This is a genomic window from Pseudomonas sp. AP19, from assembly GCF_001728855.1.
Lineage (GTDB): Bacteria > Pseudomonadota > Gammaproteobacteria > Pseudomonadales > Pseudomonadaceae > Aquipseudomonas > Aquipseudomonas fluorescens.
Genome location: NZ_LXJP01000032.1, coordinates 1 through 54557 on the forward strand (window position 1 = coordinate 1; position 54557 = coordinate 54557).

Annotated in this window: 60 protein-coding genes, 1 tRNA gene and 1 pseudogene (1 of these 62 running past the window's edge); 32 read left to right on the plus strand and 30 right to left on the minus strand. The window is 59.5% G+C overall.

What is annotated here, in order from left to right; genetic code table 11:
- The 9 genes and pseudogenes from A7D21_RS35855 to A7D21_RS20885 form a co-directional block, all read left to right on the plus strand.
- Window positions 1-982 (plus strand): annotated as a pseudogene (locus tag A7D21_RS35855) (phage tail protein); the annotation flags it as partial.
- Window positions 983-991: 9 nt separating this feature from the next.
- Complete coding sequence (locus A7D21_RS20855; protein ID WP_069552583.1) at window positions 992-1420, plus strand: tail fiber assembly protein; 429 nt, start codon at window positions 992-994, stop codon at window positions 1418-1420.
- A 124-nt stretch (window positions 1421-1544) separates the two neighbouring features.
- On the plus strand, window positions 1545-2714 hold the full coding sequence (locus tag A7D21_RS20860) for a phage tail sheath protein (protein WP_069552584.1): 1170 nt from the start codon (window positions 1545-1547) through the stop codon (window positions 2712-2714).
- Window positions 2715-2771: 57 nt separating this feature from the next.
- Window positions 2772-3287, plus strand: a complete 516-nt coding sequence (locus A7D21_RS20865) for a phage major tail tube protein (RefSeq protein ID WP_069552585.1) — start codon at window positions 2772-2774, stop codon at window positions 3285-3287.
- Window positions 3288-3331: 44 nt separating this feature from the next.
- A complete protein-coding gene (locus A7D21_RS20870) occupies window positions 3332-3670 on the plus strand; it encodes a phage tail assembly protein (protein ID WP_069552586.1) in 339 nt (112 codons plus the stop codon).
- Between the two features lie 8 nt (window positions 3671-3678).
- Entirely contained in the window at window positions 3679-3798 is a 120-nt protein-coding gene (locus tag A7D21_RS34570) for a GpE family phage tail protein (protein WP_073843658.1), read from the plus strand.
- Window positions 3788-6526: a phage tail tape measure protein gene (locus A7D21_RS20875; RefSeq protein WP_069552587.1), complete on the plus strand. Its 2739-nt coding sequence runs from the start codon at window positions 3788-3790 to the stop codon at window positions 6524-6526. The genes A7D21_RS34570 and A7D21_RS20875 overlap by 11 nt, the downstream gene beginning before the upstream one ends.
- Before the next feature lie 6 nt (window positions 6527-6532).
- Complete coding sequence (locus A7D21_RS20880) at window positions 6533-6973, plus strand: phage tail protein (RefSeq protein ID WP_069552588.1); 441 nt, start codon at window positions 6533-6535, stop codon at window positions 6971-6973.
- Complete coding sequence (locus tag A7D21_RS20885) at window positions 6970-8274, plus strand: phage late control D family protein (RefSeq protein WP_069552589.1); 1305 nt, start codon at window positions 6970-6972, stop codon at window positions 8272-8274. The genes A7D21_RS20880 and A7D21_RS20885 overlap by 4 nt, the downstream gene beginning before the upstream one ends.
- A gap of 5 nt (window positions 8275-8279) precedes the next feature.
- Here the strand turns inward: A7D21_RS20885 and A7D21_RS20890 are convergent, their stop codons facing one another.
- The 3 genes from A7D21_RS20890 to A7D21_RS20895 all read right to left on the minus strand — a co-directional run bounded on the left by A7D21_RS20890 (window position 8280) and on the right by A7D21_RS20895 (window position 9712).
- The gene (locus A7D21_RS20890; protein WP_069552590.1) at window positions 8280-8738 is read right to left on the minus strand and encodes a hypothetical protein; all 459 of its coding nucleotides are present in this window, start codon (window positions 8736-8738) and stop codon (window positions 8280-8282) included.
- Between the two features lie 101 nt (window positions 8739-8839).
- Complete coding sequence (locus A7D21_RS35860; protein ID WP_171902626.1) at window positions 8840-9004, minus strand: hypothetical protein; 165 nt, start codon at window positions 9002-9004, stop codon at window positions 8840-8842.
- A 378-nt stretch (window positions 9005-9382) separates the two neighbouring features.
- Window positions 9383-9712, minus strand: a complete 330-nt coding sequence (locus tag A7D21_RS20895) for a helix-turn-helix domain-containing protein (RefSeq protein ID WP_069552591.1) — start codon at window positions 9710-9712, stop codon at window positions 9383-9385.
- A gap of 84 nt (window positions 9713-9796) precedes the next feature.
- On the opposite strand from A7D21_RS20895, the gene A7D21_RS34575 reads away from it, so the two are divergent.
- Together A7D21_RS34575 and A7D21_RS20900 are read left to right on the plus strand one after the other, a co-directional pair.
- Complete coding sequence (locus tag A7D21_RS34575) at window positions 9797-10009, plus strand: DNA-binding protein (protein WP_083272223.1); 213 nt, start codon at window positions 9797-9799, stop codon at window positions 10007-10009.
- 29 nt (window positions 10010-10038) lie between these two features.
- Window positions 10039-10512, plus strand: a complete 474-nt coding sequence (locus tag A7D21_RS20900) for a YmfL family putative regulatory protein (protein WP_069552592.1) — start codon at window positions 10039-10041, stop codon at window positions 10510-10512.
- Between the two features lie 10 nt (window positions 10513-10522).
- On the opposite strand, the gene A7D21_RS20905 is transcribed toward A7D21_RS20900, so the two are convergent.
- A complete protein-coding gene (locus A7D21_RS20905; RefSeq protein WP_069552593.1) occupies window positions 10523-10741 on the minus strand; it encodes a hypothetical protein in 219 nt (72 codons plus the stop codon).
- On the opposite strand from A7D21_RS20905, the gene A7D21_RS20910 reads away from it, so the two are divergent.
- From A7D21_RS20910 to A7D21_RS20970, 12 genes are all read left to right on the plus strand, one after another.
- A complete protein-coding gene (locus tag A7D21_RS20910; RefSeq protein ID WP_069552594.1) occupies window positions 10740-10931 on the plus strand; it encodes a hypothetical protein in 192 nt (63 codons plus the stop codon). The two genes, A7D21_RS20905 and A7D21_RS20910, sit on opposite strands and share 2 nt — an antisense overlap.
- Window positions 10932-10943: 12 nt before the next feature.
- On the plus strand, window positions 10944-11231 hold the full coding sequence (locus A7D21_RS20915) for an ogr/Delta-like zinc finger family protein (protein ID WP_069552595.1): 288 nt from the start codon (window positions 10944-10946) through the stop codon (window positions 11229-11231).
- Window positions 11231-11602 (plus strand): hypothetical protein, encoded by a 372-nt coding sequence (locus A7D21_RS20920; RefSeq protein ID WP_069552596.1) that lies wholly within the window; start codon window positions 11231-11233, stop codon window positions 11600-11602. The genes A7D21_RS20915 and A7D21_RS20920 overlap by 1 nt, the downstream gene beginning before the upstream one ends.
- Window positions 11603-11678: 76 nt before the next feature.
- Window positions 11679-11912, plus strand: coding sequence for a hypothetical protein (locus A7D21_RS20925; protein WP_069552597.1), 234 nt, complete (start codon window positions 11679-11681; stop codon window positions 11910-11912).
- 12 nt (window positions 11913-11924) lie between these two features.
- On the plus strand, window positions 11925-14642 hold the full coding sequence (locus A7D21_RS20930; protein WP_069552598.1) for a toprim domain-containing protein: 2718 nt from the start codon (window positions 11925-11927) through the stop codon (window positions 14640-14642).
- Between the two features lie 43 nt (window positions 14643-14685).
- A complete protein-coding gene (locus tag A7D21_RS20935) occupies window positions 14686-14997 on the plus strand; it encodes a hypothetical protein (RefSeq protein ID WP_069552599.1) in 312 nt (103 codons plus the stop codon).
- Window positions 14998-15055: 58 nt separating this feature from the next.
- On the plus strand, window positions 15056-15322 hold the full coding sequence (locus A7D21_RS20940; protein WP_069552600.1) for a hypothetical protein: 267 nt from the start codon (window positions 15056-15058) through the stop codon (window positions 15320-15322).
- Window positions 15319-17307 carry a DNA cytosine methyltransferase gene (locus tag A7D21_RS20945; RefSeq protein WP_069552601.1) on the plus strand — a complete coding sequence of 663 codons (1989 nt, stop codon included), beginning with the start codon at window positions 15319-15321 and terminating at the stop codon, window positions 17305-17307. The genes A7D21_RS20940 and A7D21_RS20945 overlap by 4 nt, the downstream gene beginning before the upstream one ends.
- Window positions 17300-17926 (plus strand): hypothetical protein, encoded by a 627-nt coding sequence (locus A7D21_RS20950; protein WP_069552602.1) that lies wholly within the window; start codon window positions 17300-17302, stop codon window positions 17924-17926. The genes A7D21_RS20945 and A7D21_RS20950 overlap by 8 nt, the downstream gene beginning before the upstream one ends.
- 261 nt (window positions 17927-18187) lie before the next feature.
- A complete protein-coding gene (locus tag A7D21_RS20960; protein ID WP_069552604.1) occupies window positions 18188-19039 on the plus strand; it encodes a DNA adenine methylase in 852 nt (283 codons plus the stop codon).
- Between the two features lie 13 nt (window positions 19040-19052).
- Window positions 19053-19262, plus strand: coding sequence for a hypothetical protein (locus A7D21_RS20965; RefSeq protein ID WP_069552605.1), 210 nt, complete (start codon window positions 19053-19055; stop codon window positions 19260-19262).
- Window positions 19263-19356: 94 nt separating this feature from the next.
- A complete protein-coding gene (locus A7D21_RS20970) occupies window positions 19357-20550 on the plus strand; it encodes an Arm DNA-binding domain-containing protein (RefSeq protein ID WP_069552606.1) in 1194 nt (397 codons plus the stop codon).
- Between the two features lie 133 nt (window positions 20551-20683).
- Here A7D21_RS20970 and A7D21_RS20975 read toward each other — a convergent pair.
- A tRNA-Ser gene (locus A7D21_RS20975) sits at window positions 20684-20773 on the minus strand.
- Window positions 20774-21108: 335 nt separating this feature from the next.
- On the opposite strand from A7D21_RS20975, the gene A7D21_RS20980 reads away from it, so the two are divergent.
- The 3 genes from A7D21_RS20980 (at window position 21109) to A7D21_RS20990 (ending at window position 23775) form a co-directional block, all read left to right on the plus strand.
- Window positions 21109-21801: a crotonase/enoyl-CoA hydratase family protein gene (locus tag A7D21_RS20980; protein WP_069552607.1), complete on the plus strand. Its 693-nt coding sequence runs from the start codon at window positions 21109-21111 to the stop codon at window positions 21799-21801.
- A 213-nt stretch (window positions 21802-22014) separates the two neighbouring features.
- Complete coding sequence (locus A7D21_RS20985) at window positions 22015-22761, plus strand: 1-acyl-sn-glycerol-3-phosphate acyltransferase (protein ID WP_069552608.1); 747 nt, start codon at window positions 22015-22017, stop codon at window positions 22759-22761.
- A 42-nt stretch (window positions 22762-22803) separates the two neighbouring features.
- Complete coding sequence (locus A7D21_RS20990; RefSeq protein WP_069552609.1) at window positions 22804-23775, plus strand: magnesium and cobalt transport protein CorA; 972 nt, start codon at window positions 22804-22806, stop codon at window positions 23773-23775.
- Here A7D21_RS20990 and A7D21_RS20995 read toward each other — a convergent pair.
- The 3 genes from A7D21_RS20995 to A7D21_RS21005 all read right to left on the minus strand — a co-directional run bounded on the left by A7D21_RS20995 (window position 23772) and on the right by A7D21_RS21005 (window position 28095).
- Window positions 23772-24497, minus strand: coding sequence for an amidotransferase (locus tag A7D21_RS20995; protein WP_069552610.1), 726 nt, complete (start codon window positions 24495-24497; stop codon window positions 23772-23774). The two genes, A7D21_RS20990 and A7D21_RS20995, sit on opposite strands and share 4 nt — an antisense overlap.
- A gap of 228 nt (window positions 24498-24725) precedes the next feature.
- Window positions 24726-26873: a 3-hydroxyacyl-CoA dehydrogenase NAD-binding domain-containing protein gene (locus A7D21_RS21000; protein WP_069552611.1), complete on the minus strand. Its 2148-nt coding sequence runs from the start codon at window positions 26871-26873 to the stop codon at window positions 24726-24728.
- Between the two features lie 16 nt (window positions 26874-26889).
- Window positions 26890-28095, minus strand: coding sequence for an acetyl-CoA C-acetyltransferase (locus A7D21_RS21005; protein ID WP_069552612.1), 1206 nt, complete (start codon window positions 28093-28095; stop codon window positions 26890-26892).
- A 649-nt stretch (window positions 28096-28744) separates the two neighbouring features.
- Between A7D21_RS21005 and A7D21_RS21010 the strand changes: the two genes are divergently transcribed.
- Complete coding sequence (locus A7D21_RS21010; RefSeq protein WP_069552632.1) at window positions 28745-29551, plus strand: cytochrome c; 807 nt, start codon at window positions 28745-28747, stop codon at window positions 29549-29551.
- A gap of 68 nt (window positions 29552-29619) precedes the next feature.
- Here A7D21_RS21010 and A7D21_RS21015 read toward each other — a convergent pair whose 3' ends face one another.
- The 14 genes from A7D21_RS21015 to A7D21_RS21080 all read right to left on the minus strand — a co-directional run bounded on the left by A7D21_RS21015 (window position 29620) and on the right by A7D21_RS21080 (window position 41182).
- Window positions 29620-30423 (minus strand): transglutaminase family protein, encoded by an 804-nt coding sequence (locus tag A7D21_RS21015; protein WP_053257524.1) that lies wholly within the window; start codon window positions 30421-30423, stop codon window positions 29620-29622.
- Window positions 30420-31370: an alpha-E domain-containing protein gene (locus A7D21_RS21020; RefSeq protein ID WP_053257525.1), complete on the minus strand. Its 951-nt coding sequence runs from the start codon at window positions 31368-31370 to the stop codon at window positions 30420-30422. The genes A7D21_RS21015 and A7D21_RS21020 overlap by 4 nt, the downstream gene beginning before the upstream one ends.
- A gap of 4 nt (window positions 31371-31374) precedes the next feature.
- A complete protein-coding gene (locus A7D21_RS21025) occupies window positions 31375-32784 on the minus strand; it encodes a circularly permuted type 2 ATP-grasp protein (RefSeq protein ID WP_069552613.1) in 1410 nt (469 codons plus the stop codon).
- A 413-nt stretch (window positions 32785-33197) separates the two neighbouring features.
- On the minus strand, window positions 33198-33539 hold the full coding sequence (locus tag A7D21_RS21030; RefSeq protein WP_003193463.1) for a ribonuclease E inhibitor RraB: 342 nt from the start codon (window positions 33537-33539) through the stop codon (window positions 33198-33200).
- 212 nt (window positions 33540-33751) lie between these two features.
- Entirely contained in the window at window positions 33752-33988 is a 237-nt protein-coding gene (locus A7D21_RS21035) for a hypothetical protein (protein WP_053257527.1), read from the minus strand.
- Between the two features lie 103 nt (window positions 33989-34091).
- A complete protein-coding gene (locus A7D21_RS21040; RefSeq protein ID WP_069552614.1) occupies window positions 34092-34697 on the minus strand; it encodes an START domain-containing protein in 606 nt (201 codons plus the stop codon).
- 41 nt (window positions 34698-34738) lie between these two features.
- The gene (locus tag A7D21_RS21045; protein WP_069552615.1) at window positions 34739-34993 is read right to left on the minus strand and encodes a YkgJ family cysteine cluster protein; all 255 of its coding nucleotides are present in this window, start codon (window positions 34991-34993) and stop codon (window positions 34739-34741) included.
- A 160-nt stretch (window positions 34994-35153) separates the two neighbouring features.
- The gene (locus A7D21_RS21050; RefSeq protein ID WP_053257530.1) at window positions 35154-35639 is read right to left on the minus strand and encodes a hypothetical protein; all 486 of its coding nucleotides are present in this window, start codon (window positions 35637-35639) and stop codon (window positions 35154-35156) included.
- Between the two features lie 94 nt (window positions 35640-35733).
- Entirely contained in the window at window positions 35734-37173 is a 1440-nt protein-coding gene (locus tag A7D21_RS21055) for a PLP-dependent aminotransferase family protein (RefSeq protein ID WP_053257531.1), read from the minus strand.
- A gap of 251 nt (window positions 37174-37424) precedes the next feature.
- Window positions 37425-38240 carry an OmpA family protein gene (locus A7D21_RS21060; RefSeq protein ID WP_053257532.1) on the minus strand — a complete coding sequence of 272 codons (816 nt, stop codon included), beginning with the start codon at window positions 38238-38240 and terminating at the stop codon, window positions 37425-37427.
- Window positions 38237-38599 (minus strand): DUF4398 domain-containing protein, encoded by a 363-nt coding sequence (locus A7D21_RS21065; protein ID WP_053257533.1) that lies wholly within the window; start codon window positions 38597-38599, stop codon window positions 38237-38239. The genes A7D21_RS21060 and A7D21_RS21065 overlap by 4 nt, the downstream gene beginning before the upstream one ends.
- A 9-nt stretch (window positions 38600-38608) precedes the next feature.
- The gene (locus tag A7D21_RS21070; protein ID WP_053257534.1) at window positions 38609-39418 is read right to left on the minus strand and encodes an ABC transporter substrate-binding protein; all 810 of its coding nucleotides are present in this window, start codon (window positions 39416-39418) and stop codon (window positions 38609-38611) included.
- 82 nt (window positions 39419-39500) lie between these two features.
- Entirely contained in the window at window positions 39501-40430 is a 930-nt protein-coding gene (locus A7D21_RS21075; RefSeq protein ID WP_053257535.1) for an electron transfer flavoprotein subunit alpha/FixB family protein, read from the minus strand.
- Window positions 40431-40432: 2 nt separating this feature from the next.
- Window positions 40433-41182, minus strand: a complete 750-nt coding sequence (locus tag A7D21_RS21080; protein ID WP_017138339.1) for an electron transfer flavoprotein subunit beta/FixA family protein — start codon at window positions 41180-41182, stop codon at window positions 40433-40435.
- A 518-nt stretch (window positions 41183-41700) separates the two neighbouring features.
- On the opposite strand from A7D21_RS21080, the gene A7D21_RS21085 reads away from it, so the two are divergent.
- Window positions 41701-43365 (plus strand): electron transfer flavoprotein-ubiquinone oxidoreductase, encoded by a 1665-nt coding sequence (locus A7D21_RS21085; protein WP_069552616.1) that lies wholly within the window; start codon window positions 41701-41703, stop codon window positions 43363-43365.
- 191 nt (window positions 43366-43556) lie between these two features.
- Here A7D21_RS21085 and A7D21_RS21090 read toward each other — a convergent pair whose 3' ends face one another.
- Complete coding sequence (locus A7D21_RS21090; RefSeq protein WP_069552617.1) at window positions 43557-44447, minus strand: AraC family transcriptional regulator; 891 nt, start codon at window positions 44445-44447, stop codon at window positions 43557-43559.
- 181 nt (window positions 44448-44628) lie between these two features.
- Between A7D21_RS21090 and A7D21_RS21095 the strand changes: the two genes are divergently transcribed.
- On the plus strand, window positions 44629-45681 hold the full coding sequence (locus tag A7D21_RS21095) for an NAD(P)-dependent alcohol dehydrogenase (RefSeq protein ID WP_053257538.1): 1053 nt from the start codon (window positions 44629-44631) through the stop codon (window positions 45679-45681).
- On the opposite strand, the gene A7D21_RS21100 is transcribed toward A7D21_RS21095, so the two are convergent.
- The 6 genes from A7D21_RS21100 to A7D21_RS21125 all read right to left on the minus strand — a co-directional run bounded on the left by A7D21_RS21100 (window position 45682) and on the right by A7D21_RS21125 (window position 51697).
- A complete protein-coding gene (locus tag A7D21_RS21100; RefSeq protein WP_053257539.1) occupies window positions 45682-46485 on the minus strand; it encodes an IclR family transcriptional regulator in 804 nt (267 codons plus the stop codon). It lies immediately after the preceding gene.
- A 194-nt stretch (window positions 46486-46679) separates the two neighbouring features.
- Window positions 46680-47645, minus strand: coding sequence for an L-arabinose ABC transporter permease AraH (araH, locus tag A7D21_RS21105; RefSeq protein WP_017138344.1), 966 nt, complete (start codon window positions 47643-47645; stop codon window positions 46680-46682).
- A gap of 17 nt (window positions 47646-47662) precedes the next feature.
- Window positions 47663-49162, minus strand: a complete 1500-nt coding sequence (araG, locus tag A7D21_RS21110) for an L-arabinose ABC transporter ATP-binding protein AraG (protein ID WP_069552618.1) — start codon at window positions 49160-49162, stop codon at window positions 47663-47665.
- Window positions 49159-50139, minus strand: coding sequence for a substrate-binding domain-containing protein (locus A7D21_RS21115; RefSeq protein ID WP_069552619.1), 981 nt, complete (start codon window positions 50137-50139; stop codon window positions 49159-49161). The genes araG and A7D21_RS21115 overlap by 4 nt, the downstream gene beginning before the upstream one ends.
- A gap of 19 nt (window positions 50140-50158) precedes the next feature.
- Window positions 50159-50980, minus strand: a complete 822-nt coding sequence (locus A7D21_RS21120; RefSeq protein WP_069552620.1) for an SDR family oxidoreductase — start codon at window positions 50978-50980, stop codon at window positions 50159-50161.
- Window positions 50981-51217: 237 nt separating this feature from the next.
- Window positions 51218-51697, minus strand: a complete 480-nt coding sequence (locus tag A7D21_RS21125; protein WP_069552621.1) for a GNAT family N-acetyltransferase — start codon at window positions 51695-51697, stop codon at window positions 51218-51220.
- Between the two features lie 189 nt (window positions 51698-51886).
- Here A7D21_RS21125 and A7D21_RS21130 point away from each other — a divergent pair, with 189 nt between their 5' ends.
- From A7D21_RS21130 to A7D21_RS21140, 3 genes are all read left to right on the plus strand, one after another.
- Window positions 51887-53083: an MFS transporter gene (locus A7D21_RS21130; RefSeq protein WP_069552622.1), complete on the plus strand. Its 1197-nt coding sequence runs from the start codon at window positions 51887-51889 to the stop codon at window positions 53081-53083.
- 84 nt (window positions 53084-53167) lie between these two features.
- On the plus strand, window positions 53168-53515 hold the full coding sequence (locus tag A7D21_RS21135; RefSeq protein WP_053257545.1) for a hypothetical protein: 348 nt from the start codon (window positions 53168-53170) through the stop codon (window positions 53513-53515).
- Between the two features lie 51 nt (window positions 53516-53566).
- Complete coding sequence (locus A7D21_RS21140; RefSeq protein ID WP_053257546.1) at window positions 53567-53833, plus strand: hypothetical protein; 267 nt, start codon at window positions 53567-53569, stop codon at window positions 53831-53833.
- Window positions 53834-54090: 257 nt separating this feature from the next.
- Here the strand turns inward: A7D21_RS21140 and A7D21_RS21145 are convergent, their stop codons facing one another.
- Window positions 54091-54557, minus strand: partial view of a class I SAM-dependent methyltransferase gene (locus A7D21_RS21145; RefSeq protein WP_069552623.1) — the 3' portion only. 262 nt of this gene lie beyond the right edge of the window; 467 of the gene's 729 nt are visible here — the last part of the coding sequence; its start codon lies off the right edge, out of view; it ends in the stop codon at window positions 54091-54093.

Genomic DNA, 54557 nt, shown 5'->3' on the forward strand with positions numbered 1-54557 from the left:
AGTGTTGGTTGCCGGTGATCGAGTGCTGGTGAAGAACCAGAATGTCGCTAAGGACAACGGGCTGTACGTTGCGGCGGTGGGCGCATGGAAGCGCACGGAAGATGCCGATACCAATGCCGAAGTAACGTCGGCGCTGCTGGTGTCGGTCGAGCAGGGCACCACTCTGGCCGACACCCGCTGGCAGTTAGTCACTGATGGGGGGATTGTCCTCGGCACCACCGCGCTGACGTTTCAGAACGTCACGCAAGGTTTTGCACCGCTCAACTCGCCGGCATTGATCAGCCCCACTGCGACGAGCACCCCGGCGCAGTTCGATGCCGGCAAGTTGCTGGCCACGACCGAGTTTGTGCAGCGGGAAAAGGGCGGTTTTTCTGGGGGGCGGGATGAAAACGGAACCGGCTTTACGCTACCGATTAGCGATGTTGGCCAGTTCGTGGCGCTGGCTTCAAGCGCAATTCAAACAGTCGCTTTGCCGTTGCTGTCCGCTGTTCCAGTGGGGGCAACGATCACTCTGCATAACCCGAGCACTATCGATAAAGTCATTACCATCAACGGCGGCGACAGGATTAGCCCGGATGGAACGATGTATACCGTAATCGTCCTAAAGCAGGGCGATACAGTCAGCGTTACCAAAGAGTCTGGCGTATGGCGACTGCATGGGGTTGGTGCTCTGAAATATTCAGCGCAGTTCGCTGCCTCATTGGGCTCTCCTGGTCATCAAAAGCTACCAAGCGGCGACATCGAAATGTGGGGTTTGACTGGCTCCACGGCGGCAGGGGTCGTCACACCGATTACATTCCCCCAGGCCTTCCCGAACGCATGCACGAATATCCAACTGACCTACGTTGATGCGGGGACGCAATCGCCTGCCTCGCGCGGCAGTCCTCATCAGGTCGGCGCTTTTTCGAAGACAGGGTTTAACTACTCCCACTCGGGAAGTGGTGCGGCTGCCCAATTCTTTTGGCGTGCTAAGGGTAACTAAGAGGGATTTATGAATCATTACTGTGCAGCGGATGGTGGCTTTTACAGTTTGGCGTTTCACGGCTTCATTCCGGATGGCTGTGTTGAGGTCTCTGATGAGGACTATGAAGCGCTTAAGGCGGGCCAAGAGCAGGGCAAGTGGTTGGTGGCAAATGATCAAGGCTATCCGGTGCTGATTGATCCGCCGCCGCCATCGCCTGAGGTGTTGGCCGCCATTGAGCGACAGTGGCGTGACGAACGATTATTGGCGACTGATGGTGTCGTTTCACGGCATCGCGACGAGCTGGAGGAAGGCATTGCGACCACGCTCACGATGGAGCAATACGCTGAGTTGCAGGCGTATCGCCGCTTACTGCGTAACTGGCCAGAAGCTGGCGAGTACCCCTTGAGCGAGCACCGGCCCCCAGCGCCGGCTTGGATAGCCGGGGAGTTTCAGTGAATTCAGCCAGGTGGAACTCACCACTTGGCCATGTAAACACCTCTCCTACAAGTCCCGCCGCTCGCCCATTAGGCGCGCGCGCGGCAGCCTGTGTACTGTCATTCCATCACAGCGCAGGCAAAACATGGCCGATTATCTCCACGGCGTGCGGGTCATCGAACTCAACGATGGCACCCGCCCCATACGCACTATTCCCACCGCAGTTATCGGCATGGTTTGCACAGCTGAAGATGCGGACCCACTCGTTTTCCCCCTGGACACTCCCGTCCTGATCACCAACGTGCAAACTGCCGTCGGCAAGGCTGGCGTCAAGGGCACGCTGGCTGCAAGCCTGCAAGGCATCGCCGACCAGACCAAGCCCTACGTCATCGTGGTGCGGGTCAAGGAAGGCGTTGATGAAGCCGCCACCACCACCGCACTGATCGGCACCACAACGGCCGGTGGCAAGTACACCGGCATGAAAGCCCTGCTCGCTGCCAAGGCACGTATCGGCATGACACCGCGCATCCTCGGCGTGCCAGGCCTGGACAGTTTGCCGGTGGCCACCGCCTTGGGCGCCATCGCCAAAGACCTGCGCGCCTTCGCCTACGTCAGTGCATGGGACTGCAAAACTAAGGAAGAGGTGGTCGCGTACCGCGAGAACTTCGGCTCCCGCGAAATGATGGTGATCTGGCCGGACTTCCTCAACTGGGACATCGCCACCAACAAGACCGCTACCGCCTCGGCGGTGGCTCGCGCTCTGGGCTTGCGAGCGAAGATCGACCAGGAGACCGGTTGGCACAAAACCCTCTCCAACGTCGCTGTAAGTGGTGTGACCGGCATCAGCGCCGACGTGTTCTGGGATCTGCAAAACCCGGCCACCGATGCTAACTACCTCAACAGCAACGAAGTGACCACCCTAATCAACGCCAACGGCTTTCGCTTCTGGGGTAGCCGCACCTGTAGTGACGATCCCCAGTTCGCTTTCGAGAACTACACCCGAACCGCACAAATCCTCGCCGACACCATGGCCGAGGCGCATATGTGGGCAGTTGACCGCCCCATGCATGCCTCGCTCGTTCGCGACCTGGTCGAAGGCGTGAACGCCAAGATGCGCGAGCTGAAATCTCAGGGCTACCTGATCGGCGGCAGCTGCTGGTACCCGGAAGACATCAACGACAAGGACACCCTCAAGGCCGGCAAGCTCTGGGTGGATTACGACTACACGCCCGTGCCGCCCCTGGAAGACCTCACCTTCCGCCAGCGAATCACCGACCGCTACCTGATCGACTTCGCCAAAGGCGTCAACAGCTAAACCGGGCCTCCCCGTAAGGGGAGTTCACCCTGAACCCGAATCCCGGAGAACACTGCCATGGCCCTGCCTCGCAAACTCAAAAACCTCAACCTGTTCAACGACGGTAATAATTACCTGGGTGTGGTGAAGTCCGTCACCCTGCCCCCGCTCGGCCGCAAGATGGAAGCCTATCGCGGTGGTGGCATGAACGGCCCGGTCAAAGTAGACCTGGGCATGTCCGACGACGGTATCCAGTTCGAATGGAAGACCGGTGGCCTCGATCTTATCTCCCTCAAACAGTTCGGCGCAGTGAATGCCTCGGCGGTTGCCCTGCGCTTTTCTGGTCCTTTCCAGCAGGACGACACCGACGAGGTCAGCACCGTTGAAGTCGTCGTGCGTGGACGCCATGAAACCATCGAAATGGGTGAAGCCAAGGCTGGCGAAGACACAGAACACACCATCAAAACCACCTGCAGCTATTACAAGCTGACGGTCGACGGTACCGAAATCATCGAAATCGACCTGCTCAACTTCATCGAGAAGGTCAATGGCGTTGACATGCTGGCCAAACAGCGCAGCGCGCTGGGCATCTAACCCAACCGCTCAATCACCCGCAACCTTCACCAGGAGCTTTTTCAATGACCATCAAAGCAACCACCGAACAACCTGACGTTCAACCGCTGGCCGACGACAATACGGTGCAACTCGACACACCGATCCGCCGTGGCACCACCACCATCGACAGCATCACCCTGCGCAAACCCAACTCGGGCGAGCTGCGGGGGGTCAGCTTGGCTGAACTGTTGAACATGGACGTCGCTAGCCTACTCAAGGTTCTGCCGCGAATCACCACACCGACCCTCACCACCGTCGAGCTTGCCAACATGGACCCTGCCGACCTGTTCATCCTAGGCAACAAGGTGTCAGGTTTTTTGTTGCAGAAGCAGCTGAAGACGGATGCGTCCCTCGTTGCGTAGAGGACGCCATGGCCGATCTGGCCGTAGTTTTTCACTGGGCCCCGGCTGACATGGATCAGCTAGGCCTGCAGGAACTGATGGACTGGCGCGAACGGGCGCGTATTCGGAGCAGCGTCGATGGCAAATGATTTAAGACTGAGAGTGTTGCTTGACGCCATCGACAAAGCCACCGGCCCACTGAAGAAAATCACCGGGGGCAGTACTGAAGCTGCCCGTGCCCTTAAGGCTGCCCGTGACCGTCTGAAGGAACTCAACACCCAGCAGAAAGACGTAAGCGCCTGGCGTTCCCAAAAAACCGCTGCTGACGAAACCAGGCAGTCTCTAGACACCGCCCGCGAACGTGTCAAAGCCCTCAGTCAGCAATTCGCCGCGACCGGTGCGCCGACAAAGGCCATGACCAAGGACTTTCGTGCGGCGGTACACGAAGCACAGCGCCTGAAACAAGAACACCAGCAACAGAGCGTGCAGCTCCAGGGCCTGCGCTCCAGACTTTCCGACGCTGGTATCAGCACAAAGAACCTCAGCACCCACGAGCGTCAGTTGCGCGAGCAGATCAGTGCAACTAACAGCAGCATAAACGAGCAAGGCCGGCGTCTACGCGCCCTGAACGCCACCCAAGAGCGAATAACAAAAGCACGCACGCGCCTCGACAGCACGTACAGCGGTCGCAGGCAGTTCGCGGGAAATGCTGCCATGGCGGGTGCCGCCGGCATGGGCACCGGTTACGCAATCGGCCGTGGCCTGTACGCCCCGTTGCAGGAAGGCAAACAGTTCGCGCTCGAGGAGAACCGCGTAGCCGCCTTGGGCCTGGGGCAGGAAGACACCGGCAAAGCGATCGAGTTTGCCAAGCGCATGAAGACCTATGGCACCAGCGTTACGGAAAATCTGACGCTGGTCCGTGACGCCATGACTGTGTTCGCCGACGAACACGAAGCGGAAATGGTCGCCCCAACCTTGGCAAAAATGAAGTTTGCCAACCACGCCATGTACGGCGAAGAAGAAGGCTCTGAGAACGAACGCAAGTTCATGGACATGCTCAAGGTGATTGAGCTGCGCGGGGGCCTGGCCAGCAAAGAGGCGTTCATCAATCAAGCCGATATCGTGCAGCGCATCCTCACCGCCACGGGTGGCCGTGTGGGGCCGAATGAATGGCTGAACGTGATTAAGACCGGCGGTGTTGCGGCCAAAGGCATCAAGGACGAGGCGTTCTACTACCAGATGGAACCACTGGTGCAGGAAATGGGCGGCCACCGCGTCGGTACGGCGATGATGAGTGCCTATTCCAACATCTACCAGGGCAAAACCACCAAGCGCGCTGCCAATAACATGGAGCAATTGGGGTTAGTCGATCCGACCAAGGTTAAGCACGACAAGGCCGGGCAAATTGCCTTTCTCGACGTCGGCGCGATCAAGGGCAGCGAGTTGTTCCGGGAAAACCAGTTTGAATGGATGGAAAAAATCCTGCTGCCGCAGCTCGCCGCCAAAGGCATTACAGACAAAAAGCAGGTGCTGGATAGCATCGGCAGCATCTTCTCCAACCGTACGGCCTCCAACCTGTTCGCGCAGATGTACCTGCAGCGCGAGCAGATCCACAAAAACGCCAAGCTGAATGCCGGCGCCGACGGCATCGACCAGCTCTATGACAAAGGCATGAACACCGCCCAAGGCGCCGAACTTGAGCTGCTTGCCCAGAAAGCCAATGCTTACCGGGAAATGAGCCAGGCGATTCTGCCCACCTATGTCGAAGCGCTCAAAAGCATCACCGAAACGATAAAAGGCGTAACCGCCTGGATGAAGGAGAACCCAGCCGCTGCCGCTGCCATGATGAAAACCCTGATGGTGGTAGGCGTGCTGGCAGGAGTCTTTGGCGCGCTGGCCTTGACCCTGGCCAGCTTGATCGGCCCCTTCGCAGTTGTCAGTTACGGCATGGGCCTGTTCGGTCTCAAAAGCGCCGGCACTGTCGCAGTGGCTCAACGGCTCTTCCCCACATTGGTCGGCCTCGCCAAAAACGCGATTCCAATGCTGATGCAGGGCATTCGCTTGCTGGCTGTAACCATGGGTGGGGCGTTGCTGACCGCTATTCGAACGGTTGGTATCGCCCTGTGGGGCCTGGCGGCTAACCCGATTGTTTTGATCATCGCCGCAGTTGTCGCCGCGATTGCCGGCGGCGCTTATCTTATCTATCGAAACTGGGACGCGGTGAAGCTGTATTTCACCAACGCCTGGACGGAAATCAAAGCCGGATTCGACGGCGGCATCGGCGGCATCATCGCCACACTCGTGAACTTCAGCCCGCTCGGGCTGGTTTACCAGGCGTTCGCCGGGGTGCTGAGTTACCTGGGCATTGAGCTGCCGTCACGCTTCACCGAGTTCGGCAGTATGATCGTCAACGGGCTAGTGAACGGACTAATGTCCGGTATGGGGCTAGTGAAAGACACCATCGTGTCGATCGGCGATTCCACCATAGGTTGGTTCAAGGAAAAACTCGGTATCCACAGCCCGTCGCGGGTGTTTGCGGAGCTGGGTGGATTCACAATGGCTGGGCTGACGCAGGGGCTAGAAAACGGTGAAGGGGGACCACTGACAGCACTGAGCAAGTTCAGCAAACAGCTCACTGCCGCCGGGGCAATGAGCCTCGGCACGATGAGCGGAACAGCGCTGGCGATTGATGATCGTCCGCCCATCAGCGCTATGGGTAGCCCGACCTACGACAGCCACGACCAATACGAAATCAACATCCACCCCACACAGGGTATGGATGCTATGGCGATTGCGCGGGCTGTGCGCGCCGAGCTGGCACGTATCGAAAGCGAGAAAGGCGCACGCACGCGCAGCAAGCTGTCTGACCTGGAGTAACCCCGCATGATGCTCGCCCTCGGCATGTTCGTATTCAGCCTCTCAACCGCCGCGTACCAGGAGCTGCAGCGCCAAACCGAATGGCGCCATGCAAGCAACAGTCGAATCGGCACCGTGCCCGCCCGGCAGTTTCTCGGGCGTGGCGACGACACCATCACGCTGCCCGGCATCATCCTGCCGGAACTGGCAGGTAGTACCCTCAGCCTGGACGCTATACGGTTGATGGCTAATACCGGCAAAGCCTGGCCCATGGTCGAAGGCAGTGGCCGCATCTACGGGCTTTGGATAATCGACAGCCTCAGCGAGACCAAGACCCTTTTCTTTCGCGACGGAACACCTCGTCGAATCGAATTCAGTATTTCCCTCAAACGTATCGACGATGACCGGATCGACTTACTCGGCGCCGGTACAGCCGTGGGCATGAGCATCCTGCGCAGGTTGCTATGATCGAAGCCGCCCTCTCCCGTGTAACCGGGTTTCTGAAAGACACTGTCGATCGCTACAAGCGCGATGCAGCCTATCCAGTGCCCGCCTTTAGATTGACGGTCGACGGCAACGACATCGCGCAGCTGGTCAGCCCGCGGTTGATGAGCCTGGAGCTGACCGATAATCGCGGTATCGAAGCCGACCAGCTCAGCATTACCCTAAGCGATCACGACGGGTTGTTGTCGATTCCTCCCAAAGGCGCAGTGTTGCGACTGTGGTTGGGCTGGAGCGACAGCGGTCTGGTGGACAAAGGCACGTACACTGTCGACGAGACCGAACACAGCGGCGCCCCTGACGTGTTGAGCATCCGTGCCCGTTCAGCTGACCTGCGCAAGGGTCTCAAAACCAAACGCGAACGCAGCTGGAGCAACACCACTCTCGGTGACGTCCTGGGCGATATCGCCATCGGTAACGGCCTCACCGCCACTATCGCTGGAGCCCTGGACGGCTTGGAGATCCTACAGCTCGATCAGGCCAACGAGTCGGACGCCAATTTGATCAGCCGCCTGGGGCAAGAATTCGATGCAGTAGCCAGCGTGAAGGCCGGTTGCCTGTTGTGCATGCCGGCTGGTGGTGGCAAGACTGCCAGCGGCCTGGAGCTGCCCCACATCACCCTCGTACGCGCCGACGGCGACCAGCATCGCTACCTGCAGGCCGACCGCGATAGCTATGACGGTGTGCGCGCTTACTTCTACGACGTGAACAGCGCTAAGAAACAGGAGGCCATCGCCGGCGGTGGCGAGAACCTAAAAGACCTGCGCCACACCTACAGCGACAAACAGTCGGCGCTTCGCGCCGCACGGGCAGAATTCAACCGCCTGCGCCGTGGCAGCGCCACCCTCAGCTACACGTTGGCGCTGGGTCGGCCCGACCTGATCCCGGAGCTGACCTACACGCTGCAGGGCGTTAAAGACGAAATTGACGAAATCATCTGGTACGGCGGTAATGTGCAGCACAACCTCAGCCCGGACAACGGCTACACAATGAGCCTGGAGCTGGAAAGCAAGCTGCCGGAAGACACCGTCGATGACCTGGCAGAAGAGAACAAGTTGAATTACACCGGGATCATCGCTTACTACCGCGATGACGGTACCGGGAAAGAGAAAAACATGACCGCCGGTGACCAGGCGAAGCCTCGGCGCCTGCTTTGGCTGTACGCCAACAAGAACACGGCAAAGCGCGCAGTTGATCGAGAGTGGAAGCGGTTACAGGCGGCGAAAGCCGAAGCGGGAGGCCCTGCCGGCGGCGGGGCCCAGGTGTAGGAAGGTTACTCAGCAAATACCGTAATGGTCGTGCCACCACCGTCGCGGGCAAAGGCTTGGCATTCAATGGCCAGGCCTTTTTGTTCGACCGTGGCAATCTCGCCGTTGTCTTTCAATGCCTGTTGACGGCATTGCTTGGAGGCCTTCACGACGTCGGCGGCAGAACGGCTTGAAACCAGAGTACCTGCCCGACCGACCAAGTCATAAAACGCCTGATCTGGAATTGGCCCCGCCCAATAAACACCTATGTTGGGCTTGCCCAACCCACACTTGACATCAAGATCGATGTTCTCGCTTGCTTTGTAATGGGTGACTTGCATAGCCCCAGCTCTCTGGACCAAAGCCAAGTCTTTTTCACGCTCGAGGGCGTTCAAAATGTTGTCGCAGGGCTGCGCACAAGCAGCGGCAGATAACGCGGCTAACAGCCCGCCACTAAGAATTTGCATAAGGAAAAGAGTCTTCATTACTGGTCCATTTACCTTCGCCCGTTGGAAGCTGAATGGTGGTAGAAGTTGAGTAGCAAATCAACTAAAACGCCCCGGCTCTGAGCCGGGGCGTAGACTGCTTACTCCGATAGCTGCGTAAATGCCTCCAGTACTCGCAGAATATCGTCTTGCTGCTGATGACTGATGTCCCTGAACATCGCCAGCAATTTCAGTTCACGATCACTCAACTTTCCTGACGGACATATCAAGTTTTGAGGGGCCGGTACGCTGTAGTTCTCCATCATGCGATTACTCCATTCACAGGTACGGGCAACCGGTGCCACCATGGCACCGTCATTTGCCCGGAGAACAGCCGGCTTTGTACACCTTAAGACGTGAGTTTCCTTCTGAATCACTTGAATTTGAGGCAGTACATTTCATGACGGAGTAAGAAGGCGCCAGACCCCGTAGAACGCTGCAGCTAAAAGCCCAAGACAAAACAGACCGGAAACTCTCTTTCCTGAGTTCCCATTGAATGTCTGAGACCCACAACTCGGGCATTCCTTGGCGATGGTGGAAACTTGGTGCTTGCATTCCTTGCAGGTGGTCAGTGCCATCATCACTACTCCATGTACTTTCAAACCGAGCAACTTTACAGCTGCTATTTGGGGGTATAGCAACCGCTACGTGGAACGTACGACCTTCGCCAGTGCGAAAGCCATCCGCAACAATGATTGTTTATCGGCTCCATCCATCAAGCGATAGGACTCAAGCAACTGAGCCTCATCGACAGTAATGCTTTCGGCCTTGGTTGGCTTCCGCTCTCCAGTAACTACGTAAAGAAGGTCAACGCCCTCATTCGTCACTGAAGCGAGGTACGTTGCATCTGGGCTTCGCTCGCCCTTTTCGTAGTTGTACTGGCTGTTTTTCGAGGCGCCACCGATAGCCGCAAGCTCAGTCTGATTGAACCCTAGGCGTTCACGTTCTTCTTTTAGGCGATCACCAATTCCCACATTTGTCTCCATATAGGCTTGACGATCCCAAATTATTGGGAAATACTTCGCCTGTCATCACACGAAATCACACGAAACGAGACTATGCCGAACGCATCCCCCATCGAGCAAGCCTGCCAGGAAGCCCGCGATCGTCTCGCACGTCTCGGGATCTCGTCGAAGGACTGGGCCAAAAAAAATGGATTCAACCCATCAACGGTCTATGCAGTGTTGAACGGACAAAAGAAGTGCTTACGCGGAGAAGCACACCGGGCAGCTGTTTTGCTCGGGATCAAAGACGGCGTGATTACAAACTAGGGCCTCTGGCTCCAAGGGGAAACCAGAAGATGAAACGCCCAGTTCTAGACAGCAGAAAAAGCGTAGTCATGGCCGTCATCGGCGCCTATCCAGGCGGTCGAGAGTACGCCTCGGCAGACCTAGGGATGCCAATCAAGAAGTTCGACAACCAGGCCTACGAGAACGCCGGCAGCCGCCCGCTGACCGACGAACACATCCGCCGCCTGGAGCAAGTCGCCGGCACCACGTACCTGGCTGATTACATCGCCTCAATGTACGGCGGCATGTTCGTACCCCTTAGCCTGCCTGAAACTCTCGACAACGTTGAGTTGTACAGCCGCTCGCTGAAGGCCTCGGCCAAGCGGGGCAAGGTCGACCAGATCATGTCTGCGGCCCTGGATGACGGTGTTATCGAAAAGCGCGAAGCCGACGCAATCATCGCGGCACTGATCACATACATGTCGGCCCGATATGCCGAGGTCTTCGCGACCATCCAGCTGTATAGCCAGGGAGCAGTTCAGTGATCTGCTGCCCTCAGCCCTTGCCTAGCCTTGCCTTGATTTCTTTCAACGCGGTGGCCACGTCGTCGACGGCGAAGCGGATGTCTTCTGCGCTGACAATTAGGCCAGGCACTTCCCCTGTAACGGTCAGCTTTGTTGCTTCACGGCCACGCATGACTTTCTCCAGTGCTTCATGCCGCTCCTGCAAACGTTGCAGCAAGCGCTCGACTTCTCTTTTTGAGTGATTACCCATGACCCACATCCTTGAAGAAGAAAGAAAACATTTGTTGGATCTGCTGGTGATCGCTCAACAGCGACTGAACACATTAAAAGAAATCGTCGCCACCACCAATCACGACTGCTCTGGCAGTGATATCCGCATGGCAATCGGTGACGCAATCACACCGTTGAACATTGCCCTCGAAGATGCAGAAGCGCTGTAAAGGACGCCGGTTATGAGTACTTACAAGCTGGTTTGCCCTCACTGCCGTGGCCGTATGCGTATCCGGACAAGCGAAGGCCAACACATTTTCCTGCGCATCGCTTACTTGCAATGCACCAACGAAGCCTGCGGATTTGGAGTGCGTGCTGAATTTCAAATGACCCACGAACTGAGCCCCAGCGGCATGCCCAACCCAGCTGTAAAGCTGCCAGCTGCAGACGTGGTCATTCGTCGCCAGGCAATGAAAACCGCCAACGATCAACCCGATCTGCTGGATGAACTGGAAATGGAGCGCGTGTGATGAACCTCGATCAACAGACTCATGACTACCGCAGCAGCATGCAACACGCTGCTTTCACCTACTTGCAACGCCACGAGGCTGAATACCTCGTGGACTCCGATCTGTTGTTTGAACGGTGCATTCGGCACCTAACCCTCGCGTTGGAAGTGCCCGTGTTCATGGCGCCGAAGCTGGTCCACAACGCCTGGACAGAACTGCAGGTGATCAAAAAGCGGCGCTGGATTGGCATTGACTGGGCCAGTGGGTCAGACAGCACCCGTGTCCTCTTGGTGGACGTTCTCGCCGGCAAAGCCTTCCCGATGTCGGCTAGGTTTCTGCCGCAGAAACTGCTCGACCAGCGCAACGCCTTACACAAGCCACACCCTCAGTAACGCTCCCTTTTAACCCCCCGCTCTGCCCCATCCCCAATGGGTTTGGGTGAGCTTTGCCCGCGATCCGAGGTGGACCATGGAAATCGACATCGCCATCACCGCAAAACTGCCCCGCGACCAGGCCGAGGCACTACTCGTTGAGCTCCGTGCGCAGTACGCGTTGCTGTTCAACGAGCATTGGTATGACGACCGCTTTCGCTTGATCCCCGAGGGTTTGCGGCACGGCTCGTTGCTGCTGGCTTTCCCTGGGCTGGCTGCACGAAAAAGCCTGATTGGCGCCCTTAAACACAGTCTCGACGAAGCGAAGTAAGCCACGATGGAAATGGAACAAAGGCTGCGAGCCGACGTCATTCAACGCATTGAGCGGGACTACCAGCTCAAGCACATGGCCAACACCAATTACATGCGTAAGGGTGTTTGCCCTGCCTGCGGCCAGAAGACCCTATACACCTTCTACGATTCGCCCTGGACACTGATCTGCGGACGACCGGAAAAGTGCGACCACCGTGTTCACGTGAAGGACGTCTACGACGACTTGTTCAACGACTGGAGCAAGACTGCCCCGTCGACGCCGGATAACCCGCTTGCGACGGCACGCGCCTACCTTGAGTTTGCGCGGGGCTTCAAGTTTGAGCTGATCGCCGGTTGGTTCACCCAGGACAACTACTGGGATGGCCGGCTAAACATCGGCAGCGCCACGGTGCGTTTCGCCTTGGAGAAAGGTGGCTACTGGGAGCGCTTGATAGATCGGCCAGACCGATTCGGCAAGATGAAAGCGCGCTTCCGCCCAACCGGTGAAGGCTTGACTGGATACAAAGGCGTCTGGTGGTGTCCGCCGAGCGTCGACCTGCTGGAAGTCGACGAGCTGTTCATCGTAGAGGGGATTTTCGACTCCATCGCACTGGTGCACAACGAAGTGCCAGCCGTGTCGATGATGTCCAGCGCCCCCTGCCCTATCGACTCACTCAAGGCCCTGGCCAAGCTGCGCCACGACGCCGACAGGCGCCTACCGGTACTTGTGTGGGCATTGGATAACGAGCCTGTCGCTAAGGCCAACATGCGCCGCTGGGCGAAGGAAGCACGCGACCTGGGCTTCACCTGCAAGGCGGCGGTGATCCCGCAACCCAATGGCAAAAAGGTTGACTGGAACGACCTGCACCTGCGGTGGAAGTCGATCGAGGGTGACGACAAACGCGCCGAGCGGATCGAGCAAGACTTTGACGAAGCCCGCCACCAAGGCGATTTGCTGCTGGCTGACTCGGCTGAAGAAAAAGGCTTCCTCATCTATCTGCGCGACGAGCGCAAGGAATTCAACTTCACATTCCGCAAGCGCCTTTACTGGTTTCGGCTGGACCTAGATAAATACGACCGGGCGATGACCGACCTGGAAGGCTCTGAGCGACATGAAGACCAGTTGCTCACAGAGGAACAGAGGCGCTACAAGGCACTGCGCCAATCCGGCTCAGTGACCAGCATCGCCAACTGTAATTTCCAGGCGCTGTATTACATGCGCAACGACCTGACCGATGAGGCCTGGTATTACTTCCGTATCGAGCGCCCGCAGGGGCCGGCCATCAAGAGCACGTTCACGGCTAAGCAGCTCACGTCGGCGCCTGAGTTCGCGAATCGCCTGCTCAACGTCTCCAACGGCGCGATGTTCGAGGGCAGTGCCCAGCAACTGAAACGTATCTTGGCACCCCAGCTCGATTGCCTGAAAACCGTCAACACCATCGAATGGATCGGCTACAGCCGCGACCATGGCGCCTATGTTTTTAATGACCTGGCCTTTCACGGCGGCAAGGTGCAGGTGCGCAACAAGGAAGACTTTTTTGACCTCGGCAAGCTGAGCATCAAGTCGCAGAGCCAGTCGCCAGTGCTGCACATCAACACCGACCTCAACGCCTACAACGAAGGTTGGTTCGACATCTACTGGCGCTGCTTTGGCGTACAGGGCCTGGTGGTGCTGGCCTGGTGGCTGGGCGCGTTGCATGCCGAGCAGATCCGACAGATCCACAAATCGCTGATGTTCCTGGAACTGGTGGGCGAAGCCGGATCGGGCAAAACCACGCTGGTGGAGCTGTTGTGGAAGTCGGTCGGGCGTACCGATTACGAAGGCTTTGACCCATCCAAAGCCACCGCCGCCAGCCGCGCGCGCAACTTCTCGCAGGTCAGCAACTTGCCGGTGGTGCTGATCGAATCTGAGCGTGAACAGAAGGAAGGCCAGCCGGTTAAACACTTCGACTGGGACGAACTGAAAACCGCCTACAACGGCCGCAGCGTTCGCTCCACCGGCGTGAAGAACAACGGAAACGACACCCACGAACCGCCGTTCCGCGCCGCCTTGCTGATTGCGCAAAACAACCCGGTGAACGCATCAGAGCCAATCCTGCAGCGTATCTGCCACGTCCACCTGACACGTGAGCACCACACGCCGGAGACCAAGCAGTACGCCGAGCAGCTGGAGCGCATGCCGATGGACAGCATCAGCGGCTTCCTGGTCAAGGCGCTGCAGCGCGAAGCCGAAACCATGCGGCTGTTGGAGGAAAACACCTCCGGCTACGAACAGGAACTGCTGGCCCTGCCTGGTGTGCGCACCGTGCGTATCGCCAAGAACCACGCCCAACTGCGCAGCCTGGTGGACGCATTGGCCGGCGTCGTACCGCTCGGCGATCGCCGCAAGGCCCTCGCCCACGCCGAAATCAACCGCATGGCCCTGGAGCGGCAGCAGGCAATCAACGCCGACCACCCGACCGTGCGCGAGTTTTGGAACCTGTACGAATTCCTCAATGGCATGGACGAGAAAGCCGCGCTGAACCATGCGCGCCGCGATGGGCTGATCGCCGTGAACCTCAACGAGTTTGTGGAAATGGCCGCCAATAAACGCCAGCAAGTGCCGCCGCTAAGCGACCTGAAACGACTGCTCAAGACCAGCAAGTCACCCAAATTTCTGGAATCGAACAAGCCCGTCAACTCGGCGCGCCAGGTCGACGCATTCGACAAACCGAAAACCATTCGCTGCTGGGTATTCCAGGGCGCGTAGGGGCTGCACCCCCTCGACACCAATCACCCAAAGGAGAAGCACCATGCATGTACAAGTCATCACCGGCGACGGCCAACAGGGGGAAACAAACCGTCTTCGGCACCTGAAAGAGCTGAAAGACTGGTTTAACGAGACCGGGAAAATCGTTCACGCCGAGGCTTACGACCCGGCGGGTCTGGTCGCGATTCTTGAAGTTCGTGCGGTAGGCGACAAAGAAATTCTGGTGCTGGAGTGCAGCCGGGATCAGATCCAGGCAGTCCTTGAATGGCAATCAGCAGCGGATGAAGTTGTTGAGTTTGAAAACCTGCTGCTGCACCTGGTGCGGAAGCAAAACCCAAACGGCGAAAGCCAGTAAGAAGGTGGTGCCGAGGGGCTGCAACCCCTCGACACCTACCACCCAAAGGAGAAGCACCATGCAAGTGAATCAACCCAAAGGCGGTATCGCAGAGGCTACCACAACCCCGCTGGCAGTCGGTGATACGGTCAGCTATGTCGAAATGAGCGGCGGAGGCCGGGAATACCGTCTCAGCGCTCGTAAAGGCGTGCTGGTAGGGATCGATGGAAACGTCGCCACTTTGCGCGCCGCAAACGGTCGCAGCATCACTCAGCCACTCGACAAACTGACGCCGGAAGGCCAACCCAATGCTTTGACACGCATGCTCATGGAAGGACGCTCATGATCAAGCGCACCCTCACCCACTTCCACCTCTGCTGCGGCCTCGGCAGCGGCGCCGCTGGTTTCAGCGACTCCAAACCAATCCTCGGCCCTGTGCAAGCTGAATGGCGCTGCCTGGGCGGCGTCGATGTAGACCCAGCCGGCTTGCGCGACTTCCAAATGATGACCGGTGTGCCTGGCACGCTTATGGATTTGTTTACCCGCGAGCAGTTCACCGCGTTCCATGGCAAGCAGCCACCCTCCGGCTGGAAGGAAGCCACGGCTGAGGACCTGCGCCGCGCCGCCGGCAACGAAGACCCTGACGCGGTATTCATCAGCAGCCCCTGCAAGGGCGCTTCAGGCTTGCTGTCCGAGACAATGAGCCAGACACCCAAATACCGGGCACTCAACGAGCTGACGTTGCGCTGCGTGTGGCTGATGTGTGAAGCCTGGAAGCACAACCCTGTGAAGTTGATTGTGTTCGAAAACGTGCCGCGCCTGGCAACCCGTGGCCGCTACTTGCTGGACCAGATCACCAAGCTGCTCCGCCACTACGGCTACGCGGTGGCGGAAACTACTCACGACTGTGGCGAAATTGGCGGGCTGGCACAGAGTCGCAAGCGTTTCTTGCTGGTGGCCAGGCACGTCGAGCAGGTTCCAGCATTCTTGTACGAACCGGAAAAACGCAGCCTGCGCGCCGTCGGTGACGTGCTGAGCCGCATGCCGCTGGCCGGCGACATCGACCAGGCTGGGCCTATGCACCGGGTGCCAGCGTTGCAGTGGAAAACGTGGGTGCGCTTGGCCCTGGTTGAGGCAGGGAAGGATTGGCGCAGCCTGAGCCGTTTTGCGATCGAGGACGGTCACCTACGTGACTTTGTGATCGTGCCGGAATATCACAACGGCGTGCTCGGAGTTGTCGATTGGGACGATACAGCCGGCGTGGTCGCAGGTGCGAGCCGCCCCATGAACGGCAAGTTTTCCGTGGCAGATCCGCGTCCGACCAGCAAATTCGAATACACCCAGTACGGCGTGCTGCCCTTCGACCGGCACTGCGGCGTTGTCACCGGGCAGCGCAGCCCAGGACAGGGAACCTTCAGTGTTGCCGACCCCCGGCATGCCGGCCCCGCCAAGCACAGCAACGAATTTCGCGTTATACCGTGGGACCGTTCAGCGCAATCAGTTACCAGCGCCCACGGCTCAGGGCATTGTGTTCAAGACCCTCGGCGGGAAGGAAAAGGCTTCGGCAAGTACCTAGTCACCGACTACAACAAGCCGGCCGGCACCGTCATCGCCGGCAGCACCACCGGGCAAGGCGCTTTCGCTGTGGCGGATCCTGCCTACAAGAACTGGCACCCAGGGGCCAGCACGCAAAAGCTGCGCATCACGCCCTGGTGCGATAACGCCAAGACAGTGACCGGCTCGCAACAGGTTGCCAGCGGCGCATTGTCGATCGCAGATCCGCGCCCAGGCATGTCACGCACCAAGGGTGACGCGTACCTGACTGGCGGGCATTACGGTGTCGTCGATTACAACACTCCGGCCGGCGCCGTTTCTGCCAGTGCCTGCCACGACAACGGCCGGTGGTCGGTTGCGGACCAGCGCATGCCGGCACCCAACGATCGGCTGACCTGCATGATCACCAGCCTCGACGGTACCTGGCACCGCCCCTTCACCACCCTGGAGCTGGCCGCGCTGCAATCGCTGTTTGATCCAGAGGACCACTGGTCCACGGATCCACAGACCGCTCACGAAATTCAGGTGATGCAGCGGGTGCGCAAAATCGAGCAGGCACGGTTCTTCCTGCTGGATGGGGTCAACGACGGCAACCACCGGGAGCGGATCGGCAACGCTGTACCGCGCGCAGCGGCAAAGGCGATGGCGGATGTGTTCGGCATGACGCTGCTGCTTTCCGAGGCGGGAGAGACGTTCATGCTCAGCAACGTGTCGATTTGGGTGCAGCCGGTAGCGATTGCGCTGAGCGTAGCGCAGCAGGAGGTTGATCATGTCTGACCTCTTCTTCTTGCAGGACAGCCGCAGCAACGTCGGCAGCCGGGCCATGTTCTGGCGTGAGGGGGGCGGCTACACCTCGAACCTGAACGAGGCTGAGCAGTTCAAACGCGAGTCCGCGGTCAAGCAGTACGAATGCCGCGAAACCGACCTGCCCTGGCCAGTGGAGTACGTCCGCACGCGGGCAGAGGTCGGCGTTGACTGCCAGTACCTCACCAAGTCAGAGGCCGAGGCCTACCGCAACGAAGACGGCCACGTATATGTGGCCTACGCACGCGAGTGGGACGGCAATGATCTGGTGTGGCGCGGCGGCAAAGGCCCAACCGGCAACCTGGATGACGCCATCCACCCGGCGGCGGCAGATGCCGCTGGGTACCTGGACCAAGGCTTCGAGCTTTGGCCATGCGGATACATCGTCGAGCGTTCACGGCCGGTAGTCCGGACCGCGCTGCTCGACCACAAGCAGGCACTGCGCTCAGTCGCCCTCAAGCTGCCCAAGCTCAAGCGCACGCGCAACAGCATCTACAGCGACCGGCTCAACTGCGAAGGTTGCGGGCGCTTCCTCAGCGAGCGTCAACGCTTCGACGACTGCCCGAACTGCGGCGCGAGGAATGCACCATGACCGTATTTCTTTTGCTTTACCTATGCGCGGATGCGACCCGTACAGATTGCCAGGTGGTGAGGGCTGATAGCTGGAGCGGTCCCCACGCCTACGAGCAGTGCTCCGACGTCGTGCCTGGTCTGACCCAGGCGCTAACTGCGCCCAATCGGAAGCGGCATCGGTTCGTTTGCGAGGTTCAGGGCGATATGGCGAAACCAGCAGAGCATAAGGCTCAGCCGGCGTTCATTCATCAATCGTTTCGGATGTGATGGGGAGCTGACAATGGCAATTACATCACCTGTCATCCGCTACCACGGCGCCAAGTTCCGGCTCGCACCCTGGGTGCTGCAACACTTTCCACAGCACACTTGCTACGTCGAGTCATTCGGTGGCGCCGCCGGAGTGCTGATGCAGAAGGCTCGATCATATGCCGAGGTCTACAACGACCTGGACGGCGACATCGTCAACCTTTTCCGAGTACTGCAGGATCAAGACTCCCGATCAGGACTTGTTGAACGCCTGGTATTCACACCCTACTCAAGGGAGGAGTTTGAATTGTCGTGGGAGTCTTGCTCCGACCCGATAGAACGAGCCCGCCGGACAATCATCAGGGCTCAAATGGGATTCGGCTCCGCCGGTGCGACCAAGGGTGTCACGGGCTTTCGCATTGATACCAAACGCCAATACGGTACCGCCCAGTCCCTCTGGGCGGTCTATCCCGATCAACTTGCAGAAGTAGGTCAGCGGCTGAGTGGAGTGTTGATTGAGAACCGGCCGGCGATCGAGGTGATTAAGGCGCATGACGGGCCAAACACCCTGCATTACGTTGACCCACCCTACGTGCACGACACCAGGTACAAGGGCGCGTCCAGCGGCCGGTACTACAAGCACGAGATGAATGACGCGGCGCACCGGGAATTGCTTGCCGTTTTGCTCGAGCTGGAAGGGATGGTGGTTCTGTCTGGTTATCCAAGCGATCTGTATGCCGAGCTGCTCCCTGGCTGGGCCACTTATGGCACCTCCGCCCGCATCAGTGCTGGGCGCGGCTCCGCGACCCGTACTGAATGCATATGGGTCAACCCACACTGCCACAGTCAGTTGAATCGCCTGTCCCTGTTTGGAGAAAACCGATGATTAAGGACAAACCATGAACAACGGCAAATCCTTCCCTTGGAACCTCGACCTAACCGGCGTCTGCGACCAGTGCGGCAAATCCCGTGCCCACGGCAACCACCAAAAGTGCAGCAAAGCGCGCCAGGCCCTCAACGCCAGGCGCCGCGCAAAGGAAGCCCAAGCCGGGGTAACACCGGCACCTAGAAAAAGCGCCAGCCTGTTCTGGTTACTTCGCCAGCAGTAATCGGCAACACTAAACCCGCAATACATCAGGCCCGGCGACGGGCCTTTTTTCTTTCGCCTGGAAGAATCTTTCGATACAACGCGTGGGGACGCATATGGCAGATGGCGTAGAGGCCCGTGGCAATTCGGTACGGGTCTATTTTCGTTTCAATGGCGAGCTGTGCCGGGAACTGGTGCCCGGCGGCAACACACCAGAAAACCGGGAGCATGCCAAGCGCCTGGTCACAGTGATCGAGTATGAAATACAGGCCGGTACCTTTGATTACCGCCGGCATTTTCCCGAATCGACCAAGCTGGCCGAGAACACGTTCGGGCATTACCTCGACCTTTGGCTCACGATCAAGAGCAACAGCGTGGCCGCTACCTCTTTCCGTGGATATAAGAACAAGGCCGAGGTTCATGTGCGGCCGCGCTGGGGTGACGTTCAGATCGATCAGATTGACCACCTGGACCTGCAGGAGTGGATCCAGGGGCCGCTGTCGAAGCGACTGAAGAACAAGACCATCCGCGACATCATCAGCAACGTGCGCCAGGTGTTCCGGTTGTACCGCACCCGGAAGAAGGTCGCGCACGACCCAACCGAGGGGTTATTCGTGCGCCTACCCGATCCTGAGGCGCCCGACCCATTCACCAGGGCGGAAATCAAGCAGATCCTCGGAACACACACCAGCCGCACGCAGGAGCTGCTGATGGTGCAGTTCATGATCTGGGCTGGCCCACGGGTATCGGAGACCATCGCGCTGGCTTGGGAGGACGTCGATCTGAAACAGGGGACGGTGACTTTCCGCAGGTCCAAGGTGCGCGGGGCCTATCGAGTGACGAAAACCCGGCGCTCTACGCGCAAAGTGCGGCTGCTGGAGCCGGCATGGGATGCCCTGCGCAAACTGGACGCCATCAACCAGCTCAAGACTGTGGACACGGTCGACGTCGTCGAGCGGGACAACAAGACCGTCCGCAAGCACAAACTGCACTTTGTGTTCCTGAACACCAAGAGCGGCCTGCCGCACGTCAGCGACTTTGTCGTGAGGGACAGGTTCTTCAAAGCGCACTTGAAAGCGGCCGGCGTTCGTTATCGCGGGCCTGGCCAGTGTCGGCACACCTACGCCAGCCAGCTGCTTACCACCGGCGTGGCTTCGGTTGACTGGATCGCCGAACAGATGGGCCACACCAGCGCGAACATGATCCGGCAGCACTACGGCACGTGGATCAACGAGGACGGCCCGGACGTCATCGGCATGCTGCAACACGCCCTGGGCATTCAGCCACCAGGTGGAGACGAAGCCCCATAAACAGGGGTTCGAGCGCGGGCACTCCAGCAGCCCGTGTTCCCATGGATGTTCCCATATGGGCCTTTTTTGACCCTCTAAAAACACAAAACCCCTGAAAACTTTAACGTTTTCAGGGGTTTAGTCGTTTCAAATTTGGCGGTGAAGGAGAGATTCGAACTCTCGATACAATTTCTTGTATACACACTTTCCAGGCGTGCTCCTTAAGCCACTCGGACACTTCACCGTATCTCGTCAAACCAGTTCAGTCTGTCGAGGCGCGCTAATGTAGTCGAAAGCCTTTCTGATGGCAAAGGTTTTTTTCAGAATTTTCATGCGGTTAGGCGGTTATGCCGTTACCTGCCCGGCGAGGGCGGTGATTCTGCCATTCTCGGGCACCGCCGGCATGCGCTTGGGACGGCTGCTGCGCCCTGCCCTAGGCCGTCTAACCTAGGGGATGCGGGAAAAGTCTGACTGAGTAGTCAGTCATGGCGCTTTACCGGGGCGGGTGTGGTGGGTAACGTCTGCGCATGCTCTTCTATAAACAGCCTATCTATAACAAGTCCTACAAGGAACCGCATCATGAGTGATCTGATTGCCTACCACCTCGAAGACGGTATCGCGACCCTGACCTTGAGCAACGGCAAGGTGAATGCCATTTCTCCGGCGGTGGTCAGTGAGTTTAATGCGGCACTGGATCAGGCCGAGAAAGATCGGGCGGTGGTGATCATCACCGGGACGCCGGGGATTCTGTCGGGCGGTTATGATTTGAAGGTGATGACGGCCGGGCCGAAAGAGGCTATTGGCCTGGTGACATCGGGCTCGACGTTGGCGCGTCGCCTGTTGTCGCACCCGTTCCCCGTCATCGTCGCCTGCCCAGGGCATGCGGTGGCCAAAGGTGCGTTCCTGCTGTTGTCGGCAGATTATCGGATTGGTGTGGACGGCCCGTTCAGCATTGGCCTGAACGAAGTGGCGATCGGCATGACCATGCACCATGCCGGTATCGAGCTGGCGCGGGACCGGCTGCGCAAGTCGGCGTTTCATCGTTCGGTGATCAATGCCGAGATGTTTGACCCGCAGGGCGCACTGCAAGCGGGCTTCCTGGATAAGGTGGTCGCACCGGAAGAATTGCACGCGGCGGCCCTGGAAGCGGCCCGCCAATTGAAGAAGATCAATATGAACGCCCACAAGCACACCAAGCTGAAGGTGCGTAAAGCACTGCTGGAAGCATTGGATGATGCAATCATCCAGGATCAGGGCCATATCCTGAGCTAACACCCCGCAGCGGCAACGCCTGAGCCCGACCTTGAGTCGGGCTTTTTCTTACCGATAAATCCGAAACCTCGTTAGCCGCTCTAGTCAGGCCTTGTCGGCTTACGTTGAAACATGTGCTTAAACATCGCCTAACTCCTACGTCTGTAGGGGCAATTGCCGAATACAGTGCACATCCGTACACTGCGCCACCTTTTGTCCCGATGGGCCGTGTCGATGCTCTTTCTGTTACGTATGTTGTTGATGGGCCTGCACTTTATGGTTGCCGGAGTGCTGGGCGTGCTGCTGGGCATTTGTCGGCCGTTCAATCCCGACAACAGTCGCTTGTGCGCGCGCCTCTATGCGCTGCCCGCCATGTGGATATTGCGTTTAAACGTGAAGACGGATGTCGACTCTCTGCGCAACAAGCCCGGTACGTGCGTGATCATCGCCAACCACCAGTCCAACTATGACCTGTTTGTGTTGGGTAATGTGGTGCCTTACCGCACGGTGTGCATCGCCAAGAAAAGCCTGAAATGGGTGCCGCTGTTCGGCCAGTTGTTCTGGCTGGCAGGCAATGTGCTGATCGACCGTGGCAACGCGCACAAGGCGCGCCGCGCGATGCTCACGACCACGCACACCTTGCAGCATCAGGACACGTCGATCTGGGTGTTCCCGGAAGGCACGCGCAACCTGGGCAAAGGCCTGTTGCCGTTCAAGAAGGGCGCGTTCCATATGGCAATCGCGGCAGGTGTGCCGATCGTCCAGGTGTGTGTCAGCAATTACGTCACCCATATGCAGCTTAATCAGTGGAACAGCGGTGATGTGCTCATACGCTCGTTGCCACCGATTCCTACCGCAGGCCTGACTTCGGATGACATCCCTCAATTGATGCAGGCCTGTCAGACGCAGATGGATGAATGCATTGCCGCGATGGACCGTGAGCTGCAAAGTGCCGCAACAATCGAACTCGCTTCCAGCTAAGCTGCCCAACACCTGTCCTCCTAACAAGAAGCGATCTGCACCATGGGTAGAGTTGTTGCGGCCGCCGTTTACAGCGGCGGAAAGAAAGTCACCGATATTACCCTCGATGAGGGCGCGGCCTGGGCCGCCAAACCCGACCATTTTGTCTGGATCGGCCTGGAAGAGCCCAACGCCCATGAACTGGCCAACCTGCAACGCCAGTTCAACCTGCATGAACTGGCCATTGAAGACGCCCTGGAAAAACACAGCCGACCGAAGCTGGAAACCTTCGGCGATGCGCTGTTTATCGTGACCTACTCACCGGTGCGCGAGAACGGCAAGCTGGTGTTTATCGAAACTCATATTTTCGCCGGTAACGGCTACATCATTACCGCACGCAACGGCCACTCAGCGTCGTACGGCTATGTGCGCCAGCGCTGTGAGGCGCGGCCGCTGTTACTGGAGCATGGGGAAGATTTCGTACTCTATGCGCTGCTGGACTTCGTCACCGAAAACTACCAGCCGGTGAGCGAGGCGATCCATGCCGAGATCGATGAGCTGGAACGCAACGTGTTGTGCAATTCCCTGAATGAAACCGATATCCACAACCTCCACGGCCTGCGTCGTGACGTGCTGCGGCTCAAGCGTTATGTGGCGCCGATGGTCGAAATCAGCCAGGAATTGCAAAAACTGAGCTTCCCGTTTATCGACAAAAACATGCGCCCCTACTTCCGTGACGTGCAGATCCACGTGACGCGGCAGATGGAAGACCTGACCACCCTTCGCGATATCGCCAGCCAGACCATTGAGATCGGTGTGTTGCTGGAGGCCTCACGTCAAAGCGTGGTGCAACGCAAATTCGCCGCGTGGGCGGCGATTCTGGCATTCCCCACCGCAGTGGCGGGGATTTATGGGATGAACTTCCAGAACATGCCCGAGCTGCAATGGCACTACGGCTATTTTGCGGTGCTCGGGTTTATTGCGGCAGGCTGCACCGGTTTGTGGGCGAGCTTCAAACGTTCGGGCTGGCTTTAAACGGCCGCCTCTGGCTTGTGCGCGACAAAGCGCATCATCCATTCCGCCACGGTGGCACCGTGGTGGTCGCGCTCCAGGCTTGCCACGCCGTGGGTATAGACCTTTTCCCCCAGAGTTGTCTGAAGAATCTCCAGCAACTCGCGGGAATAATCGTGGATGAATTCCGGGTGGCCCTGGAAGCACAGCACCTGGTCTTCGATGTGATACGCCGCATACGGGCAAAAATCGCTGGACGCTATCACCGTGGCGTTTTCCGGCAGGCGGGTCACTTGATCCTGATGACTGATCAGCAAGGTCAGTTCTTCCACCACCGGGCTCATCCATGGCGCCTTGGCATTCAGCGTGTAGTCGTGGATGCCCATGCCCCAGCCTTTGCTGGCGCGTTCAGTCTTGCCGCCCAACAGCAGCGCCAATAACTGGTGACCGAAACACACGCCCAGCAACTTGTCGCCGCGCGCATAGCGGTCGAGCAAGTAGGTTTTAAGGGTCTGGATCCATGGGTCGGTGCCGAAGGAATCGGCCTTGCTGCCGGTGATCAGGTAGGCGTCGAACACCTCATCATCTGACGGGTATTCGCCCTGGACGACGTTGTAGATGACAAATTCGGCGGCTATCGGTTGCTTGGAGAACAGGCGTTTGAACATCTGCCCGTACCCTTGGTACTGATCGATCAAGCCTGGACGCAGGATATCGGTTTCCAGGATACAGACGCGTAGCGACATAAAAAATACCTGACACGGTGATGGGAATAATGCACACCCCAGCCTGCCCTGAAATACCCCTGCAAAGCAAGTCCCACCATGGGCCTACCCGCAGGAGCGACGGTGCGCCGATTCAACGTGCCCGCGATGGCGTCATATCAGCCAACATTTGCAGTGGCAGACATACCGCTATCGCGGGCAAGCCCGCTCCCATGAGGGTTCTCTATTGCCCAACATATTGCGTTTCGATCAGGCGAATATTGCGCCCTGGGCAGCTTTATCCAGTAGCAGAGCCGGCGGCGAGAACCGCTCGCCATACTGCTCAGCCAGGTAGCGCGCGCGGGCGATAAAGTCGTTGAGCCCGTACTGGTTGATAAACTGCAGCGCGCCGCCACTCCACGCGGCAAAGCCAATGCCGAAGATCGAGCCCACGTTGGCGTCAGCCGTCGACATCAACACGCCCTCCTCCACACACCGCACGGTTTCAATCGCCTGGATAAACAGCAAACGGTCGCGCACATCCTGTGGCGAAATCTGTTTGCCGGGCTGTTCGAACCGCGCTTTCAACTCGGGCCACAGGTGTTTCTGCCCGCCTGCGGGGTAATCGTAGAAACCGCCCCCGGCCGTCTTGCCCGCACGCTTGTATTCATTCACCAACAGATCGATCACCCGCGTCGCCGGATGCGTCGGCACCTCCCGACCTTCCGCCAGCAGATCCTTCGCAGTCTGCTGTCGGATATGACTCATCAGGCTAAGCGACACTTCATCCGACACCGCCAACGGCCCCACCGGCATCCCGGCCTTGCGCGCTTCGGTCTCGATCATCGGCGCGGCCACGCCTTCGCCTAACATCGCAATGCCTTCGTTGGTAAAGGTGCCGAACACCCGTGAGGTGAAGAAGCCACGACTGTCGTTGACCACAATCGGGGTTTTCTTGATTTGCAGTACGAAGTCGAAACCTCGTGCCAGGGTTTCGTCGCTGGTCAGGGCGCCCTTGATGATTTCCACCAGCGGCATCTTGTCGACAGGGCTGAAGAAATGCAGGCCGATAAACTTGCCTTGATCGGGCACCGCGTTGGCCAGGCCGCTGATGGGCAGCGTCGAGGTGTTGGAGGCAATCACCGCGTCGGCACCGACCACGTTTTGCGCAGCCGCCGACACCTTGGCTTTGAGTTCACGGTCTTCGAAGACCGCTTCGATGATCAGGTCGCAGCCAGCCAGGTCGGCGTCATCCTGCGTAGGATGAATCCGTGCCAGGGTGCTTTCGCGCTGTTCGGCCGTCAGTTGCCCACGGCTGACCTTCTTGTCCAGCAGCGCGGCCGAATGGGCCTTGCCCTTCTCGGCGGCTGCCAGGTTGACGTCCTTGAGCACCACCTCGATGCCCGCACAGGCACTGACATACGCGATGCCCGCCCCCATCATCCCCGCGCCAAGCACGCCGACTTTACGTGTGAGGTAAGGCGCGAAGCCGTGTGGGCGTGAGCTGCCGGCGTTGATTTCATTGAGCTGGAACCAGAAGGTGCCGATCATGTTTTTCGCCACCTGCCCGGTGACCAGCTCGGTGAAGTAGCGCGTTTCAATCAGGTGCGCCGTGTCGAAATCCACCTGGGCGCCTTCCACGGCGGCACACAGGATCTTCTCCGGCGCCGGGAAGCAGCCCTGGGTTTTACTGCGCAAAATCGACGGCGCAATCGCCAGCATCTGCGCCACTTTGGGGTTCGACGGCGTGCCGCCGGGGAGCTGATAGCCTTGGGTGTCCCACGGCTGCCTGGCCTCAGGGTGGGCGAGAATCCAGGCGCGGGACTTGGCCAGCAGTTCGTCGCGGTCCACCGCCAGCTCATTGATCAAGCCCGCTTGCAACGCCTGCTGCGCACGGACTTTTTTACCTTCGAGCAAATATGGCAAGGCTTTTTCCAGCCCCAGCATGCGCACCATGCGGACCACCCCGCCGCCGCCCGGCAACAGGCCCAGGGTGACTTCCGGCAAGCCGAGCTGCACCGACTGGTCGTCCAGCGCGACGCGGTAATGGCAGGCCAGGCAAATCTCCCAGCCGCCACCCAGCGCAGCGCCATTGATCGCGGCAACCACCGGTTTGCCGAGTGTTTCCAAGCGGCGCAATTGCGCCTTTAACACCCACACACCGGCGTAGAAATCCTTGGCGTGCGCTTTGTCGACTTTGATCAATTCATTGAGATCACCCCCGGCAAAAAAGGTCTTCTTCGCCGAGGTAATGACCACACCGGCCAGCGTGTCCTTCTCCGCTTCCAGGCGCGCGACAGTGGCCGCCATCGCCTCGCGGTACGCACCGTTCATGGTGTTGGCGCTCTGGCCGGGCATGTCGAGGGTCAGTACCACGATCTGGTCCTGGCCTTTTTCGTAACGAATGGCTTCGGTCATGACGAATTCCTTGGGCTCAGAGGCGTTCAATAATAGTGGCGATGCCCATGCCACCGCCGACACACAGGGTCGCCAGGCCGTAGCGTTGCTGGCGCACGTGCAGCTCGTCGAGCAAGGTGCCAAGGATCGCGCAGCCTGTGGCGCCCAACGGGTGGCCCATGGCGATGGAGCCGCCATTGACGTTGACCCGCGCAGCATCGATGCCCATGTCCTTGATGAACTTGAGCACCACCGAGGCAAACGCTTCGTTGACTTCGAACAGGTCGATGTCTTCCACGCGCAAACCGGCCTTGGCCAAGGCTTTGCGTGTAGCCGGCGCCGGGCCGGTGAGCATGATGGTCGGGTCGGTGCTGGTAACCGCCGTGGCGACAATCCGCGCCCGCGGTTGCAGGCCCAGTTCACGGCCTTTGGCCGCCGAGCCGATCAGCATCAGCGCCGCGCCATCGACAATGCCGGAGCTGTTGCCGGGTGTGTGTACGTGGTTGATGCGCTCCACATGGCTGTAGACCCGTAGCGCGGTGGCGTCGAAACCCATCTGCCCCATCATCTCGAAGCTCGGCTTGAGCTTGCCGAGGCCTTCGAGGGTGGAGTCGCCACGGATAAACTCGTCATGGTCCAGCAGTACGATGCCGTTCTGGTCCTGCACCGCAATCAGCGATTTGTTGAAAGAACCGTCTGCGCTCGCCCTGGCCGCTTTCTGCTGGGAATGTAGGGCGAAGGCGTCGACGTCCTCGCGAGTGAAGCCTTCCAGGGTCGCGATCAAATCCGCACCAATGCCCTGGGGCGTGAAGTGGCTGTGCATGTTGGTTTGCGGGTCGAGCACCCAGGCGCCGCCATCACTGCCCATCGGCACGCGGGACATGGATTCGACGCCACCGACCACCACCAGGTCTTCAAAGCCGGAGCACACTTTCATCGCGCCGAGGTTGACCGCTTCAAGGCCCGAAGCGCAGAAGCGGTTGATCTGTACACCGGCAACACTGACGTCCCAGTCGGCCACCAGTGCGGCGGTCTTGGCGATATCGGCCCCCTGGTCACCCACTGGGGTGACGCAGCCAAGGACGATGTCATCCACCTGGCGCGTGTCGAGATCGCTGCGCTGGGCGAGCGCGGTGAGCAAGCCCGCCACCAGGTTTACCGGTTTGACGCTGTGCAAGGCGCCGTCGGCCTTACCTTTGCCGCGCGGCGTGCGTATTGCATCAAAGATCAAAGCTTGGGTCATGACGTCCTCGAACCGCTGTGCATGTGTGACCCTTACCTTAGGCCCGATTGACACGGTTTCAATGACGGATGCGCTCATTGCTTTTGACCGCCTCGCTCGGACGAACGGTAGCCAGCTACTGGAAACGCCCGGTTAAACGTTTTAGCTGTCTAGCCTCAGGGCTGGCGCCAAGATGGCCTTAGGCCTCATGCCGTTTTTAGCGGATTTACTGATTAGCTGATATGAAATGGATCTAAGCCGCAAAGAACGAGGGCTCTAAGGTTGAATCAGTAAGAAGTTGCTGCCGGGTTTTGCTGGAGCAACTGTAAGAAAAGCGACACGTCACGTTGCGATACTGAAATTAACCGGCACGCATTTGACGCTCAGGAATAACAACAAAAGGCAGTCAGCCATGTTTAAACACACGAAAGTACGTCAGGCGGGACTTATTCTTTTCGCCACCACACTGATTCTGATCTTACCCAATTTAACCAAGATCATTGGGTGACGGCTCAATCCCCACATTCCGTGCACACACCGCCACAGGACTGCAGGTTTTGGCAGCACCTGCCGGGACATTGCGTCTAGCGGTCCCGTTGCAGGGGCTGTCTTTTTGCGTGCAGATTTCCGGTATCGTGGGCGCAACCGCCACTTCAAACCGGGCTGCCCCTTGAAACCGATCCTTGCCTTCCTCGCCTTACTGTTGGCCCTGCCCGCTGCGGCGGCGCAATTGACCATTAAGTTGGACCACGCCAGCAAAACCTGGCAGACCGAGGACCTGCTCAAGCACCCCGACGCGCAGACGGTGCAGATCGTTGATGACGTTTCCTACAAGCGCAACATGACGTATCGCGCAGTGCCGTTGGCGAAACTCCTGCCAGGTCTTAAACCCGATAACCACCTGCAGGCCGTCGCCCTGGATGGGTTTGCCGCCGAGCTGACGGCCGCGCCACTGCTGGAAACGCACGGCGCACGTGCCTGGCTGGCGGTGGAAGACCCGGCGCACCCATGGCCCGCGCTGGCGCCGGACAAACCCAGCGCCGGGCCGTTCTATCTGGTGTGGACCGACCCACACGCTGCGTCTATCAGCCCTGAGCAGTGGCCGTTTCAACTCTCCGCCATCAAGCAACTGAAGACGGTGGCCGAGCGTTTTCCGGCTCTGGTGCCCGACCCGAAGTTGGCCGCAAATGACCCGATCAACCAGGGCTTTACGGTGTTCCAGAAAAACTGCCTGGCCTGCCATCGTCTCAACGGCGCCGGCGATGCACAGATGGGCCCGGACCTGAACGTGCCCTACAGCCCCACCGAGTATTTCAGCGGGGATTTCCTCAAGCGCTATATTCGCGACCCGCAGAGCCTGCGGCATTGGCCACAAGCGAAGATGCCGGCGTTTACCGCGAGTGTGTTGCCGGATGGCGAGCTGGAGTTGCTGGTGGGGTATTTGAAGCATATGGCGGGGCGTAAACAGCTGCCCTGAGCGTCGCGAACATGCCCTGTGCGAGCGGGCTCGCCCGCTCGCACATTTGATCAGCTGCGTTCTGGCAATTATTGCTGCTGCACTGAAATCACCGGCGTCGGCGCAACGAACACCTTGGCATGCATCTGTTCATGCCCGCCACCACGGCGCATGCCGCGTACCGGGCAGGCATCCAGGTAGTCCAGGCCCACGGCCAGTTTCAAATGCCGCTCCGGCCGGGCCAGTTGGTTGGTCACGTCAAAGCTGTACCAGGCGTCCTCCAGCCAGGCTTCGGCCCAGGCGTGGCTGGCCAGGTGCGTGCTGTCTTCGGTGTACAGATACCCCGACACATATCGCGCAGGAACCCCCAGGCTGCGTGCACAGGCCAGGAACGCATGGGTGTGGTCCTGACAAACACCCGCCCGACCGGCAAAGGCCTGCGCCGCACAGGTGTCGACTTCGGTGGCGCCGGGCGTGTAGACCATGGATTGGTTGAGGGCGTGCATCAGGTCGATCAACGCGCTGCGGTCGCGACGTTGATGGCAGTGTTGCTCGGCAAAGCCGCGCAGTGCCTCGTCGGGCTCGGTCAGGCGCGTGCTGCGCAGGAACGGGAACGCTGACTGGCTCTCGTGTTCGGCCTCGCGTAATTCGTCGATATCCACCTGGCCACGGGCGCCAATGATGATGGCGTCGTGGGGTTCATCCAGGGTCAGCACGTGCAGGATGTTGCCGAACGGGTCCACCTGCGCCCGCACCGGGCGCGGCAGGTCGAGTTGCCAACTGAGCACATGCTGGCGCTCGCTGTCGTGGGGCGTGAGGCGCAGGTACTGGATGCTGGCGCGCACCTGATCTTCGTAACGGTAGGTGGTTTCGTGGCTGATGGAGAGTCTCATGCCGCCTCCAGGTAGGAACTGTAGATGGCGTCGCCCAACTGGCGGACCAAGGGAATAAAATCGGTCAGCCAGGCGTGCAGGCCTTCCTCGAGAATTTCATCGATGGCGGTAAAGCGCAGGCGCGCGTCCATCTCGGCGGCCAGGCGCTGGGCCGGGCGGCCGTTGAGGCCGGGCAGGCTGGCGAGGATCTGGTCGATCTCTTCGCTGCAGGCCCGCAGGGAACGCGGGACGTCTGCGCGTAACAGCAGCAACTCGGCCACTTGCCGGGCGCCGGGTGCGTCGCGGTAAATCTCGGTGTAGGCCTCGAACGACGACAAGGCGCGCAACAAGGCGCTCCATTGATAGTAGGCGTGGGCCGTGCCGTCGGTGACGGTGGCGGCTTGGTCACCGGCCATTTCATAGCGCGCATCGAGCAGGCGCAGGGTGTTGTCGGCGCGCTCGATAAAGGTGCCCAGGCGAATAAAACGAAACGCATCGTTACGCATGATGGTGCCGTAGGTAGCGCCCCGGAACAGGTGCGAACGCTCCTTCACCCATTCACAAAACCGGCTCATGCCGTAGAGGCTCAGCCCTTGCTGGGCGATATCGCGAATATCCAGCCAGGTGGCGTTGATGTTTTCCCACATGTCGGCGGTGATTCGCCCACGCACCGCGTGGGCGCTGGCCCGTGCGGCGCCGAGACAACTGTAGATGCTGGCCGGGTTGGCCGCGTCCAGCGCAAAGAAGTGCAACAGGCGTTCGGCGTGCAGTTCACCGTGGCGTTCGTGGTAATCGTCCAGCGTGCCGGTAATCAACAACGGCATGGCCAATTCATGCAGACCATCGCCGCGCCCATCCTGGGGCATCAGCGACAACGAATAGCTGACATCGAGCATGCGCGCGAGGTTTTCCGCGCGCTCCAGGTAGCGCGACATCCAATACAAATCCGAGGCAGTTCTACTCAACATGGCATCAGTCCTCGACCACCCAAGTGTCTTTGGTGCCGCCGCCCTGGGACGAATTGACCACCAGCGAGCCTTCACGCAGCGCCACACGGGTCAAGCCGCCGGGAACGACGCGGGTTTCCTTGCCGGACAATACAAACGGCCGCAAGTCGATATGGCGCGGCGCAATGCCGTTTTCGACGAAAGTCGGGCAGGTGGATAAACACAGGGTCGGTTGTGCGATATAGGCGTGGGGCTTGGCCTTGATACGGGCGCGGAAGGCTTCGATTTCCGCCGTCGTGGAGGCCGGGCCGACCAGCATGCCGTAGCCGCCGGAGCCTTGGGTTTCCTTGACCACCAGGTCCGGCAGGTTGGCCAGCACATGGGAGAGTTCATCGGGCTTTCGGCACTGAAACGTCGGAACGTTCTTCAGAATCGGCTCTTCATCCAGGTAAAAGCGGATCATCTCGGTGACAAAGGGGTACACCGACTTGTCATCCGCCACCCCGGTGCCGATCGCGTTGGCCAGTACCACATTGCCCGAGCGGTAGGCCGCGAGCAGGCCGGGCACGCCAAGCATCGAATCCGGGTTGAAGGCCAGCGGGTCGAGGAAGGCGTCGTCGAGGCGCCGGTAGATCACGTCCACGGCCTTGGGGCCGTCGGTGGTGCGCATGAATACGCGGTCGTCGCGCACGAACAGGTCGGCACCTTCTACCAGTTCCACGCCCATCTCCCGGGCCAGGAAGGCATGTTCAAAAAACGCGCTGTTGAAGCGCCCCGGGGTCAGCACCACCACACTTGGATTATCCAGCGGGCTGGAGCTTTTGAGGGTGTCGAGCAGCAGGTTGGGGTAATGATCAATCGGCGCAATGCGCTGCGCCGCGAATAATTCCGGGAACAGCCGCATCATCATCTTGCGATCTTCAAGCATGTAGCTGACACCGCTTGGGGTGCGCAGGTTGTCTTCCAGCACGTAGTAAGTGCCATCGCCATCGCGTACGAGGTCGACTCCGGAGATGTGGGAATACAGATCGCGGTGCAGGTCCAGGCCCTGCATTGCCAGTTGATATTGCTCGTTGGCCAGCACCTGCTCGGCGGGGACAATGCCGGCCTTGATAATGCGCTGGTCGTGATAGAGGTCGGCGAGAAACATGTTCAGCGCCTTGACCCGTTGAATACAACCACGCTCGACAATCCGCCATTCACTCGCCGGAATACTGCGCGGGATCGTGTCAAAAGGGATCAGACGCTCAGTGCCCTGTTCATCCCCATAAAGGGTGAAGGTGATGCCCGCACGGTGGAACAGCAAGTCGGCTTCACGCCGGCGCTGCGCCAGCAGTTCGGGCGGCGTGTCGGCCAACCAACGGGCGAACTCGCGGTAATGGGGGCGGACCTGCCCTGCCCCGTCGTACATTTCATCGTAATAAGTGCGGGTCATGCCGTACTCCTTGTCACCCGGGCGCAAGCACTGTCGCAAGGCCCGTGCCATCGGCATAAACACTTAAGAATCAGCCAGTTAAATAACCTACAAAATCTGACCGCACCGTCCTGGTGCGCAGAATGCCAGCGCGCATGACGCGCGCTTCATCGCAATGCAGGCTTTGACTATCAACAGCATAGTCAGAGTTGATTTCACTGCCCGGCCCCGCCTGCGGATAATCACCCCCATCGGCTGAACAGGTTTGTTTCCTGAGATTTCAGCGACCCTCTCTTCCCTTTGAGCCACCCTGTTCGGGTGGCTTTTTTTTGTGCACGAAAAGTGCTCGGTACTTTCGGAAAATTTCAGACAGCACAAACAAAATCGGCCGACCCAAAGGTCAGCCGATACGCTGCGTTGCTCATAAAATCCAGCTACATGGGTAACCCACGCACCTCCTGCTTGACGCCCCACCCTTCGATGATTCCGCCCAGCGGCTCGACCACCGCTTCAAAGTCCTGCTCGAAGTCTCCTATACCGTCGTAGGTTGCGAACATGATTTTGCTCAGCTCCAGGTACCAGGCGCCATCATCGCGCGCGCTGACCTGGGCATTCAGGGATTCCCCACGAAATCGACCCGCAGCTCTGCGCGCCCGTTCCTCATCCGGGAATATGGCGTAGAACTCAATGGGGTGAAAACGCGAGAAGTCAAAGCCGCCCTCTTTCATGCGGCGCAGTACGTTGGTGCTGATGTCTTCTTGATAGGCTGTGCTCATGAAACGTCCTCCTCAAACTGATGGATAGACTTTCCGTGCTTCCCGAAGCCCGCGCCCTACTGGCGCGGGTACCACGGCAATGACATGACCGCGGGAAAACAAGCATGTAGCTGACAAGACCAGACCTTAGCGATTCATTCGCTGATCTCAGTTGCAGAGTAGCGCGAAGCTTTCACCTCCACCAAAGGGTTTGAAGGGCATACAGGGAATGTTCAGGCGGCGGGGGAAATGTCGAGAATTTGAATGCTGTTCTGGTCTTTGAGGATCTTGACCGTAGGCTCGGGCTTGCGGCCCTCAAGGTCATTAAGGTCGAGTTCGGCGGCCACGGGCACCAGCTTGTTGCGAATCATGTGTGCCGCATCTTCGAGGCTGGGTTTTTGCGCGCAGGCGAACTGCTCCACGGACTGTACGCCGTGATCATCAACGAAGGTAATCTGCCACTTTTGCATCGGTGCCTCCTCGATAAAACCCGTGTCTGGGCTTACTCATATCTGGACCTTGAGGGACCGGCAAACGTTCCACTCAAGGTCGGAGGCACCTGATTAATTGCGCTTATTTTTCAGCGTGTGCTTTCAAGGCTTTCAAGGTGTTGAACGGCGCGTCCACCACAAACTTGTTGGCCAGCCACGACGGCACGCTGCCGCCTGGCTCGGTGTGCACCTGGTAGGTGACTTCGGTCTGGTTGTCGCCTTTGGGCACCAGCTTCCAATAGCCGTCCACCTGGGCAACGCGCACGTAGCCTTTGACTTCCGGCTGATAGGTCGGCACTTCCAGCAGTTTGCGGGTCACAGTGCCATCGGCGGCCTTGGACGTGGTGATCTCAAGGATCGAATCGCGGTCGGTGACCGGGAACGGTGCCTTGAACTGGGTGTAGGTCCAGCTCTTGTCACCTTCGGTCTTGAGCAGTTTTTGCGATTTGCATTCGTGAATCCAGGAGCAGGCACCGGCCACGTCTTCCTGCAGGGCCTGGATCTTGGCGACGGGCGCCTTGATCAGGGTTACACCGCGATACGCCTTGTATTTGGAACCGGCGACTTCGCTCAGGGACACCTTGATACCGTCTTCGTCCTTGGCGACTTGCCAATCTTCCGCCTGGGCAGTGGCCGCAAATAACACCGTAAAACCGCACAACACAGCCATTCGTTTCAGCGAACCCATTGTTGTATTCCTTATTGTTGAAGTTCCGATAGTAAAGCCCATCAAGCCGCCGTCGTCTGCTCCCACCAGCCGATCAAGCGGATCGCATCGGCTTGATCGTGGCCACACACCTCAAGGTCTGCCTTGAAGTCACTGCACACCGCTGGTCGCTCCGGCTGCCCGAACAACAGGCATAGCTGTTCGACCGACAGGTGCAGGCAGCGTTCGCCTGCCGGTTTGCCGTGGGGCATTCCAGGTAAGGGCGAACTGATGGAGGGGGCGATGCAGCAGGCGCCACAGCCTTCACGGCATTTCATGACCAGCAGGTCCTCGACGACTCAATGTGGATGGCCGGGCTAGAGTACGCCCTTAAACAGCCGTTTTAAAATGGTCTAACAGGGGTTTTTCGCACAAAACAAAAGTGACTGACCAGTCTGCGACAAATGGTCGGCGGTCGGCGTCACCTTTGCGGGGAATTTATTGCTTGAATTCGAAATCGAGGGCGGCGCCTTCGATATCGCGCCGTTCTTCATTGCGCAGTTGCAACTGCATCTGGTTGCTGAGCAGGCGGCCATTGATCTGGAACGCACTGTCGTCGGTGGGCTTTTCAGCAAACATGGGCGGTAACAACGGCACGCTCTTCGGTTTAGGCATGGTGCCAATCGGCTGCAAATGTCTGACCATTTCCGTCGGCAGGGACAAGTCCAACTGTACCGGTGGCAGTTTGGTCTGGGCTATTTCATGGGCAGACTTGGATTTGCTCGCTATCGGTGCGCGTTTTTTTATTACCGCAGGTTTCTTCTTGGCTGCCGGAGCCTTTTTAGCCGGCGCCGACTTCTTCGCAGGGGCCTTCTGTTCGGTACCGGCGGCGGGCTTGTCAGCCACAGGCGCCGCCAGCACCGAGCCGGCATTGCACAGGCTGAGCAGGCCAATCACCACAACAGCACGAAAAATAGAGGTCATATCGCCAACAGCATTAACGGCAGAAGGCCATATGCTCGCTTTTTGTGCGCGGCATGACAAGTCTGATGATTGGCCAGCGCGTCTTGCGACCCTTTCAAAAACCCGCCGCCGTCTCCTGACACAACTGGTTGGCCAACATTCCCAGCGTCATCAGCGCCCGCTCTGCCTCGCGGTTCCACGGCGTTCCGCAGTTAAGGCGAATACAGTGGTTGAACTGTTCCGTGTTACTGAAGATCACCCCCGGCGCAATGCTGATGCCCTGCTGCAGTGCACGCACGTGCAGTTCCTGGGTATTGACCCGTCCTGGCAAACTGACCCACAGAATGAAGCCGCCGGTCGGGCGCGTCATCTGGGTGCCTTCCGGAAAATACTGCTGCACCGCCAGCTGGAAAGCACTGAGGTTCTTGCGGTATTCCTGACGGATGTAGCGCAGGTGCCGGTCATAGCCACCGTTCTCCAGGTACGCCGCGACGCCCATCTGGGTCACGCTGCACGCCGAGTGGGTACTGAACATCTGCAACCGCTGGATTTCCTGCTGGTACTTGCCGGCGATCATCCAGCCGATGCGCACGCCAGGGGACAAGGTCTTGGAAAAGCTCGAGCAATAGATCACCCGGTCCAGGCGGTCATAGGCTTTCAGCGCCTTGGTGCGACCCAGTTCGAACATCAGCTCGCCGTAGATATCGTCCTCGACGATCTGAATATCGAAATCCGAGGCCAGGCGCAGCAACTGTTTCTGGCGCTCTTCGGGCATGGTCGCGCCCAGCGGATTACTCAGGCGCGTGGTCAGCACCAACGCCTTGATCGACCATTGGTTCGCCGCCAGTTGCAGGGCTTCAAGGCTCATGCCGGTGGAGGGGTCACTGGGGATCTCGATGACCTTGAGGCCCAGCAGGTCGGCCAATTGCAGCAAGCCGTAATACGTCGGGGACTCGGCGGCAATCAAGTCGCCAGGACGGGTCAGCACCCGCAAGGACATCTGCAAGGCATCGACACAACCGTGGGTAATCACCACTTCGGAGGGGTCGACGACCACGCCGGCATCGCGCATGCGAATCGCCACCTGGCGCCGCAGCGGTTCAAAGCCGGGGCTGAACATGTAGCTGAATGCCCGCGGGCTCTGGAAGCGTGTGACCTTGGCCAACTGTTGGTGCAGCGCCCGTACCGGCAAGTAGTCGACACTCGGCACCGCCGCGCCCAACGGGAACACGCCCTCACGGCGCGACTCGACCAATACCTGCTGGATGATGCTGCTGCGGGTGACCAACCCCGGCCGCTCGACCCGCGCAATGTCCGGCGTGGGCGCCGTGAGTGCGGGCGTCTGGTGCACGTAATAACCCGATTGCGGCCGCGCCCGGATCAGCCCCTGGTCTTCCAGGTTGGCGTAGGCCTGCAACACCGTGGCGTGGCTGACGTTGAGCTGTGAACTCATCTTGCGCACCGAAGGCACGCGCTCACCGGGTTGATAAACACCGCGCCGGATGTCCTCAGCCAGTTGCTGGGCAATACGTTGGTAAAGCAACAGATTGGTCATGACGCAGCACTCGATTTCACGGGTATTTTATTTTTGTGTGAAACATACCAGCACAGTTTAGAAGTGTACGGGGACAGTTGCGAGAATAGTCGAGCGCGAGCGGCAGTGATAGAAAAAACTGTTGGGTGAATACAGAACAAAAAGGTGGAAGCGGACTTGCTCGCGAAGGCAGTGCGTCAGCCAATGAAATGTTGACTGTCACTCCACAATCGCGTGCAAGCCCGCCCCCACCTTTTGATCGGCGACAGGCTTCAGCGCGCAGCGCCTAATTGGCCCTTCTCATCAGAGAACACAATTTCCACACGACGGTTCTGGGCGCGGCCTCGTTCGGAGGCGTTGGCTTCCACGGGGTACTGGTCGCCGTAGCCTTCAACCTGGATGCGTTTTTCGTCGATGCCCAGGTCGATCAGCACGTCGGCGACTGCCTGTGCACGATCACGGGACAGCTTGAGGTTTTCCTGTTCGCCGCCGGTGTTGTCGGTGTAGCCCTCGATGCGCACCACGCGCTTGGGGTTCAGCTGCAGGAACTGCACGATCTTCAACACAGTGCGGTTGGCCGAGTTTTGCAGCTCCGAGTCACCGGTGTCGAACAGCACATCACCCAAGGTCATCACCAGGCCGCGATCGGTCTGGGTGGTGGTCAAGCTGGCGATTTGCTCTTCGAGCCACTTGCCCTGCTGCTGCACACTGGCCAGCTTGTTTTCACGCAGCGCCAGTTGCAGGCGTTGGCGCTCCAGTTCGAGCTTGGTACCGCGCTCGGCGTTTAGGCCTTGCTCGGTGTGTTCGCGGGCGATGGCACTGTAGCGCTGGCTCAGGTAGGCGTAATGCACCACATCAGCACCGCTGCCCCAGTAGCTGGACAGGCGATCAGCGCGGGCCAGGGATTCACCGGCGCGAATCACATCCTTAGGCGCAAAACGCAGTACGTTGGCGTCTTCCTTGACCTTCTGAAAATCACTGCCGGCCTGCTGCAATGCCTGCTCGCTATTGGGTTGGCTGGCGCAACCGCCCAGGGCAGCGCTGCCCACCAGCAGCACACAGCTCAAACCACGGATCATCGGGCTCATTGGGCTTCTCCCAACTGCAATTGCTTACGCAGACGGGTGATGCGGGTATTGAGCACGTTCAATTGCTCCTGGCTCTTGCGGGTCAGAATTTTCGCTTCGGCGAGGCGCGCGTCCAGCTCGGCCTGTTCGGCCCGCATACGCGCATGCTTGTAGGATTGGTCAGCCATATCGGCCTTGGCCCTGGCGAACTTGTCTTCGGCCAGCTTAAGTTCCGGCGACTCATCGGTGCTGGCACCTACGGCGCCGGCTTGCTCCAAGGCTTGCTGGGTGAGGCGTATTTGTTCATTCGGCGCAGGATCAGCTGCACATCCCGCCAAAGCGACAACGGCGAGGGCCGCGAAAAGAGGTCGAAGAGTCACTGTAAATCCTTACTTTGCTGGGGTGCCGACGGGTTGCTGCAATTGCGCTTTCCAGCGTTCGAGGTTGCGCTGCAATGCGGCTTGCGCGGCACCGGACGCGGGCAATTCTGTCATCTTTTTGGCCAGCTGTCCGCGCAGCCACGGATCGTTGCAGGCGGAGTTGTGGGAAATTGCCAGGTACAGGCCAGGCTGATCGACCGGCACATCGCGAGCAATCAAGTCGTTGCTCATGCCCAATGTCTGGGCCATGGCCATGCCGGAATAACGTCCGGCAAGCACATAGTCGACATCCCCCAGCAGCAGTTTCTGAAAGGCCGGCGTCAAGCTGGGCAGGCGTTGCAGGCTGAGTTGCTGGGCGGCGAAGGTCTCGAAGCCGGCACTCAAGCGCGCACGCTCGGATACCGCGCCCTTGTGGCCGTGAAGGTCGGCGGCCGTGGTGTAGGGCAGCGGCGAATCCTTGCGAGTCCAGACCAGGTAATCGATCTGTACCAGCGCCGGGTGGATGTAGTCGAGGGTTTCCAGTTCGCCGAGGTTCAGCGGCGCATCGGCGAGGATGTCCATGCGCCCGCTGCGCACTTCATCCAATGCCACGGAGCGTTTGCCGCCGTAGAGCAGGTCGATTTTCAAGCCGAGATCCTTGCCGACTTGTTGCAGCACATCGGCGGTGGCGCCGATCAGGTGCGTCGGGTCTTGGGGGTCGCGCCATAACAGCGGCGGTGCATCCGGGCTTCCGGTCATCACCAGGCGATCACATTTACCGGCGGCCAGCGCCAGGCTTGGCAGCAGCGACAGAGCCAGCAGTACGGGACGCAAATCCATGGCGATATCTCCAGTTGAAAAAGGGCCGCGCAAAAAAAAGCCCGGTCACTCGACCGGGCTCTTTATAAGTGAAGCGGCTGGATTAGACCAGCTTCTCCAACTCGGGTACGGCTTCGAACAAGTCCGCGACCAGGCCGTAATCAGCCACCTGGAAGATCGGTGCTTCTTCGTCCTTGTTGATCGCTACGATCACTTTGGAGTCTTTCATACCGGCCAGGTGCTGGATCGCGCCGGAGATACCGACCGCGATGTACAGCTGTGGCGCAACGATTTTGCCGGTCTGGCCGACCTGCATGTCGTTGGGTACGAAACCTGCGTCGACGGCCGCGCGGGAAGCGCCGACCGCAGCGCCCAGCTTGTCGGCCAGGGCGTACAGGTGCTTGAAATTGTCACCGTTCTGCATGCCACGACCGCCGGAAACGACGATTTTGGCAGCGGTCAGTTCAGGACGATCCGACTTGGCCAGCTCTTCGCCGACAAAGCTGGAAGTGCCAGCGTCGTGAGCAGCGGAGACGGCTTCCACAGCAGCCGAACCGCCTTCAGCGGCAACCGGGTCGAAACCGGTGGCACGTACGGTAATGACTTTTACCGAAGCGTTGGACTGTACGGTGGCAATGGCGTTACCGGCGTAGATCGGGCGCTTGAAGGTGTCGGCGCTTTCGACCGAGATGATCTCGGAGATCTGGTCAACGTCCAGCTGAGCGGCAACGCGCGGCAGGATGTTTTTACCGTTGGAGGTAGCGGCAGCCAGGATGTGGCTGTAGCCAGCGCCCAGCTCTGCAACCAGCGGAGCCACGTTTTCCGGCAGCTGGTGAGCGTAGGCGGCGTTGTCGGCCAGCAGCACTTTGCTCACGCCAGCGATTTTTGCCGCGGCTTCAGCCACGGCGCCAGCGCCTTGGCCGGCTACCAGCACGTGAATGTCGCCACCGATTTTAGCAGCGGCGGCCACGGTGTTCAGGGTCGCTGGAGCCAGCACCTTGTTGTCGTGTTCTGCGATTACCAAGATAGTCATGATTAGATTACCTTCGCTTCGTTTTTCAGTTTCTCAACCAGTTCAGCCACCGACTTGACCTTGATGCCCGCGCTGCGTGCAGCCGGTGCTTCAACCTTGACGGTCTTGTTGGTGGAGGCGGTGGAAACGCCCAAAGCTTCTGGAGTGACCGACTCAAGCGGCTTCTTCTTGGCTTTCATGATGTTTGGCAGGGACGCGTAGCGCGGCTCGTTCAAACGCAGGTCGGTGGTGACGATGGCCGGCAGTTTCAACGACACGGTCTGTGCGCCGCCGTCGATTTCACGGGTCACAGCGACGCTGTCGCCGCTCACTTCGACTTTGGAGGCGAAGGTGCCCTGGCCGTAACCGGTCAGCGCAGCCAGCATCTGGCCGGTCTGGTTGTTGTCACTGTCGATGGCCTGCTTGCCGAGGATCACCAGCTGAGGCTGTTCCTTGTCGACAACGGCTTTGAGCAACTTGGCAACGGCCAGGGAGGTCAGGTCTTCAGCGGACTCGACCAGGATGGCGCGGTCGGCGCCCAGCGCCAGGGCGGTACGCAGCTGCTCTTGAGCAGTGGTCGGGCCGATGGAAACCACGACGATTTCAGTCGCCACGCCTTTCTCTTTCAGGCGTACGGCTTCTTCCACGGCGATTTCGCAGAAAGGGTTCATCGACATCTTGACGTTAGCGAGGTCGACGCCGGAATTGTCCGCCTTGACGCGAACTTTCACGTTGTAATCGACAACGCGTTTGACAGCTACAAGAACCTTCATGGATTCCTCGTTACTCTCCGGTGAAAAGAAAGTCGCCTAGGCGAACCTGGCGGTTGATGCTCATCGGCACACAAGGGCACCTCCAAAAACCTCGGCATGTGACACAGCGATGGGCGAATAATGACCGTTCGTCAGTGGTGACTGAGAGGTCATTCCTTATCGCGACGTGTAAACTGCGCGCCATTCATTAAGCGCGCGCCACGTATTTTGCCGTTGCCCTGCTTTTGGACGTGCTCTTGAAACCTGCGGTGTGCCTACGGTTAGCGCAAAACCGACCGTATATTGACCGGAACGCCTATTCTGGTCAATACGCCAAAATAGCCAGTCATAAGCCGCGTTGCTTTGATTTACCTAGCTTCCAAGCAATTCAAACAAACGTTTGTATTGGACGCTGCCAGTGGTGTAGATATAATGCGCCACCTAGAGAGAAAGGTGGGTCTTGCCGTTGCTGCAAGACGATACCGAACCTCCACCCATTAGAAAAAAAAGCCTGTTGAGCCTTGAGTAGGAGATAGCCTGTGGAACGCGAATACATGGAATTCGACGTGGTCATCGTCGGCGCTGGCCCGGCAGGCCTGTCTGCCGCCTGCCGACTGAAGCAGAAGGCCGCCGAAGCCGGTAAAGAAATCAGCGTCTGCGTGGTCGAGAAAGGCTCCGAAGTCGGCGCACATATCCTTTCCGGTGCCGTGTTCGAACCACGTGCCCTGAACGAACTGTTCCCGGACTGGAAGGAACTCGGCGCCCCGCTCAACACCCCTGTAGTGCGCGATGACATCTATGTATTGCGCAGTGCCGACACCTCCACCAAGGTGCCGGACTTCTTTGTGCCCAAGACCATGCACAACGAAGGCAACTACATCATCTCCCTCGGCAACCTGTGCCGCTGGCTGGCCCAACAGGCCGAAAACCTGGGTGTGGAAGTCTACCCAGGCTTCGCCGCCCAGGAAGCGCTCTTCGACGAAAACGGCGTGGTCCGCGGGATCATCACCGGTGACCTCGGCGTCGACCGCGAAGGCAATCCGAAAGAAGGCGTCTACACCCCCGGCATGGAACTGCGCGGCAAGTACACGCTGTTCGCCGAAGGCTGCCGCGGCCACATCGGCAAGCAGTTGATCCAACGTTTCAAACTGGACAGCGACGCTGACGCCCAGCACTACGGCATCGGCCTCAAGGAAATCTGGGAAATCGACCCGGCCAAGCACCAACCAGGCTTGGTCGTCCACACCGCCGGTTGGCCGCTGGACATCATGAGCAACGAGAACACCGGTGGCTCGTTCCTTTATCACCTGGAAAACAACCAGGTGGTGGTCGGCCTGATCGTCGACCTGTCCTACAGCAACACTTTCCTGTCGCCGTTCGATGAATTCCAGCGCCTCAAGCACCACCCGGTTCTGGCTCAGTACCTGGAAGGCGGCAAGCGCATCAGCTACGGCGCCCGCGCCCTGGCCAAAGGCGGCATCAACTCGTTGCCGAAGATGGTCTTCAAGGGCGGTGCATTGATTGGCTGTGACCTGGGCACCATGAACGTGGCCAAGATCAAAGGCAGCCACACGGCGATGAAGTCCGGCATGCTCGCGGCAGATGCCGTGGCCGAGCGCCTGTTTGCCGAATCCGAAGGCGGCGACGAGTTGACCAACTACGTCGACAGCTTCAAAGCCAGCTGGCTCTATGAAGAACTGTTCGCCAGCCGTAACTTCGGCCCGGCGATGCACAAATTCGGCCCGATCATCGGCGCCGGCTTCAACTGGTTCGACCAGAACATCCTCGGCGGCAAAATGCCGTTCACCCTGCACGACACCAAGCCGGACTACGCGTGCCTGAAGCTGGCCAAAGACAGCAAGCAGATCAATTACCCGAAACCCGACGGCAAGTTGAGCTTCGACAAGCTGAGTTCGGTGTTCATCTCCGGTACCAACCATGAAGAAGAACAGCCGTGCCACCTGAAGTTGAAAGACCCGAGCATCCCGATCGGCACCAACCTGCCGCTCTACGATGAACCGGCGCAGCGCTACTGCCCGGCCGGCGTGTATGAAGTAATCACCCAGGAAGACGGCGAGAAGCGCTTCCAGATCAACGCCCAGAACTGCGTGCACTGCAAGACCTGTGACATCAAGGACCCTTCGCAGAACATTACCTGGGTAACGCCGGAAGGCGCGGGTGGGCCGACTTATCCGAATATGTAAGTCGATTGCTTGACCTGAAAGGCTCCCGGACGGGGGCCTTTTTTGTGGCCGGCATAAATCGAATGTGGGACCCGCTTTCTGTGGGAGCCAGGCTTGCCCGCGATGCAGGCGACTCGGTCTGTCAGTAAAACTCAGCGGATGCCATCGCAGGCAAGCCAGCTCCCACATTGACCGAGTTGTATCGACAGAACCTAGGCCGCGCGCTCTTCACCCGGATTGCGCAGGAAGTAGCGCTTATATTCGCGACTGAACTGCGACGTACTCTGATACCCCACGCTGTGCGCCGCCTGCGCCACGCTCAGGCCGTCCACCAACAGTAACTGTTGAGCCTTGAGCAAGCGCAGACGCTTCAGGTACTGCACCGGCGACAACAACGTGCAGCGCTTGAAATGCTCATGAAACGTCGACGCACTCATGTGCGCATACCCCGCCAGCGTCTCGATATTCAAAGGCTCGGCGTAATGGGCATGCAGGTGATTCAACGACGTGGCGATTCGCGAAAACTGCCCCTGCTGCTCCACCAAGGCGCGCAACACATCCGCCTGCGGCCCGCGCAGCGCCGTGAACAACAACTCGCGCACCCGCGCCGGGCCCATGATCCGGCTCTCCAGCGGATCGTGCAGGCATTGCAACAGCCGCTCGACGCAACCGCGCATTGCGTCATCGAGCACCACCGAGCTCATCGACTCCAGGGTCTGCGCCGTCGGCGGCGGCCCTGCCTGAATGCCCATGGCCATCACCAACTCGCCCAGCACCACGCGGTCTATGCCGACCGTAACGCCATACAGCGGCGCATTCGGCAGGGCAAAGGTCTCGCACTCGAAGGGCACCGGCATCGCCTGGATCAGGTAGTGCCCCGCGCCATACTCCAGCGTACGCGGGCCCAGATAGGCAACTTTGCTGCCCTGGGCGACGATCATCAGGCTCGGTTCATAAATCTGTGGCCCGCGCGCCACGTCACAACTGGCGCGCAAGACCTGCACGCCCGGCAGGTTGGTCGGGGAAAAACCGTCGCGGGGCGTCAGCCCCTTGATCAAGGCAACCAGCGTGGCGTTGGCGTCGAGATGGCGGGTCAACAACATGGCAAAAAACTTCGCGAAAAAGGGATGAGAACATCATCGCAGGTCTGAGGGCACATAAATCCAAACACAGGGCACTCCCGGACGAATAGGCATGAGGTTCGGAGCAATCGCCATGGCCGCAGCCAGGCCCGGCGCGGAGAATGCGCCACCTCCCTAGTCAGTCCTTTTGCGAGGTTTCTTCATGTATACCGCCATCGGTTATGCCGCCCAGTCGGCGACCACTCCCCTCGCCCCCATGTCCTTCGAACGTCGCAGCCCGCGCGCCGATGACGTGGCCATCGAAATCCTCTACTGCGGTGTGTGCCACTCCGACATCCACCAGGCCCGCAATGAATGGGGTATTGCCGTGTACCCGCTGATGCCGGGCCACGAGATCGTCGGCAAAGTCACCGCCGTCGGCGCCAGCGTTACCGCGCATAAAGTCGGCGACCTGGTTGGCGTCGGCTGCATGGTCGATTCGTGCCGCCACTGCGACGCCTGCCAGGCGGACCTGGAGCAATATTGCCTCGAAGGCCCGACCATGACTTACGCGACTCCGGACCGCGTCGATGGCAGCAACACCATGGGCGGCTACTCCGACAGCATCGTGGTCAGCGAACACTTCGTGGTGAAGATCCCGGCCAAGCTCGACCTGGCCAGCGCCGCGCCGATTCTCTGCGCCGGCATCACCACTTACTCGCCGCTCAAGCATTACGGCGTAAAGGCTGGCGACAAAGTTGGCGTACTGGGCATGGGCGGCCTGGGCCACATGGGCATCAAGTTCGCCAAGGCGATGGGCGCAGAAGTGACGCTGTTCACCCGCTCCGCCAGCAAGGCCGAGGAAGGCCGTCGCCAGGGTGCCGACCATGTGATCGTGTCCACCGACGCCGAGCAGATGAAAGCCGCCGCCGGGCACTTCGACTTCCTGCTGGACACCATTCCGGTGCAGCACGACGTGAACCCCTACCTCGACGTGCTGCGCTTTGACGGCGTGCATATCCTGGTCGGTTTGATCGAGCCAGTGGACCCGCCGGTGAATGCGGCCAAGCTGGTGTTGGGGCGTAAAGTGCTGGCCGGCTCCTTGATCGGCGGCATTGCCGAAACCCAGGAAGTCCTGGATTTCTGCGCCGAGCACAACATCACCTGTGACATCGAAATGCTCGATATCCGCCAGATCAACGAGGCCTATACCCGCATGATCGCCGGTGATGTGAAGTACCGCTTTGTCATCGACATGGCGACCCTGAAGGCCTGATCAGGCCTTCGCGCCCAACTCCGCGGACAGCCGGGCTGCGACCTGCTTGATCACAGGAATCAGCTCGGCCATTTTTTCCAGCGGCATATAGGGCACGGTACTGGCGATGCTGATGCCGGCGACGATTCGCCGGCTGGCATCGCGCACCGGTGCCGCCACACACCGGATCGACGGTTCGTTGTCTTCCAGATCGAACGCATACCCCCCCACCACGTATTCGCGCATGCGCTGCTCGAATTGCGCCCAGGATTGTTCCGGGTGCTGCGGCCATTGCAGGCTTTTCCCGCCGGCAGGCAGGCTGACTTCGTACAGACGCTGCCACTCCTCGACCGCGTCATCCAGCAGCAACGCCTTGCCGATACCGGTGCGCGCCAACGGCATGCGATGGCCGACCCGCGAGCGCATTTCCGGGCCGTTGCGGCCGGGATTCTTGTGCAGGTAGAGCACGTCGTCGTATTCGCGAATGGCCAGGTGGATGGTGTCGCCGGTCAGCGCCGACAGCTCATCCAGATAAGGCACGGCCAGGCTCACCAGAGGCAGTTCTTCACGGGCCTGGAAACCCAACTCGATCAACTTCGGCCCCAGCAGGTAACCGACTTGCGGCACCACACGCAGGTAACGCTCCTCCACCAGGCAACTGGCCAGGCGGTGGGTGGTGCTGCGGGTGGTGCCGATGCGCCTGGCGATCTCTTTCAGATCGCGTGCACCGGCCGCCACCGCTTGCACCACGCCCAGGCCACGCAACAAGGTCTGGGTGCCGGTGGGCGCGGCGTCTTTGACGGGGGTGTGGGCGTTTTCCTGCATATCGGGCCTATTGGGAAGTACGAAAACGGCGCCATTATGGCAAATGCTGAACCTCAATACAGTGGAGATCCAACTGTGGGAGCAGGCTTGCTCGTGAATGCGGTATGTCAGTTTGCACATCTGCGTCTGATACACCGCATTCGCGAGCAAGCCCGCTCCCACATTGGATTTTCAGTGTTGTTGAGACCGGGTTTCTAACGTTGCTTCATACGGTCGATAATCACCGCCAGCAACAGGATCGAACCACGGATCACATACTGGTAGAAGGTATCGATGTTCTTCAGGTTCATCGCGTTCTCAATGATCGCCAGAATCAGCACCCCGGCAATCACATGGCGGATCATGCCGATGCCGCCGCTCAGCGACACGCCGCCGAGCACACAGGCGGAAATCACCGTCAGCTCAAACCCCTGGCCGATCATCGGCTGGCCCGAGGTCATGCGCGACGCGAGGATCACCCCGGCCAAGGCGCCGATCAAGCCGTGCACGGCAAAGATGATGATCTTGGTGCGATCAACGTTCACCCCGGCCAGCAACGCCGCTTCCTGGTTACCGCCAATGGCCATGGTGTTGCGCCCGTAGGTGGTGTAGTTGAGCAGCCAGCCGAAGAACACAAAACACAGCACGGTGATGATGATCGGCACCGGCACGCCCATCAGTTGGCCGTTGCCGAACACGAAGAACCGCTCGTCCATCACGCCGACGGCCTTGCCGTTCGAGAAAATGTAGGCCAGGCCGCGCACGATCTGCATGGTCGCCAATGTGGCAATCAACGCATTGATGCGCAACTTGGCGATCACAATCCCGTTGATCAGCCCCACCACCAAGCCCATGGCCAAGGCGGCCGACACGCCGAGCACCACGCTGTCGGTGTCACGAATCACAATCCCCGCCACCACCCCGGCGCAGGCAATCACCGAGCCCACCGATAAGTCGAAGTGCCCGGACGCCAGGCAGAACAACATGGTGCAGGCGGCAATGCCGACCGTGGAAATCGCCAGGCCCAGGCCACGCATGTTGAGCGGCGAAAGGAAGTTGTCGATGAACAGCGCACTGAGTACGAAGATGCTCAACGCCGCGAGCAGCATTACCCAGTCATCAAGAAACTTGCGCTGGTTGAAACCCGGCCAGAAGCCTTTTGCAGTTTTTACCTGGGACATCATTCACCTCGAATTCTTCAAGCCCGCGTACGCGGAAGTGCCAGTTGCAATAGCTGTGCTTCGTCCGCGTGTTCGCGGTTCAACTCGCCGGTCAGCACGCCTTCACTCATCACCAGGATGCGGTCGGAGATGCCCATCACTTCCATCAGGTCGCTGGACACCACGATCACCGCAATGCCGCTGGCCGCCAGGTTGTGGATGATCTGGTAAATCTCCGACTTGGCGCCGATGTCGATGCCGCGGGTCGGTTCGTCGAGCAGCAACACCTTCATCGGCATCGACAACCAGCGGCCGAGAATGGCCTTCTGCTGATTACCGCCGGACAGGTACATGATTTTCTGTTGCGCGTTCGGCGTTTTGACTTTCATCGCCTTGATCTGCTGGTCGGCGTTGCCTTTCTCCCAGCCCTCACGCAGCAGCCAGCCAAACCTGGAATGGGCACCGCGTGCGCTGATATTGATGTTCTCAGCCACACTGGACAGCGGAATGATGCCCTCCTTCTTGCGGTCTTCCGGGCACAGCAGCACGCCCCCGGCGATGGCGTCGCGCGGCGAGCGCAAGTGCAGCGGCTGCCCACACAGTTCGAGTTGCCCGGCCGTGCTGCGCACCAGCCCGCTGAGCAGGCGCAGCAGTTCGGTGCGCCCTGCCCCGACCAGCCCGAACAGCCCAAGAATCTCGCCCTTGTGCACCTGCAGGCTGACCGCTTCACGCAGCCCCGGGCCAAGCAAACCCTCGACCTTGAGCGCCACTTCACCGCGTTCGCGCGGGCGGTAATCGTAGATGTCCTGGATGTCGCGACCGACCATGCAGGTCACCAGTTGGTCGTGGGTCAGCGCGGCCATGTCGTCAAAGGTGCGCACAAAACGGCCGTCCTTGAACACCGTCACCGCATCGCAAATACGGAACACTTCTTCCATGCGATGCGACACATACAGCACCACTTTGCCCTCATCGCGCAGGCGCGTGATGATTGCCATCAGCCGGTCGATTTCCCGCGCCGACAAACTGCTGGTGGGCTCGTCGAAGGCAATCACATGGGCGCCACGGGACAACGCCTTGGCGATCTCCACCAGTTGGCGCTGGCCCAGGGACAGCCGCCCGAGCTTTTCCTGCGGGTCGATTTCATCGGCCAGTCCTTTGAGACATGCCAACGCCTGCTTGCGCAGCAGGCCGCCGTTGACCACCCCGAAACGCGACGGCAGATGCCCGAGAAACAGGTTCTCCGCCACGGTCATTTCCGGCACTAGGTGCAGCTCCTGATGGATCACCGCAACACCACTGGCAATGCTGTCGGCGGCGGATTTGAAGTCCATCGTCTGCTCGCCGATCTGTACCGTACCGCTGCTCGGAATGTAGGCGCCACCAAGGATCTTGAGCAGCGTGGACTTGCCCGCGCCGTTCTCGCCCATCAGCGCGTGCACCGAGTGCGGCCGCGCTTCAAAGCTGATCTGCGCCAGGGCTTTGACCCCGGGAAATTCCTTGCCGATGCCGTTGAAGCGCAGGGCCGCGCCGGTCATTTCCACAGACCGATTTTGCTCAACTCTTCCTTGAAGTTGGCGCGCGTGATCAGGGTGACGTTATCCAGGGCGGTGAACTTGGCAGGCTCGGTGCCTTTGGTGACCCACGTGAACATCGCGCTGGCGGTTTTGTAGCCTGACGCGTCAGGGCTGAGCAGCATTGAACCGTAGAACCCGGTGTCGGATTTTTTCAGCTCTTCAATCGCGTCCGTGCCGTTGATGCCGACCCCGATGACGTTGGCCGCCTTGAACCCGGCGCTTTCTGTGGCGCGCACGCCGCCGAGTACGGTGCTGTCGTTCATGCCGCCAATGAGCAGGTTTTTCGCGCCGCTGGGCAGTTTCACCAGGGCTGAGTTCGTGGCGTCCATGCTGCCCGGCACGTCGAGGGTTTTCTGTGCGCTGAACAGGATGTGGTCGGCCGGCAAGCCGGCGGCCTTGAGGCCTTCTACCGAACCGTCGGTGCGTTTCTTGCCGGTTTCCAGCTCGTCAAAGGTGTTGATGACGGCGTAGGTGTCCTTCCAGTCCCAGTTGCGATGCTTGGCTTCGGTGGCCATGGCCTCGCCTTGTTTCTGGCCGATTTTGTAGGCGTCCAGGCCGACATAGGGCACGTCTTCCATGGGCTTGCCTTTGGCGTCGACGAACCGGTCGTCCACCGCCAGCACTTTCAAACCGTTGAGCTTGGCCTTGGCCATGATCGCAGGGCCCAGGGACACGTCCGGCGGGCAGATCACAAAGCCCTTGGCGCCGTTGGCAGCAAGCGTGTCGATAGCGGAGAGGGTTTTCTCACCGTCGGGCACGGCGATCTTGATCACGGTAAAGCCCTGGTCTTTGCCGGCTTTTTCGGCGAACGCCCATTCGGTCTGGAACCAGGGTTCTTCGGCTTGCTTGACCAGAAAGCCGATCTTCACTTCTTCGGCGGATGCAAAGCCGCTGACCGCGATCGCAAGTGCCAGGGTGCCGAGTGTCTTCTTAAACATGAACCACCTCTTGTTGGATTTAGTCGTGGTACATCACAGAACGCCCGCCATCGATCATCAGGCAGGTTGCATTGATAAACGGCGCTTCGTCAGTCGCCAGGAACAGCGCCGTCATCGCCACCTCTACCGGCTGGCCGATACGCTTGGGCGGGTGCAAATCGAAGGCGCGCTGACGCTCGGCGTGCGGGTCAGGAAAACCGTTCCAGTAATCGACATTGAGCTGAGTTTCGATATACCCAGGGGCGATGGCATTTACGCGGATGCCCCTGGACGCGTATTCGATGCCCAGGGCGCGCGTGAGCCCGAGCAGGCCGTGCTTGGCGACGGGATAGGGAAAACAGCCGGGGATGATGTGGCTGGAATGGGTGGAGGCGATGTTGATGATGTTGCCGATGCCCTGCTCGATCATCAAGGGCAACACTGTGCGGCAGCCGAACCAGGCGCCATCAAGGTCAATGGCGAAACAGCGGCGCCAGTCTTCGTCGGTCATCTGCAAGGGGTCACGGAACACGTTAACGCCTGCGCAATTGACCAGCACATCCACGCGACCAAAGCGCTCAATGGCCAGGTTGACCAGCGACTGCCACTGCTCTTTGGAGGTGATGTCGACCGCTTGCGCGACGATTTGCGCACCGCGTTCGCGCCAATGCGCGGCGACTTTTTCGACTTTTTCGGCCTGGATATCCGCGATCACCAGGCGTGCCTGCTGAGCCTGGAAACAGGCGACGATCGCCTCGCCAATGCCTTGGGCGGCACCGGTGATGATCACCACTTTGTGCTTCAACCGCTCGCCATAGGTAGGCGCGGGTACGGCGGGTAATGACAACGGTTGGGGCTGCATCGCTTCACCTGTTTTATTTTTGGTAGTGAGTGCTGATGCAGCCGACTATAAACCCATCATTTGAAATATCTCAATATATAAATTTGCATCCCATATATTGGAATAAACTCAAAAAAATGTGCGAGCAGGCTTGCTCGCGAATGCGCCGGGTCAGTCAATCAATCATTGGCTGAACGACCGCATTCGCGAGCAAGCCCGCTCCCACAGGTTGATCTTCAGTGTTTACGACGCAGGGTTTCAGCCGATGGCGAAATCGCGCAGCGCGTCACCTTCCATGCGGTAGCGCACCCACTCTTCCTGCGGCTGGGCGCCGATCGATTTGTAGAAGGCAATCGCCGGCTCGTTCCAATCCAGCACGCTCCATTCAAACCGCCCGCAGCCGTTATCACAGGCAATCTTGGCGAGGTGGCGCAAGAGCTTTTTGCCCGCCCCGCCGCCGCGTTGCTCGGGGTTGATATAGAGGTCTTCGAGGTACAGGCAGTTGCTGCCCAACCACGTGGAATAGCTGAAAAAGAACACCGCAAAGCCAATCGGCAAGCCGTCCCGCGAACAGATCAGGCCATGGGCGGTGGCACCCTCGCTGAACAGGCTGCGCTCGATATCCACCACACTGGCGATCACTTCATGTCGGGCCTTTTCGTACGCGGCAAGCTCGGTGATGAACGTCAGGATCTGCGCAGCATCGCTGGGCACGGCGGGGCGAATCTCGATGGTCATGGGCGGCTCTTGGGCAAATTCAAAGCCCACATATTAAGGCGGTTTGATGACGGATTGCAGTGCAATTTCGCGGTGACCGGGGCGCTTTACTCCGTCGCGCGGTAACCCGAGCACCACCAACCACAGAACAATCCGCCGGGCCGTGCATGCTAAACAGAGCGCATCAATCCAACGATTCGAGACTTGCTCATGCACGCCACGCCCGCGGTGGGCGCGAAGACATTCGCGCTGTTCTGCCTAGCCAGCTTCCTGTTGTCACTGTCCTACGGCTCGACGTTTCTGCTGTCGCTGCTGGTTCATTCGCGCGGCGGGAACGAGCATGATGCCGGCAGCGTGATTTCCATGGCGATGCTCAGCACGTTTGTGGCGGTGGTGTGTTGCGGGCATCTGGCCGATGCCGTGGGCGCGGCACGGGCTATCGCGGGGATGGGCGTGTTGCTGGTGGTGGCCAGCCTTGGGTTTGCGCTGACGCCGGGTGTTGGTCAAGGCCTGATGCTGTTCGGGCTGTCCCTGGGGTTGGGCTGGGGCGTGTTCTACACCCTGGGCCCGATCATCGTGACACTGCTGGTGGCGCCCCCTCAGCGGGCCAAATACTTTGCGCTGCTGTCGGGCAGCATGTTGAGCGGGATCGGTGCCGGCCCTTTGCTCGGGCGCGCCGCCAGTGCATTGGACCTGCCGCTTACAACGGCCTTCTATATTGCGGGGTTCGCCAGCCTCGCGGGCGTCGTGATGTTCTGGCGCCTGGGCGCACACCTCAACCATCACGCAAATGTGCCCACAGCGAGGATTTCCTGGGCCTCCAGCCGTCGAGTGCTGTCATCCAAAGCTGCATTCGCGATCCTGATGGTCGGCCTGGGTGGCTGTGTATTTGGCGGGCTGTCATCGTTCCAGACCAGCTATGCAGCGGCCCATGGGTTGGACTATTCGTTGTTTTTCGCCGGGTTCCTGAGTGCCGCCATCACCAGCCGCCTGTTGATCGCCGGCCACGTGGTCAAGCGTGATGCCTACCGGGCCGCCTGTGTGTTATCCGGGATCATGCTCGGCGCTATCGCACTGTTTGCATTTGGTGTCAGCGGTAACTTCAGCTACCTGCTGGCGGCTGCCATGTTGGGGGTGGGCTATGGCCTCACGTATTCCGTGATTAATGGACTGGTGGCCAGCGAGGCGCCGCCCGGCACTACGTCCCAGGCATTGCTGCTGTTCAGCCTGGCGTACTTTATCGGCGTGTTCGGGTTTCCCTGGCTGGCCGGCAAGCTCATCGTCGACTACGGCCTGCCGACGCTGCTGGCGAGTGTGCTGGGCGTGGCCGTGCTCAACTGGCTGATCACGGTGGCGCGGTTGATCTGGCGCCAGCGCTTGGCACATAAAATCTTACAGGTAACTTGATACCGTTCGTCGCCATCAAGGCACGAACCGGAAACGGGCGCGGACCAATCAAGGGTAAGGACATTAATCATATGGAGACACCCCATGAAGCATTCCAAGTTTGCCGCCCTCGCCCTCACCGGTCTGCTGTCCGCCGCCTCGCTGAACGCCTTCGCCGCGACCTCGTCGACCGGCAAGACTGACCCCGTCGGCAGCCCGCCAAGCCCTGCCACCCAGGAATCCCAGAATTCGATGGGGACCGGCCTCGACACCAATGGTGGCGCGATCATCGACAACGGCGCTGACCCACGCACCAAAGGCAACGATACCCAACGCCAGGCACCGGCAGCGGTGGGCAACGGCAAAATGGGCCCTGGTATCAGCAATGAGCCGAAGGTCAATAAAGGCGATGACAACAACATCCCCGGCGCACCGAAACAACCCGCGCCTTAATGCATCGATAGCAGCACTGACACCCGATCATTTCCCAGTGAAGAGGTACACATGAACGTCGATAGAAACCTTGAAAAAGAAGTCCTCACCCGCCTGCTGCACGCCCACCCGCACGGTTTGGGCAAGGAGGTTTTGGATAACTACCGCGGCGAGAAGGAGGTTGCCAGTGTCTTGGCCTTCCTGCAGGACCGTGGGCTTATCAAGGATGGGCATGTGACCACCGACGACGCCGGTGAATATTCGTTGAACCTGCCGATCAAGCTGACCGCGTCCGGTGTGGACGAGGCGCGCAAATTGGAAGGTGAAAGCCGTCACTGATGCATGTTGCCTGGCCTGGCCCTGGCGACAGGGCCAGTGGCCGTAGTGCAATGCCGCTTGCAAGCAAAGCCACCGATACCGCCAGACAGGCGCGCAAGGCTGCGCGTATCGAAGCGTGAGAAAGATCAGCCATTCAACCCCCTTGTGCTAGCGGGTTTGCTTGCGAATGCGCAGTGACAGTCAACCAAGATGTCGACTGACACCGCGCCTTCGCGAGCAAGCCCGCTCCCACAGGTTGAGCTGAGTTGCCAGTGAGATCAGCGGTGTGCCGACACCAGCAGCATCATCGGGCGCTCTTGTTCTTCCGCCAGTTCTGGCCGCGCCATCAGGTCCGCTTCGCTTGGGCCCCACTCCTCGATATGACTCAACGCAAACCCCGCCTGAATCAACAGATTGAGCAACGTGCCCAGCGTACGGTGCTGCTTGATCACGCCATCGGCCAGCCAGTTGGTGACGCGTGGCCCTTCGATTTGATAGCCATCCACCGGCCAACTTTTTCGGCCTTGATCATCGACCAGCCACCCAGGATTGCGCGGTGACATGAAAATAGGATGCTCGATGGAAAACACCAGTCGCCCGCCGGGCACCAGCGCCTGGTGGATACGCTCGAACAGGCCCTTGAGGTCGACGATGTAATGGAACGCCAGGGAGCTGTAGGCCAGATCGAATGAGGCCGCCGGCAGGTCAAGTTGCTCCAGGTCGGCAACCGTGTAGGTGATACCCG

What these genes read in the sequence shown, in the direction of transcription:
- A7D21_RS20855 (WP_069552583.1), top strand. Translation starts at nt 992, where the DNA reads ATGAATCATTACTGTGCAGCGGATGGTGGCTTTTACAGTTTGGCGTTT.
- A7D21_RS20860 (WP_069552584.1), top strand. Translation starts at nt 1,545, where the DNA reads ATGGCCGATTATCTCCACGGCGTGCGGGTCATCGAACTCAACGATGGC.
- A7D21_RS20865 (WP_069552585.1), top strand. Translation starts at nt 2,772, where the DNA reads ATGGCCCTGCCTCGCAAACTCAAAAACCTCAACCTGTTCAACGACGGT.
- A7D21_RS20870 (WP_069552586.1), top strand. Translation starts at nt 3,332, where the DNA reads ATGACCATCAAAGCAACCACCGAACAACCTGACGTTCAACCGCTGGCC.
- A7D21_RS34570 (WP_073843658.1), top strand. Translation starts at nt 3,679, where the DNA reads ATGGCCGATCTGGCCGTAGTTTTTCACTGGGCCCCGGCTGACATGGAT.
- A7D21_RS20875 (WP_069552587.1), top strand. Translation starts at nt 3,788, where the DNA reads ATGGCAAATGATTTAAGACTGAGAGTGTTGCTTGACGCCATCGACAAA.
- A7D21_RS20880 (WP_069552588.1), top strand. Translation starts at nt 6,533, where the DNA reads ATGATGCTCGCCCTCGGCATGTTCGTATTCAGCCTCTCAACCGCCGCG.
- A7D21_RS20885 (WP_069552589.1), top strand. Translation starts at nt 6,970, where the DNA reads ATGATCGAAGCCGCCCTCTCCCGTGTAACCGGGTTTCTGAAAGACACT.
- A7D21_RS20890 (WP_069552590.1), bottom strand. Translation starts at nt 8,738, where the DNA reads ATGAAGACTCTTTTCCTTATGCAAATTCTTAGTGGCGGGCTGTTAGCC.
- A7D21_RS35860 (WP_171902626.1), bottom strand. Translation starts at nt 9,004, where the DNA reads ATGATGGAGAACTACAGCGTACCGGCCCCTCAAAACTTGATATGTCCG.
- A7D21_RS34575 (WP_083272223.1), top strand. Translation starts at nt 9,797, where the DNA reads ATGCCGAACGCATCCCCCATCGAGCAAGCCTGCCAGGAAGCCCGCGAT.
- A7D21_RS20900 (WP_069552592.1), top strand. Translation starts at nt 10,039, where the DNA reads ATGAAACGCCCAGTTCTAGACAGCAGAAAAAGCGTAGTCATGGCCGTC.
- A7D21_RS20910 (WP_069552594.1), top strand. Translation starts at nt 10,740, where the DNA reads ATGACCCACATCCTTGAAGAAGAAAGAAAACATTTGTTGGATCTGCTG.
- A7D21_RS20905 (WP_069552593.1), bottom strand. Translation starts at nt 10,741, where the DNA reads ATGGGTAATCACTCAAAAAGAGAAGTCGAGCGCTTGCTGCAACGTTTG.
- A7D21_RS20915 (WP_069552595.1), top strand. Translation starts at nt 10,944, where the DNA reads ATGAGTACTTACAAGCTGGTTTGCCCTCACTGCCGTGGCCGTATGCGT.
- A7D21_RS20920 (WP_069552596.1), top strand. Translation starts at nt 11,231, where the DNA reads ATGAACCTCGATCAACAGACTCATGACTACCGCAGCAGCATGCAACAC.
- A7D21_RS20925 (WP_069552597.1), top strand. Translation starts at nt 11,679, where the DNA reads ATGGAAATCGACATCGCCATCACCGCAAAACTGCCCCGCGACCAGGCC.
- A7D21_RS20930 (WP_069552598.1), top strand. Translation starts at nt 11,925, where the DNA reads ATGGAACAAAGGCTGCGAGCCGACGTCATTCAACGCATTGAGCGGGAC.
- A7D21_RS20935 (WP_069552599.1), top strand. Translation starts at nt 14,686, where the DNA reads ATGCATGTACAAGTCATCACCGGCGACGGCCAACAGGGGGAAACAAAC.
- A7D21_RS20940 (WP_069552600.1), top strand. Translation starts at nt 15,056, where the DNA reads ATGCAAGTGAATCAACCCAAAGGCGGTATCGCAGAGGCTACCACAACC.
- A7D21_RS20945 (WP_069552601.1), top strand. Translation starts at nt 15,319, where the DNA reads ATGATCAAGCGCACCCTCACCCACTTCCACCTCTGCTGCGGCCTCGGC.
- A7D21_RS20950 (WP_069552602.1), top strand. Translation starts at nt 17,300, where the DNA reads ATGTCTGACCTCTTCTTCTTGCAGGACAGCCGCAGCAACGTCGGCAGC.
- A7D21_RS20960 (WP_069552604.1), top strand. Translation starts at nt 18,188, where the DNA reads ATGGCAATTACATCACCTGTCATCCGCTACCACGGCGCCAAGTTCCGG.
- A7D21_RS20965 (WP_069552605.1), top strand. Translation starts at nt 19,053, where the DNA reads ATGAACAACGGCAAATCCTTCCCTTGGAACCTCGACCTAACCGGCGTC.
- A7D21_RS20970 (WP_069552606.1), top strand. Translation starts at nt 19,357, where the DNA reads ATGGCAGATGGCGTAGAGGCCCGTGGCAATTCGGTACGGGTCTATTTT.
- A7D21_RS20980 (WP_069552607.1), top strand. Translation starts at nt 21,109, where the DNA reads ATGAGTGATCTGATTGCCTACCACCTCGAAGACGGTATCGCGACCCTG.
- A7D21_RS20985 (WP_069552608.1), top strand. Translation starts at nt 22,015, where the DNA reads ATGCTCTTTCTGTTACGTATGTTGTTGATGGGCCTGCACTTTATGGTT.
- A7D21_RS20990 (WP_069552609.1), top strand. Translation starts at nt 22,804, where the DNA reads ATGGGTAGAGTTGTTGCGGCCGCCGTTTACAGCGGCGGAAAGAAAGTC.
- A7D21_RS20995 (WP_069552610.1), bottom strand. Translation starts at nt 24,497, where the DNA reads ATGTCGCTACGCGTCTGTATCCTGGAAACCGATATCCTGCGTCCAGGC.
- A7D21_RS21000 (WP_069552611.1), bottom strand. Translation starts at nt 26,873, where the DNA reads ATGACCGAAGCCATTCGTTACGAAAAAGGCCAGGACCAGATCGTGGTA.
- A7D21_RS21005 (WP_069552612.1), bottom strand. Translation starts at nt 28,095, where the DNA reads ATGACCCAAGCTTTGATCTTTGATGCAATACGCACGCCGCGCGGCAAA.
- A7D21_RS21015 (WP_053257524.1), bottom strand. Translation starts at nt 30,423, where the DNA reads ATGAGACTCTCCATCAGCCACGAAACCACCTACCGTTACGAAGATCAG.
- A7D21_RS21020 (WP_053257525.1), bottom strand. Translation starts at nt 31,370, where the DNA reads ATGTTGAGTAGAACTGCCTCGGATTTGTATTGGATGTCGCGCTACCTG.
- A7D21_RS21025 (WP_069552613.1), bottom strand. Translation starts at nt 32,784, where the DNA reads ATGACCCGCACTTATTACGATGAAATGTACGACGGGGCAGGGCAGGTC.
- A7D21_RS21030 (WP_003193463.1), bottom strand. Translation starts at nt 33,539, where the DNA reads ATGAGCACAGCCTATCAAGAAGACATCAGCACCAACGTACTGCGCCGC.
- A7D21_RS21035 (WP_053257527.1), bottom strand. Translation starts at nt 33,988, where the DNA reads ATGCAAAAGTGGCAGATTACCTTCGTTGATGATCACGGCGTACAGTCC.
- A7D21_RS21040 (WP_069552614.1), bottom strand. Translation starts at nt 34,697, where the DNA reads ATGGGTTCGCTGAAACGAATGGCTGTGTTGTGCGGTTTTACGGTGTTA.
- A7D21_RS21045 (WP_069552615.1), bottom strand. Translation starts at nt 34,993, where the DNA reads ATGAAATGCCGTGAAGGCTGTGGCGCCTGCTGCATCGCCCCCTCCATC.
- A7D21_RS21050 (WP_053257530.1), bottom strand. Translation starts at nt 35,639, where the DNA reads ATGACCTCTATTTTTCGTGCTGTTGTGGTGATTGGCCTGCTCAGCCTG.
- A7D21_RS21055 (WP_053257531.1), bottom strand. Translation starts at nt 37,173, where the DNA reads ATGACCAATCTGTTGCTTTACCAACGTATTGCCCAGCAACTGGCTGAG.
- A7D21_RS21060 (WP_053257532.1), bottom strand. Translation starts at nt 38,240, where the DNA reads ATGAGCCCGATGATCCGTGGTTTGAGCTGTGTGCTGCTGGTGGGCAGC.
- A7D21_RS21070 (WP_053257534.1), bottom strand. Translation starts at nt 39,418, where the DNA reads ATGGATTTGCGTCCCGTACTGCTGGCTCTGTCGCTGCTGCCAAGCCTG.
- A7D21_RS21075 (WP_053257535.1), bottom strand. Translation starts at nt 40,430, where the DNA reads ATGACTATCTTGGTAATCGCAGAACACGACAACAAGGTGCTGGCTCCA.
- A7D21_RS21080 (WP_017138339.1), bottom strand. Translation starts at nt 41,182, where the DNA reads ATGAAGGTTCTTGTAGCTGTCAAACGCGTTGTCGATTACAACGTGAAA.
- A7D21_RS21090 (WP_069552617.1), bottom strand. Translation starts at nt 44,447, where the DNA reads ATGTTGTTGACCCGCCATCTCGACGCCAACGCCACGCTGGTTGCCTTG.
- A7D21_RS21095 (WP_053257538.1), top strand. Translation starts at nt 44,629, where the DNA reads ATGTATACCGCCATCGGTTATGCCGCCCAGTCGGCGACCACTCCCCTC.
- A7D21_RS21100 (WP_053257539.1), bottom strand. Translation starts at nt 46,485, where the DNA reads ATGCAGGAAAACGCCCACACCCCCGTCAAAGACGCCGCGCCCACCGGC.
- araH (WP_017138344.1), bottom strand. Translation starts at nt 47,645, where the DNA reads ATGTCCCAGGTAAAAACTGCAAAAGGCTTCTGGCCGGGTTTCAACCAG.
- araG (WP_069552618.1), bottom strand. Translation starts at nt 49,162, where the DNA reads ATGACCGGCGCGGCCCTGCGCTTCAACGGCATCGGCAAGGAATTTCCC.
- A7D21_RS21115 (WP_069552619.1), bottom strand. Translation starts at nt 50,139, where the DNA reads ATGTTTAAGAAGACACTCGGCACCCTGGCACTTGCGATCGCGGTCAGC.
- A7D21_RS21120 (WP_069552620.1), bottom strand. Translation starts at nt 50,980, where the DNA reads ATGCAGCCCCAACCGTTGTCATTACCCGCCGTACCCGCGCCTACCTAT.
- A7D21_RS21125 (WP_069552621.1), bottom strand. Translation starts at nt 51,697, where the DNA reads ATGACCATCGAGATTCGCCCCGCCGTGCCCAGCGATGCTGCGCAGATC.
- A7D21_RS21130 (WP_069552622.1), top strand. Translation starts at nt 51,887, where the DNA reads ATGCACGCCACGCCCGCGGTGGGCGCGAAGACATTCGCGCTGTTCTGC.
- A7D21_RS21135 (WP_053257545.1), top strand. Translation starts at nt 53,168, where the DNA reads ATGAAGCATTCCAAGTTTGCCGCCCTCGCCCTCACCGGTCTGCTGTCC.
- A7D21_RS21140 (WP_053257546.1), top strand. Translation starts at nt 53,567, where the DNA reads ATGAACGTCGATAGAAACCTTGAAAAAGAAGTCCTCACCCGCCTGCTG.